The sequence below is a fragment of the Pseudomonas syringae pv. cilantro genome (genome assembly GCF_001293775.1).
GTDB classification, from domain to species: domain Bacteria; phylum Pseudomonadota; class Gammaproteobacteria; order Pseudomonadales; family Pseudomonadaceae; genus Aquipseudomonas; species Aquipseudomonas syringae_P.
In genome coordinates, this window is sequence record NZ_LGLN01000067.1 from 65,180 (window position 1) to 108,249 (window position 43,070).

Annotated in this window: 48 protein-coding genes and 1 tRNA gene; 34 read left to right on the forward strand and 15 right to left on the reverse strand. The window is 56.6% G+C overall.

Going from position 1 to position 43,070, the window contains the following annotated elements; all coding sequences use genetic code 11:
- Positions 1 to 80: 80 nt before the first annotated feature.
- A complete protein-coding gene (locus ABJ99_RS17515; protein ID WP_054086894.1) occupies positions 81 to 1,400 on the reverse strand; it encodes an MFS transporter in 1,320 nt (439 codons plus the stop codon).
- A gap of 615 nt (positions 1,401 to 2,015) precedes the next feature.
- Here ABJ99_RS17515 and quiC point away from each other — a divergent pair.
- The gene (quiC, locus tag ABJ99_RS17520; protein ID WP_054086895.1) at positions 2,016 to 3,923 is read left to right on the forward strand and encodes a 3-dehydroshikimate dehydratase QuiC; all 1,908 of its coding nucleotides are present in this window, start codon (positions 2,016 to 2,018) and stop codon (positions 3,921 to 3,923) included.
- A gap of 107 nt (positions 3,924 to 4,030) precedes the next feature.
- Positions 4,031 to 4,702, forward strand: a complete 672-nt coding sequence (locus ABJ99_RS17525; RefSeq protein ID WP_054086896.1) for a TetR/AcrR family transcriptional regulator — start codon at positions 4,031 to 4,033, stop codon at positions 4,700 to 4,702.
- 3 nt (positions 4,703 to 4,705) lie between these two features.
- On the opposite strand, the gene ABJ99_RS17530 is transcribed toward ABJ99_RS17525, so the two are convergent.
- Positions 4,706 to 5,560, reverse strand: a complete 855-nt coding sequence (locus tag ABJ99_RS17530; protein ID WP_054086897.1) for a shikimate dehydrogenase — start codon at positions 5,558 to 5,560, stop codon at positions 4,706 to 4,708.
- 186 nt (positions 5,561 to 5,746) lie between these two features.
- Between ABJ99_RS17530 and ABJ99_RS17535 the strand changes: the two genes are divergently transcribed.
- Positions 5,747 to 6,637 carry a pseudouridine synthase gene (locus ABJ99_RS17535; RefSeq protein WP_054086898.1) on the forward strand — a complete coding sequence of 297 codons (891 nt, stop codon included), beginning with the start codon at positions 5,747 to 5,749 and terminating at the stop codon, positions 6,635 to 6,637.
- 76 nt (positions 6,638 to 6,713) lie between these two features.
- On the opposite strand, the gene ABJ99_RS17540 is transcribed toward ABJ99_RS17535, so the two are convergent.
- Entirely contained in the window at positions 6,714 to 6,938 is a 225-nt protein-coding gene (locus ABJ99_RS17540) for a YgdI/YgdR family lipoprotein (RefSeq protein WP_007249882.1), read from the reverse strand.
- Positions 6,939 to 7,033: 95 nt separating this feature from the next.
- Positions 7,034 to 7,639 carry a molybdenum cofactor guanylyltransferase MobA gene (gene mobA / locus ABJ99_RS17545; RefSeq protein ID WP_054086899.1) on the reverse strand — a complete coding sequence of 202 codons (606 nt, stop codon included), beginning with the start codon at positions 7,637 to 7,639 and terminating at the stop codon, positions 7,034 to 7,036.
- A gap of 75 nt (positions 7,640 to 7,714) precedes the next feature.
- Here mobA and moaB point away from each other — a divergent pair, with 75 nt between their 5' ends.
- The 3 genes from moaB (at position 7,715) to ABJ99_RS17560 (ending at position 10,488) form a co-directional block, all read left to right on the forward strand.
- On the forward strand, positions 7,715 to 8,254 hold the full coding sequence (gene moaB / locus ABJ99_RS17550; protein WP_054086900.1) for a molybdenum cofactor biosynthesis protein B: 540 nt from the start codon (positions 7,715 to 7,717) through the stop codon (positions 8,252 to 8,254).
- A 6-nt stretch (positions 8,255 to 8,260) separates the two neighbouring features.
- On the forward strand, positions 8,261 to 9,472 hold the full coding sequence (locus ABJ99_RS17555; protein WP_054086901.1) for a molybdopterin molybdotransferase MoeA: 1,212 nt from the start codon (positions 8,261 to 8,263) through the stop codon (positions 9,470 to 9,472).
- An 89-nt stretch (positions 9,473 to 9,561) separates the two neighbouring features.
- Positions 9,562 to 10,488 (forward strand): glycosyltransferase family 2 protein, encoded by a 927-nt coding sequence (locus ABJ99_RS17560; protein WP_054086902.1) that lies wholly within the window; start codon positions 9,562 to 9,564, stop codon positions 10,486 to 10,488.
- 23 nt (positions 10,489 to 10,511) lie between these two features.
- Here the strand turns inward: ABJ99_RS17560 and ABJ99_RS17565 are convergent, their stop codons facing one another.
- The gene (locus ABJ99_RS17565) at positions 10,512 to 12,320 is read right to left on the reverse strand and encodes a monovalent cation:proton antiporter-2 (CPA2) family protein (protein ID WP_007249876.1); all 1,809 of its coding nucleotides are present in this window, start codon (positions 12,318 to 12,320) and stop codon (positions 10,512 to 10,514) included.
- A gap of 243 nt (positions 12,321 to 12,563) precedes the next feature.
- Here ABJ99_RS17565 and ABJ99_RS17570 point away from each other — a divergent pair, with 243 nt between their 5' ends.
- Positions 12,564 to 12,752, forward strand: coding sequence for a hypothetical protein (locus ABJ99_RS17570; RefSeq protein WP_024647814.1), 189 nt, complete (start codon positions 12,564 to 12,566; stop codon positions 12,750 to 12,752).
- 30 nt (positions 12,753 to 12,782) lie between these two features.
- Here the strand turns inward: ABJ99_RS17570 and ABJ99_RS17575 are convergent, their stop codons facing one another.
- Both ABJ99_RS17575 and ABJ99_RS17580 read right to left on the reverse strand, forming a co-directional pair.
- Positions 12,783 to 13,175, reverse strand: coding sequence for a Fe2+/Zn2+ uptake regulation protein (locus tag ABJ99_RS17575; RefSeq protein WP_054086903.1), 393 nt, complete (start codon positions 13,173 to 13,175; stop codon positions 12,783 to 12,785).
- 233 nt (positions 13,176 to 13,408) lie between these two features.
- Complete coding sequence (locus ABJ99_RS17580; protein WP_054086904.1) at positions 13,409 to 14,434, reverse strand: FecR family protein; 1,026 nt, start codon at positions 14,432 to 14,434, stop codon at positions 13,409 to 13,411.
- Positions 14,435 to 14,639: 205 nt separating this feature from the next.
- On the opposite strand from ABJ99_RS17580, the gene ABJ99_RS17585 reads away from it, so the two are divergent.
- The 4 genes from ABJ99_RS17585 (at position 14,640) to map (ending at position 17,109) form a co-directional block, all read left to right on the forward strand.
- On the forward strand, positions 14,640 to 15,671 hold the full coding sequence (locus ABJ99_RS17585; RefSeq protein ID WP_054086905.1) for an Ldh family oxidoreductase: 1,032 nt from the start codon (positions 14,640 to 14,642) through the stop codon (positions 15,669 to 15,671).
- A gap of 116 nt (positions 15,672 to 15,787) precedes the next feature.
- On the forward strand, positions 15,788 to 15,985 hold the full coding sequence (locus tag ABJ99_RS17590) for a hypothetical protein (RefSeq protein WP_375232676.1): 198 nt from the start codon (positions 15,788 to 15,790) through the stop codon (positions 15,983 to 15,985).
- 87 nt (positions 15,986 to 16,072) lie between these two features.
- Positions 16,073 to 16,321 (forward strand): ParD-like family protein, encoded by a 249-nt coding sequence (locus tag ABJ99_RS17595; RefSeq protein ID WP_054086907.1) that lies wholly within the window; start codon positions 16,073 to 16,075, stop codon positions 16,319 to 16,321.
- Positions 16,318 to 17,109 (forward strand): type I methionyl aminopeptidase, encoded by a 792-nt coding sequence (map, locus tag ABJ99_RS17600; RefSeq protein ID WP_054086908.1) that lies wholly within the window; start codon positions 16,318 to 16,320, stop codon positions 17,107 to 17,109. Before ABJ99_RS17595 ends, map begins: the two co-directional genes overlap by 4 nt.
- A gap of 71 nt (positions 17,110 to 17,180) precedes the next feature.
- On the opposite strand, the gene ABJ99_RS29260 is transcribed toward map, so the two are convergent.
- From ABJ99_RS29260 to ABJ99_RS17615, 3 genes are all read right to left on the reverse strand, one after another.
- A complete protein-coding gene (locus ABJ99_RS29260) occupies positions 17,181 to 17,411 on the reverse strand; it encodes a DUF6555 family protein (protein ID WP_054086909.1) in 231 nt (76 codons plus the stop codon).
- Between the two features lie 287 nt (positions 17,412 to 17,698).
- Positions 17,699 to 18,400: an endonuclease gene (locus ABJ99_RS17610; protein ID WP_054086910.1), complete on the reverse strand. Its 702-nt coding sequence runs from the start codon at positions 18,398 to 18,400 to the stop codon at positions 17,699 to 17,701.
- Positions 18,401 to 18,404: 4 nt separating this feature from the next.
- A complete protein-coding gene (locus tag ABJ99_RS17615; RefSeq protein ID WP_042912973.1) occupies positions 18,405 to 18,656 on the reverse strand; it encodes a DUF1654 domain-containing protein in 252 nt (83 codons plus the stop codon).
- Positions 18,657 to 18,790: 134 nt separating this feature from the next.
- On the opposite strand from ABJ99_RS17615, the gene ABJ99_RS17620 reads away from it, so the two are divergent.
- From ABJ99_RS17620 to ABJ99_RS17655, 8 genes are all read left to right on the forward strand, one after another.
- Positions 18,791 to 19,015 (forward strand): YgdI/YgdR family lipoprotein, encoded by a 225-nt coding sequence (locus ABJ99_RS17620; protein ID WP_054087079.1) that lies wholly within the window; start codon positions 18,791 to 18,793, stop codon positions 19,013 to 19,015.
- A gap of 244 nt (positions 19,016 to 19,259) precedes the next feature.
- On the forward strand, positions 19,260 to 20,180 hold the full coding sequence (locus ABJ99_RS17625) for a sugar ABC transporter substrate-binding protein (RefSeq protein ID WP_375232675.1): 921 nt from the start codon (positions 19,260 to 19,262) through the stop codon (positions 20,178 to 20,180).
- 55 nt (positions 20,181 to 20,235) lie between these two features.
- A complete protein-coding gene (locus ABJ99_RS17630) occupies positions 20,236 to 21,789 on the forward strand; it encodes a sugar ABC transporter ATP-binding protein (RefSeq protein WP_054086912.1) in 1,554 nt (517 codons plus the stop codon).
- A complete protein-coding gene (locus ABJ99_RS17635; protein ID WP_054086913.1) occupies positions 21,786 to 22,778 on the forward strand; it encodes an ABC transporter permease in 993 nt (330 codons plus the stop codon). Before ABJ99_RS17630 ends, ABJ99_RS17635 begins: the two co-directional genes overlap by 4 nt.
- Position 22,779: 1 nt before the next feature.
- Positions 22,780 to 23,796, forward strand: a complete 1,017-nt coding sequence (locus ABJ99_RS17640) for a LacI family DNA-binding transcriptional regulator (RefSeq protein ID WP_054086914.1) — start codon at positions 22,780 to 22,782, stop codon at positions 23,794 to 23,796.
- A gap of 30 nt (positions 23,797 to 23,826) precedes the next feature.
- A complete protein-coding gene (gene rbsK / locus ABJ99_RS17645) occupies positions 23,827 to 24,747 on the forward strand; it encodes a ribokinase (protein ID WP_054086915.1) in 921 nt (306 codons plus the stop codon).
- Positions 24,744 to 25,148: a D-ribose pyranase gene (gene rbsD, locus ABJ99_RS17650; protein WP_054086916.1), complete on the forward strand. Its 405-nt coding sequence runs from the start codon at positions 24,744 to 24,746 to the stop codon at positions 25,146 to 25,148. Before rbsK ends, rbsD begins: the two co-directional genes overlap by 4 nt.
- Positions 25,149 to 25,171: 23 nt before the next feature.
- Positions 25,172 to 26,197: a nucleoside hydrolase gene (locus ABJ99_RS17655; protein WP_054086917.1), complete on the forward strand. Its 1,026-nt coding sequence runs from the start codon at positions 25,172 to 25,174 to the stop codon at positions 26,195 to 26,197.
- A 23-nt stretch (positions 26,198 to 26,220) separates the two neighbouring features.
- On the opposite strand, the gene ABJ99_RS17660 is transcribed toward ABJ99_RS17655, so the two are convergent.
- Positions 26,221 to 26,415, reverse strand: coding sequence for a hypothetical protein (locus tag ABJ99_RS17660; RefSeq protein WP_042913058.1), 195 nt, complete (start codon positions 26,413 to 26,415; stop codon positions 26,221 to 26,223).
- A 305-nt stretch (positions 26,416 to 26,720) separates the two neighbouring features.
- Here ABJ99_RS17660 and ABJ99_RS17665 point away from each other — a divergent pair, with 305 nt between their 5' ends.
- On the forward strand, positions 26,721 to 27,059 hold the full coding sequence (locus ABJ99_RS17665) for an I78 family peptidase inhibitor (RefSeq protein WP_054086918.1): 339 nt from the start codon (positions 26,721 to 26,723) through the stop codon (positions 27,057 to 27,059).
- A gap of 67 nt (positions 27,060 to 27,126) precedes the next feature.
- Here ABJ99_RS17665 and ABJ99_RS17670 read toward each other — a convergent pair whose 3' ends face one another.
- Both ABJ99_RS17670 and ABJ99_RS17675 read right to left on the reverse strand, forming a co-directional pair.
- Positions 27,127 to 27,339 (reverse strand): cold-shock protein, encoded by a 213-nt coding sequence (locus ABJ99_RS17670; protein WP_003315566.1) that lies wholly within the window; start codon positions 27,337 to 27,339, stop codon positions 27,127 to 27,129.
- A gap of 295 nt (positions 27,340 to 27,634) precedes the next feature.
- Positions 27,635 to 27,940 (reverse strand): hypothetical protein, encoded by a 306-nt coding sequence (locus ABJ99_RS17675; RefSeq protein ID WP_054086919.1) that lies wholly within the window; start codon positions 27,938 to 27,940, stop codon positions 27,635 to 27,637.
- A 359-nt stretch (positions 27,941 to 28,299) separates the two neighbouring features.
- On the opposite strand from ABJ99_RS17675, the gene thrS reads away from it, so the two are divergent.
- The 14 genes from thrS (at position 28,300) to ABJ99_RS27405 (ending at position 40,789) form a co-directional block, all read left to right on the forward strand.
- Positions 28,300 to 30,222 (forward strand): threonine--tRNA ligase, encoded by a 1,923-nt coding sequence (thrS, locus tag ABJ99_RS17680; RefSeq protein WP_054086920.1) that lies wholly within the window; start codon positions 28,300 to 28,302, stop codon positions 30,220 to 30,222.
- Complete coding sequence (gene infC / locus ABJ99_RS17685; RefSeq protein WP_170846037.1) at positions 30,222 to 30,773, forward strand: translation initiation factor IF-3; 552 nt, start codon at positions 30,222 to 30,224, stop codon at positions 30,771 to 30,773. The genes thrS and infC overlap by 1 nt, the downstream gene beginning before the upstream one ends.
- A 60-nt stretch (positions 30,774 to 30,833) precedes the next feature.
- Positions 30,834 to 31,028, forward strand: a complete 195-nt coding sequence (gene rpmI / locus ABJ99_RS17690; protein WP_002553160.1) for a 50S ribosomal protein L35 — start codon at positions 30,834 to 30,836, stop codon at positions 31,026 to 31,028.
- A 29-nt stretch (positions 31,029 to 31,057) separates the two neighbouring features.
- The gene (gene rplT / locus ABJ99_RS17695) at positions 31,058 to 31,414 is read left to right on the forward strand and encodes a 50S ribosomal protein L20 (protein WP_002553161.1); all 357 of its coding nucleotides are present in this window, start codon (positions 31,058 to 31,060) and stop codon (positions 31,412 to 31,414) included.
- A 103-nt stretch (positions 31,415 to 31,517) separates the two neighbouring features.
- On the forward strand, positions 31,518 to 32,534 hold the full coding sequence (pheS, locus tag ABJ99_RS17700; RefSeq protein WP_003382398.1) for a phenylalanine--tRNA ligase subunit alpha: 1,017 nt from the start codon (positions 31,518 to 31,520) through the stop codon (positions 32,532 to 32,534).
- Between the two features lie 28 nt (positions 32,535 to 32,562).
- Positions 32,563 to 34,941, forward strand: coding sequence for a phenylalanine--tRNA ligase subunit beta (pheT, locus tag ABJ99_RS17705; RefSeq protein WP_054086921.1), 2,379 nt, complete (start codon positions 32,563 to 32,565; stop codon positions 34,939 to 34,941).
- Between the two features lie 3 nt (positions 34,942 to 34,944).
- Positions 34,945 to 35,247, forward strand: a complete 303-nt coding sequence (gene ihfA / locus ABJ99_RS17710) for an integration host factor subunit alpha (RefSeq protein ID WP_002553164.1) — start codon at positions 34,945 to 34,947, stop codon at positions 35,245 to 35,247.
- Positions 35,228 to 35,584, forward strand: coding sequence for a MerR family transcriptional regulator (locus ABJ99_RS17715; protein ID WP_003382396.1), 357 nt, complete (start codon positions 35,228 to 35,230; stop codon positions 35,582 to 35,584). Before ihfA ends, ABJ99_RS17715 begins: the two co-directional genes overlap by 20 nt.
- An 84-nt stretch (positions 35,585 to 35,668) precedes the next feature.
- Positions 35,669 to 35,745, forward strand: a tRNA-Pro gene (locus ABJ99_RS17720).
- A gap of 455 nt (positions 35,746 to 36,200) precedes the next feature.
- On the forward strand, positions 36,201 to 36,962 hold the full coding sequence (locus ABJ99_RS17725; protein WP_054086922.1) for a dCTP deaminase domain-containing protein: 762 nt from the start codon (positions 36,201 to 36,203) through the stop codon (positions 36,960 to 36,962).
- 401 nt (positions 36,963 to 37,363) lie between these two features.
- The gene (locus tag ABJ99_RS17730) at positions 37,364 to 38,488 is read left to right on the forward strand and encodes a nucleotide kinase domain-containing protein (RefSeq protein ID WP_217997716.1); all 1,125 of its coding nucleotides are present in this window, start codon (positions 37,364 to 37,366) and stop codon (positions 38,486 to 38,488) included.
- Positions 38,488 to 39,369 carry a nucleoside triphosphate pyrophosphohydrolase family protein gene (locus ABJ99_RS17735; RefSeq protein WP_054086923.1) on the forward strand — a complete coding sequence of 294 codons (882 nt, stop codon included), beginning with the start codon at positions 38,488 to 38,490 and terminating at the stop codon, positions 39,367 to 39,369. The genes ABJ99_RS17730 and ABJ99_RS17735 overlap by 1 nt, the downstream gene beginning before the upstream one ends.
- Positions 39,370 to 39,640: 271 nt before the next feature.
- Complete coding sequence (locus ABJ99_RS27400) at positions 39,641 to 40,138, forward strand: TIR domain-containing protein (RefSeq protein ID WP_080378202.1); 498 nt, start codon at positions 39,641 to 39,643, stop codon at positions 40,136 to 40,138.
- Positions 40,139 to 40,141: 3 nt separating this feature from the next.
- On the forward strand, positions 40,142 to 40,789 hold the full coding sequence (locus ABJ99_RS27405; protein WP_080378203.1) for an Nmad2 family putative nucleotide modification protein: 648 nt from the start codon (positions 40,142 to 40,144) through the stop codon (positions 40,787 to 40,789).
- Between the two features lie 73 nt (positions 40,790 to 40,862).
- Here ABJ99_RS27405 and ABJ99_RS17740 read toward each other — a convergent pair whose 3' ends face one another.
- Complete coding sequence (locus ABJ99_RS17740) at positions 40,863 to 41,678, reverse strand: hypothetical protein (RefSeq protein ID WP_054086924.1); 816 nt, start codon at positions 41,676 to 41,678, stop codon at positions 40,863 to 40,865.
- Positions 41,675 to 42,700 (reverse strand): toll/interleukin-1 receptor domain-containing protein, encoded by a 1,026-nt coding sequence (locus ABJ99_RS17745; protein WP_230081049.1) that lies wholly within the window; start codon positions 42,698 to 42,700, stop codon positions 41,675 to 41,677. The genes ABJ99_RS17740 and ABJ99_RS17745 overlap by 4 nt, the downstream gene beginning before the upstream one ends.
- Positions 42,701 to 43,070: the final 370 nt, after the last annotated feature.

Sequence of the window (43,070 nt, forward strand, 5' to 3'; positions counted from 1 at the left end):
AACCTTATTCAGGACGGGACACTCACGCAAAAAAGGCCCGGTCACTGGGTGAGCGGGCCTTTGTGGTTTGCACCAGACAATCATTCCTTGAGCGTCGGGACCTTGCGCGGGGCCATGAAGTACAGCCAGATCAGTGCGATGAAATACATCGCCGGGATCATGGTGAACAGCACGTTGTAATTGTTGTTGGTGGCCGTCAGCACCGCACCGACGATCTGGGTCATGAACATGCCGCCAATCGCCGCGCACATTCCGCCAAAGCCGAACACCGTGCTCATCATGTGTTTGGGCGTGTAATCCATCACCAGGCTCCAGATGTTCGCCGTCCAGGCCTGATGCGCGCCGACCGCCACAGAGATCGCCAGCACCGCCACCCACAGACCGCTGGCGTTGGCGGCGAAGACCACGCTGCAAATGGTGATGGCGAACACCAGCATCGACAGCAGACGCGCTTTGGTCGCCCGCATGCCGCGACCGATCAGCCACGATGACAGAATGCCGCCACCCACACTGCCGAAGTCGGCGGTCAGCCAGATGAGAATCAGCGGGATGCCCATTTGCGTCACGCTGATCCCCAGGTTGTATTGCTGATTGAGAAACGGCGGCAGCCAGTACAGGTAAAACCAGAACACCGGCGCAGTGATCGCATACGCCAGCGCGAACGCCCAGGTGCCGCGCATCTTCAGAATGCCGGAGAACGGCACCTTGACCGGCTCGGGTTCGACCTCCTGATTGATGTAGTCCAGTTCGGTCTTGCTGACGGTCGGATGTTCTTCCGGGTTGTAGTACTTCAAGCGCCACATGATGACCCAGATTATTCCCAGCGAACCCATCGCCACGAACGCCGCCTGCCAGCCCCACACGGTCAGGATCAGTGGCAGCAGCGCCGGGGTCAGCATGGCGCCGACGTTGGTGCCGGCATTGAAAATACCGGTCGCCACTGCACGCTCACCGGCCGGGAACCACAGGCGGGTCGTCTTCACGCAGGCCGGGTAGTTGGCCGCCTCGGTCAGGCCCAGAATGAAACGGCAGACCATGAAGCCGACGGCAGATGTCGCCAGACCATGCGCGCCGGTTGCCAGGCTCCACAACAGCACGGCCAGGAAGAATGCGCGCTTGACGCCGACCTTGTCGATAAACCGGCCTTGCAGCACAAAGCCCACGGCGTAACCGACTTGAAACCAGAAGTTGATGTTGGCGTAGTCCATCGCCGTCCAGCTCATTTCCTTGGCCAGAATCGGCTGCATGACCCCGAGCGCTGCCCGGTCGATGTAGTTCAGTGTCGTGGCGAAGAACACCAGGGCAAGCATGCCCCAGCGGGTCTTGCCCACGGCGAGTGCGCCGCGAATCTTTTCGCCCATCCCGGCATGGACGACGGGGGTGTTCTGAGGATTGAGCATGATGATCTAACCATCCGTTCCAGGACTGTGCTGCTGGCAACAGTCGGACTGAGAAGTCCACTCGATGCAGGCGTTGTGCAGGTAAAGTGAAGTCGTAGAACCGTGATTGACTGGCCGATTGACTCAGGCTTGCAGCGAAACGATTCGTCGGGCCGACAATTTACAGGTTGGGCCGCGCAAGTGTGTTGGATTGTTTCAGGCGGCGCGAACCGGAACCGGGCCTGAGGCCGGGCAGGTTCGTCGGACATGACGTCTGGCTAGACGGGCGAGCGGGTGTTGTGGCGAAGCGAAGTGGGTGCACATGAGCAATGTTCCTGTTGTTTGAATTGTTATGGGTTGCTGCTGATGAAGCGAAAAAGCAAAACGTCCGACTGCGGGTCTATCCTGCAATGTGACGCTGATGTTGCGCATTGCGCGATACAGCGTCAATTGACTGAAACGGCTTCTGTTCGATAATCGAACGTAAAACTAACCAGTTCGTACACTTTAGGTTGCTGTAGGATTTTGACAGGCAAATACTTTATGCGCACCTCTGAATAAGCCATAAAAGGCCAGGAATACGGTGCGATCCCGTCGTGATCCAAGCCGGTCACGTTCATTCAGGAGCTGAAAAGCATGCAGCGTTCAATTGCTACCGTATCGTTGAGCGGTACTCTGCCCGAAAAGCTCGAAGCCATCGCCGCGGCCGGCTTTGACGGCGTCGAGATTTTCGAAAACGACTTGTTGTATTACGACGGCAGCCCACGCAACGTCAGGCAGATCTGCGCTGACCTGGGTATCGCCATCACCCTGTTCCAGCCATTCCGTGATTTCGAAGGCTGCCGTCGCGACCGCCTGCAACGCAACGTGGACCGCGCTGAACGCAAATTCGACCTGATGCAGGAACTGGGCACCGATCTGGTGCTGGTCTGCAGCAATGCGTCTGCCGATTCGGTGGGCGATGAAAACATTCTGCTCGACGACCTGAGCCTGCTCGCTGAACGTGCGGGCGCCCGCAATCTGCGGGTCGGTTACGAGGCGCTGGCCTGGGGCAGGCACGTCAACACCTGGCAACAGGTCTGGAACCTCGTGCGTCAGGTCGATCATCCGGCATTGGGCGTGCTGCTCGACAGTTTCCACACGCTGTCGCTCAAGGGCGACCCGAGCGCGATTGCGCAGATTCCGGGCGACAAGATTTTCTTCGTGCAGATGGCCGACGCGCCGATTCTGGCGATGGACGTGCTCGAGTGGAGCCGCCATTTCCGTTGTTTCCCCGGCCAGGGCGAGTTCGATCTGGCCGGTTTCCTTGCACCGATTCTGCGCAGCGGCTACACCGGCCCGTTGTCGCTGGAAGTGTTCAACGACGGTTTCCGTGCCGCGCCGACACGCGCCAACGCCGCCGACGGCTTGCGCTCGCTGCTGTATCTGGAAGAGAAAACCCGCCAGTTGCTGGCGCGTGACGAGCCAGCGACGGTGCCCGACGTGCTGTTCAACCCACCGCCCGCCAGCACTTACAACGGTGTCGAGTTTCTTGAGTTCGCTGTCGACGAAAGCCACGGCGCTCGCTTGTCCGGCTGGCTGCAACGATTGGGTTTCGCCAAGCTGGGCCAACACCGTTCCAAAGCGGTCAGCCTGTTAGGGCAGGGTGATATCAAGATCGTGCTGAATGCCGAGCCGTATTCTTTTGCACACAGCTTCTTCGAGTCGCACGGGCCGTCGTTGTGTGCTACCGCCTTGCGCGTCAATGACGGTCATCAGTCGCTGGAGCGGGCGCGTGCGTTCAAGGGCCAGCCCTATCGCGGGCTGGTCGGTCCCAATGAGCGGGAGATTCCGTCGGTGCGCGCGCCGGATGGCAGCCTGATTTATCTGGTCGACGCGGCGGTGCCCGGCAATTCGATCTACGACAGCGACTTTGTCGTCGATCCGCAGGCAGTCGCCAAAGGCGGCTTGCAGCGCATCGACCACATGGCCATGGCGTTGCCGGCCGACAGCCTGGACAGCTGGGTGCTGTTCTACAAGAGCATTCTGGATTTCGAAGCCGACGATGAAGTAGTGTTGCCCGACCCGTACGGGCTGGTCAAAAGCCGCGCCTTGCGCAGCCGCTGCAGCACTGTGCGCCTGCCGCTGAACATTTCCGAAAACCGTAACACAGCTATTTCCCACGCACTGTCGAGTTATCGCGGTTCCGGCGTGCACCACATCGCGTTCTCCTGCGAAGACATTTTTGCCGAAGTCAGTCGCGCAAAAGAAGCCGGTGTGCCGTTGCTGGACATCCCGCTCAACTATTATGACGACCTGGCGGCACGCTTCGATTTCGACGACGAGTTTCTCAGCGAACTGGCGTATTTCAACGTGTTGTACGACCGTGACGCACAAGGCGGCGAGCTGTTCCATGTCTACACCGATGCGTTCGACGGGCGCTTCTTCTTCGAGATTCTGCAACGCAAGAATGATTACGTGGGTTACGGTGCTGCCAACGTCCCGGTGCGCCTTGCGGCGATGGCCAAGGCGCGCAATGTCGCTGCACGCCAGACCCGGCTCTGAGCCCGGGCCGGGGCCAAGGACGCTGCGCGGGTTGAGTGCCCCTGCGGCTTTCCTCTGTCGCCGGTCGGCTTCATACTGCGCGTATCACTCGTGGTCATGAGCCAACAATGAAAACAACCGACGACTCCGTTGCCACTCGACCTGCCGCTGTTGTGCCGAAAGGGCGCAAGAACAATCCGGAAAAAACCCGCGAAGACATTCTCAAGGCTGCAGTCGCCGAATTCGTCGCCCACGGACTGACCGGGGCTCGCGTCGACGCCATTGCCGAGCGCACCAAAACCTCGAAGCGGATGATCTATTACTACTTCGGCAGCAAGGAACAGTTGTATGTCGAAGTGCTGGAAAAACTCTACGGCGCGATTCGCAACACCGAGAGCGAGCTGAATCTGGGTGAACTGGAACCGGTGGAGGCCATTCAGCGAGTGGTGGAGTTCACCTTCGATCACCACGACAACAACGTCGATTTCGTGCGCATCGTGTGCATCGAGAACATTCATTACGGCGAGAACGTCAAGCAATCCGACACGATTCAGGCCCAGAGCCAGACGGTCATCAAGGCCCTGGACGGAATCCTGCGTCGTGGTGAGTCCAGCGGCCTGTTTCGCGACGGCGTTCACCCGGTGGACCTGCACCTGATGATCAGCTCGTTCTGCTTTTACCGCATCTCCAACCGCCACACGTTCAGCGAAATCTTCCAGATCGAGCTGTGGAGCGACGACGTCAAACAGCGTCACAAAGCGATGATCTGCGACGCTGTGCTGCGTTATCTCAAGCGCTGAGGCTTACAGGGTGTGGAAGTGCGCCATCATTCGTTGCGCATCGGCTGACTGGCCGCTGAACAGCTCGAACGCCTTGACCGCCTGAAACACCGCCATGGTGCTGCCGTCCAGCGTACGGCAGCCCAGCGCGCGGGCATGCTTGAGCAATTCGGTTTCCAGTGGAAAGTAGATGATTTCCGCGACCCACAGCTCGGCGCGCAGCAACTCGACCGGCAAGGGCGTGCCCGGCAGCTTGGCCATGCCGACCGGCGTGGTGTTCACCAGCCCATCGGCCTCAGCCATCGCAGCCGGTAGATCGAGACCAACCTGAGCGCGCCCGGCTCCGAAGTGGCTGTTCAGGTTGTCCACCAGCCCTTGCGCGCGTTGCGGGTCCACTTCGAAGACCGTCAAGCACCCGACGCCCGCACTCAATAGCGCGTGTGCCACGGCCGCACCGGCGCCCCCGGCACCCATCTGCACCACTTTTCGGCGCGGAGCCTGGTCCAGACCGCGCTGGAAACCTTCGGCAAAACCCAGGCAATCGGTGTTGTGGCCGATGCGCTTTCCATCCTTGAAGACCACCGTGTTCACCGCACCGATGCCGCGAGCTTCATCGGACAGCTCGTCGAGCAGCGGGATGACCGCCTGCTTGCAGGGGAAGGTGATGTTCAGGCCGGTAAAGCCACAATGCTGCGCGCCTTCAAGCAGGCGGGGCAGGGCGTTGATGTCCAGATCCAGCGCGTCGATGTCGATCAGCCGATACAGATAGCGCATGCCTTGTGCATCGCCTTCATGCTCGTGCATTGCAGGCGTGCGCGAGGCTTGAATGCCCGAGCCGATCAGGCCGGCGAGAACGGAGGAGGTCGCAGCTTGATTCATAGAATATGTCTCTTGTTTTTGTGACGCTGCCAGGATCGCAGGCAGGTGTTGAATGGAATGTACCAGATGGTTAATAGTGCCGCAGGTGGCAGGCGATTGCCATGCAGCGATGTTGTGCGGTGATCGCCCCAATCAGCGATAATCCTCGGCCAGCCGTTTCAGATCCAAGAGAGTCAGAGCCCCCGCATGTCCGATTCCACGTTCAGTGCCACCCAGCAACAAGCCAGCACCCTTTACCTGCCACCCGGTCCCTGGACCACTGTGGTGGATTGCCTGTGCGCGAAATTCTCGGCGATCAGTCGCGAACAGTGGCTGGACCGTATTGCTCGTGGCCGCGTGCTGGATGCTGATGGCAACACTGTCGCGCCAGACCTGGCGTATCGCGAAGGGCTGAAAATCCACTATTTTCGCGAAGTGCTCAACGAGACGCCCATCCCGGTGGTGGAGACAATCCTGTACGCCGACGAGCACCTGGTGGTTGCCGACAAGCCGCATTTTTTGCCAGTCACCCCGGCAGGTGAATACGTCGAGCAAACGCTGTTGCGCCGCCTGATTCATCGTCTGGGCAATCCCGATCTGGTGCCGCTGCACCGCATCGACCGGCATACCGCCGGGCTGGTGCTGTTTTCCGCCAACCGACAAACGCGCTCGGCCTATCAGGCGTTGTTTCCGACCCGGCGCATCGACAAGTTCTACGAAGCGATTGCGCCCGCGCTGCCGGGGCTGGAGTTTCCGCGTCTGCATGAAAGCCGTCTGGTCGAGGGCGAACCGTTTTTTCGCATGCAGGAAGGGCCAGGAGCCAGCAACACGCAGACGCGCATCGAGGTGCTGGAGCGGCAGGCGCATTTATGGCGTTACGGACTGTACCCGGTGACTGGCAAAAAGCATCAATTGCGCGTGCACATGGCTGCACTGGGCGCGGCGATCTGCAACGATCCGTTTTATCCCGACGCGCTGAAAAATCCGGTCGACGATTATCAGAACCCGCTGAAGCTGTTGGCCAAGGGTCTGCGGTTTGTCGACCCGCTCAGCGGCGAAGCGCGCCAGTTCGAAAGCCTGCTGAAACTGGACTGGTAGGTCTTGGCGCCGTACGTACAGGCCCAAAAAAACCCGCACTCGGCGGGTTTTTCGAATCAGTCACGCGACGTCCGGATTACAGATCCTTGACGGTACGTACCTGGTCCTTGTTGATGCGGGTTTCTTTACCGTCGAGCTGTTTGAACTCGTAGAAGCCCGAGTCTTCATCGTACTTCGGAGTATCGACAGCCTGGATTTCACGACCATCGTTCAGAGTGATCACAGTGGGCGATGCGCAACCGGCGAGGGAGGCAATGCTCAGTGCAAGCAGGAAGGCAGCGGGGAGGGTCCGTTGTTTCATTACTGTGTCTCCAGATGGATTCTTGATTACTTGAACTCTCAGACGGATTCACCGTCAGCAAGTTCCGTATACACGCCAGCAAGTTCGATTAACAGTCACTGGCCATCATTTTCGCCAATCCCGGCCAGCAGACAGGGCGTGTTCAGGTTGGCGAGGCGCGGATCATCGGCTTGCAGTTGCAGGGCAACCGGTTGCAGTGACGCCATGGCCCGCCGCGGGCTGCGTTCGCCGGTCTGCCATGCGGCTTCCAGCGTTGCAGCGTGGGCGACCGGGATGATACATAAAAGCGGCTGCCAATGCTGACCTTCGCGTACCATCACCGGGCGCTGTGGGTATTCAAACGATTTTTCGCGAAGCGCTTGCAGCAGAGGTTCATCGACCAGCGGCACGTCACAGGGCAACACCAGCAGCCAGTCGTGCCGTGCACGTGGCAGCGCGGCACGAATTCCGGCCAGCGGGCCGTTGAACCCGGTGTCGTCATCCTGCACCAACTGATCGGCATAGCCCGCGTAGCGTTTGGTATTGCGGTTGCAGGAGATGATCAGGTCGTCGGTCAATGGCCGGGTTACCTGATGCAGGTGCTCGATCAGCGGTTTGCCCCGCCATTCGATCAAACCCTTGTCGCGCCCGCCCATGCGTTGCCCGCGGCCTCCGGCCAGCAGCAGGATCGAGCAGGGCGGCAATGCGGCACGGACATTCATCAAACACTCGGCGGGCGGGCAAAAGGAGTGCTGTGATATAACACCGGCTTGTTTCCTTAACAACCGGATGAGGCCATGAAAGCCAAGGCTGACACACCTTTCGTACCCCTGAATATCGCTGTATTGACCGTCAGCGACACCCGCACCCGCGAAACCGATACCTCGGGCCAGATGTTCGTCGACCGTCTGACCGCAGCCGGTCACGGCCTGATCGAGCGCGTGTTGCTCAAGGATGACTTGTACAAAATCCGCGCGCAGGTCGCGACCTGGATTGCCGACGATCAGGTGCAGGTCGTGCTGATTACCGGCGGGACCGGCTTTACCGGCCGTGACAGTACCCCTGAAGCGGTAGGCTGCCTGCTGGACAAGCAAGTCGATGGGTTTGGCGAGCTGTTCCGGCAGATTTCGCTGCCGGACATCGGCACTTCGACCATTCAGTCCCGTGCGCTGGCCGGGCTGTCCAACGGTACGCTGGTGTGCTGCCTGCCGGGCTCCACCAACGCCGTGCGCACTGGCTGGGACGGGATTCTCGCCGAGCAGCTGGATTCGCGTTTCAGGCCGTGCAACTTCGTGCCGCACCTCAAGCAGGCCGAACCCTGCGCGACCCGTGGTTGAGCGCGCATGAGTCACGAGCCGAAAGCCTTGTTGCCGGTTGAAGAGGCCATCGCCCGCCTGTTAGCGATGGCGGATGCGACACGGATCACCGAGCGCCAACACGTCTCGCTTGCCGATGCCGAAGGCCGGGTGCTGGCAGTGGACCTGGTGTCCACACTGGATTTGCCGCCGTGGCCGAACAGCGCCATGGACGGCTACGCCCTGCGGGTGGCGGACTGGACCGGCGAGCCGCTGGCTGTCAGCCAACGCATTTTTGCCGGTCAGGCGCCCAAGCCACTGGCCCCGGGCACCTGCGCGCGAATCTTCACCGGCGCGCCGATGCCGGAGGGCGCCGATTGCGTCGAGATGCAGGAAAACGCCGAAGTGCTGGCGGACCAGCGGGTACGCTTCAGCGGGCCGCTCGGCATCGGCCAGAACATCCGTCCGCAAGGTCAGGAAACCCGCGTTGGTGATACCGTTCTGGCGGCCGGCACACGCCTCGGTCCCATCGAGCTGGGCCTCGCTGCCTCGTTGGGCCTTGCCGAACTGGACGTCATTCGCCGTGTACGCGTGGCAGTGCTTTCCACTGGCGATGAGCTGATCGAGCCCGGTCAGGCGCTGGGGCCGGGGCAGATCTACAACAGCAACCGGGTGTTGCTGTGCGCCTGGTTGAAGCGCCTGCAATGCGAAGTTATCGATGCTGGCATTCTGCCGGACGATCTGCCGCAGACGCGTGCGGCGCTGGCGAACCTGCACGATGTCGATCTGATTCTTTCCACCGGCGGCGTTTCCGTGGGCGAGGCTGACTTTCTCGGCCATGCGTTGCGTGAAGACGGCGAGCTGGCGCTCTGGAAACTGGCGATCAAACCCGGCAAGCCACTGACCTGCGGGCACTTCCGTGGTGTGCCGGTCATCGGTCTGCCTGGCAATCCAGCGTCCACGCTGGTCACTTTCGCTTTATTGGCTCGCGCTTACCTGCTGCGTCGTCAGGGTGTGCTGGACGTTGCGCCGCTGCAGTTTCCGGTGCCGGCCGGTTTTGCCTGGACACGTCCCGGCAATCGTCGCGAGTACCTGCGTGGTCGTCTGGAGCAGGGCAAGGCGGTGATCTACCGCAATCAGAGCTCCGGCGTGCTGCGTAGCGCGGCGTGGGCCGATGGATTGATCGAGGTGCGCGAAGGCAAAACCGTCGCCGAAGGTGACTGGGTCAACTTCATCCCGCTGAGTGAAGTGCTCGGCTGAGTGCATTCGAATGGTGGGTCGGATACACATGAGCTACCCTCAACAACGCTGACAAGTTGGGCAACCGGACTTAGCCCTGGAGTATTGTTATGGCGTCACTGAGAGTGGCTTGTGTCATTCCGACCTACAACGGCCGCAAGGATCTTGATCGCCTGCTGGATTCGCTGGCGACACAGACCGCAACCTTCGACACGCTGATCGTTGACTCCAGCTCGTCGGATGGCACGCTGGAACTGGCCCAGGCGCGCTGCGCGAATATCATGCGTATCGACAGCAAGGATTTCAACCACGGCGGCACCCGGCAGATGATGGTCGACGTGCACCCCGGCTATGACGTCTACGTCTACATGACCCAGGACGCCTATGTCGAAGATGTCGATGCCATTGCCAATCTATTACTGCCCTTTGCCGACCCGAAAGTCGGGGCGGTCTGCGGCCGCCAGTTGCCGCACAAAGACGCCAATCTGCTGGCCCAGCACGCGCGGCTGTTCAATTATCCGCCGACTTCGCAGATCAAGACCCTGGCCGACGCCGGCACGCTGGGCATCAAGACGCCATTCATGTCCAATTCCTTTGCGGCCTATCGCGGCGAAGCACTGCGGGCGGTGGGCGGCTTCCCTCGGCATGTGATCCTCTCTGAAGACATGTACGTCACGGCCAAGATGCTGATCGACGGCTGGAAAGTCGCCTATGAAGGCTCTGCGGTATGCCGTCACTCGCACAATTACACGCTGCGCGAGGAGTTCTGTCGCTATTTCGACATCGGCGTGTTTCAGTCCCGTGAGGCGTGGATCTACGAAACCTTCGGTGGCATCGCGGGCGAGGGCCTGCGCTACGTGAAATCCGAACTGACCTTCCTCGGACCGCGCCGTTTACTCTGGTGGCCCATGTCGTTCGTGCGCAACGCGCTGAAGTTACTGGCCTACAAACTGAGCAAGCAGGAAAGCCGCCTGCCCAAGGGCGTGAAGAAAAAGCTCGGGATGTACAAGCGTTACTGGGACAGCCCTTACGCCTGACTGTCCCGGCAGATCAACGTTGCTCAGCTCTTCGCCGCTTCCTCATCCAGTCGGTCGGACTCGAACAATTGGGCGAGGTCGGCCCTGGCTTCACGGGCGGTCTGCAACACTTTGGCGTCATCGTCATAGACCTCGTGCTGGGCGGCCAGCACTTGTTCGTCATGACGCTTGAAGCGACTGATGCGCGCATTGGCCTGCTCTTCGCTCAGGCCCAGCCCCATTAGCGTCTGACGGCTCATTTCCAGACTCGAATAGAACGTTTCACGCACGGCGTGAGCGCCGAGGTCCATCAGGCGATGAACGTGCTGGCGGTTACGTGCGCGAGCGATGATTTTCATGTGCGGATACAGTTTGCGGATCAGCTCGGCGGTCTTGATGTTGGTGTCGGGATCGTCGGTCGCGATGACGAAGTATTCGGCTTCATCGACCTTGGCGGCACGCAGGATTTCCGGGCGCAGCGGGTCGCCATAGAACACCGGCACATTACCGAAGCTGCGCGAAAACTCGATGGACTCGACGGCGGTGTCCAGCGCGATGAAAGGGATTTTCTGTGCGCGCAGAATCCGCGCCACGATTTGCCCCATACGGCCCATGCCAGCGATCACCACCCGAGGTTTGTCGGTCTGGATATCGCGGTATTCCTCCGGCACTTCCACCGGCTTGACCCTGGGCTTGATCCAGCGCGCCAGTGCGATGAACAGCAACGGTGTGATCGCCATCGACAGGGTGATGGTCAGCACCAGCATGTCATACAGCCCGGCTTCAAACAGCCCTTGCGCGCTGCCGATCTTGAACACCACGAAAGCGAACTCACCGCCTGCGGCGAGCACCAGCCCCAGTTGCAGCGCGCTGCGGTTGTTCAGACCGCCTGCGGTGCGGCCGATCAGGAACAGCATGGGCAGCTTGATGCCAATCAGCAGCAGGGTCAGGCCCAGGACGGTCAGCGGCGAACTGAGCAGCAAACCGAGGTTGGCACCCATGCCGACGCTGATGAAGAACAGGCCCAGCAGCAAGCCTTTGAACGGCTCGATCTGCGCTTCCAGCTCATGACGGTATTCCGAATCGGCCAGCAGCAGACCGGCCAGAAACGCACCCAGCGCCATGGAAACGCCCACCAGCTCCATCAGCCAGGCGGTGCCGATGACCACCAGCAGGGCCGTGGCGGTGGACACTTCCTGAATCCTGGTCTTGGCGACAATGCGGAACACCGGACGCAGCAGATAACGTCCGCCAATCACCACGATGGCAATGCTGCCCAACACGCGCAGGCCGTGGTTCAGGCTGTCGCCGGTCGTCATCGCCTGATCGGCCCCGGCGAGGAACGGCACCATGGCGATCAGCGGGATAGCGGCAATGTCCTGAAACAACAGAATGGCGAACGCCATGCGGCCGTGCGGGCTGTTCAGTTGTTTACGTTCCGCCAGACTCTGCAAGCCAAAGGCGGTGGACGACAAGGCCAGGCCCAGGCCGAGAATGACGGCGGTATTCAATGACTGGCCGAAGGCGAACAGCGCAATGCCGCCAATCACCAGCCCGGTCAACACCACCTGCGCCATGCCAACGCCGAACACCGCCTTGCGCATCACCCACAGGCGTTTGGGTGACAGTTCGAGGCCGATGATGAACAGCAACAACACCACGCCGAGTTCGGAGATGTGGCTGACACTCTCGGTGTCGCCGATCAGCCCGAGTACCGAAGGGCCGATGATCACGCCGGCGAACAGGTAACCGATGACCGCGCCCAGTTGCAGACGTTTGGCCAGCGGCACGGTCAGGACGGCGGCCAGTAAAAATACCACTGCGGCCTGCAGCAGGCTGCCTTCATGGGGCATGTAAAACTCCTTGGTAATAGTTGAACGCACTGGTGAGGCGGAGCGGTATTAAAGCACGTGAGTCTGGCACGGCAATTTCGATTGCAGCATGACGATAATCAACACGGTTAATGTTTGACTGAGGGGCGCACGAAGGAGGAGGGGCATGTTCAGGGCTGGCAGTGCGATTCGTTGCGCATCGGCGTAAGATATGTGCGCATTCAGGCAGCGCTACTGCCCGTTCATGAACATTCAGGAAGTGTTATGACCAACAAGCAACGTTTGATTTACTCGGTTCTGATCGCCGTCGGCGTGCTGGCGATCATGCTGGGCTTGTCGCACTTGCAGAACAGCGGTGCGATTACCGAGAAAACCTTTCAGTACATCGCCATCAGCGTGGCAGTGCTGGTCGTGATCCTCAACGGGATCATGCGCCGCAAGGTCAAGCGTTGAGCCCGTTCCGTCCGGCTGTCCTTGCCGGCGTCACTGGGCGAGGCCCTTGCGGGCTTCGCCCAGCCATTGCGCCGCGCGAGGATGCAGGCTGTAGGTTTTGTCGTCATTGAGATGAATCACGCCTTCATCGCACAAGCGTTTGAGCACTTCGCGCACGCTCAGAAACGATAATGGCACGTCCAGCCTGAGCAACTGACTGTGAACACCGCGCACCCCCAGCGGCTGGCCTTCCTCGCTTGAGACCAGAAGCGCGTCCAGCACCTTGAGCCTGATCAGGCTGGTGCGCAGGCCGAAACTCTTGAGCAGCAAGCGAATGTGCTCGTTGCCCGGCCGTTCGGGTTCGGTGGCAGGCGCCTGTGCCTGTGCAGCCAGCGCGGTTTGCCGCAGCAGGGTGCGAGTCGTGACTCCTTGGCGATTGAACATCCACAGCTCCTTTTCAGGCTTTCTTAACAAATCGTGCGTTTTCGACACTCTCATTTACTAAGACGAACGAGCTCGGCAAAACCTCAGATCTGAACGAAAAAAAATGCCAGGCCGACGCACACAGGTGCGCTGCGGTGTTGGTGAGGTTCAGGGTAGATGAAGATCTGCGGGAGATGAGGCGATTCATCCGGTTGTGTGCGGATGTTGACAATCGCCCTGGACGGGGCTGTCGATCAGCCTTTCGGTGCGTCGGGCATGCGGCGGTTAAGCACAGGGTTGCCATTCTGATTCTGGGTGACATAGACCGGCAGCACCTTGGGCAGCGAAGCCAGCAGGTTCGACAGATCGCGGGTGTTATAGCTGCCGCCAATGCGCATTGCCCCGGTGGCGGTATCCGCGAGCAGGATAGGCGTCGGCAAGTAACGATTGATCAACGGCAGCGCCTGACTGAGTGGCAGGTCATTGAAGATCAGTTTGCCATTGCGCCACGCCAGGCTGGTGTCCCGAGCGTCGGTCTGGCGAATTGATGGAGCGTCGTCACCTGCTTTGTAGCTAGCCTGCATGCCCGGTTCCAGGCGCTGGCCAGCGGTGTGATATGCGCGGTCACTGTTGACCTGAACCGAGCCGTCAACCAGCGTGACGCGCACCTGATCCTGATACATCCACACATTGAAGCGCGTGCCCGTGACCTTGATGCTGCCCTGACCGGCATCGACCACGAACGGGTGCGTGCTGTCGTGGCTGACTTCAAAGAAGGCTTCGCCAGCCTTCAACGTGACACTGCGTCGATCGCGGTAGTTGGCGTAGGTCAGTTCGGTGCCCAGATTGAGTTCGGCACGGCTGCCGTCGGCCAGTACCACCAGGCGCGTGGCGTTGCCAGCGCTGTAGGACTGATAGGTGTCCGGCAGCCAGCCCTGATTCCAGCCGACATAAGCAGCAACCGGTATGGCCAGCGCAACCACGGCAGCCGCGGCAGCAAGCGGTGCCCAGCGACGCGTGCGGCGAGGCACGGCCGGGCTGGCATGCGAGTCGATGTCGATGGCAGGCGCAGGATGCAGCGGCTCGATCTGCCCGGTAATGTCCCAGACTTCCGCCATCGCCTGATACTCGACGGCATGCAGCGGGTGCGCGTTCAGCCACTGCTCGAAAGCTTTGCGCTCGGCGTCCGTGCAGTCGTCAGCCTGCAGCCGCACGCACCACTGCGCGGCGGCATCGGTGATCGAATCGCGTTCTGCCTTGCTGAAGAGAGGGTCGCTCATGGGCGCTCCGGCCATTACCGTTCACGCATTCTACCCCCGGAACTCGCGCAGAGAGAACATTAGCAAGTGCTTGTCTGACAATGCGTTGCGTATTTCTTCGTGAATGTAAGCGTCTCTCATTGATGCCGGAGTAGTCCTTCATGGGTGAGGGCGCTACTCTCGGAGTCCACGATTTTCGCCTTGTTGCCGCCAAAGGGAGTTTCAGATGCGTGACGTAAAGAGTGACCAGCCGACCCGGAGCCTTTCGTTTCAGCAACTGACAGCGCTGTTGCGGCAGATCTTTCTGACCCATGGCACATCACCGGACGTCGCGGATGTGCTGGCCGAAAACTGCGCCAGCGCCCAGCGCGACGGGGCGCACAGCCATGGCATCTTTCGCATGCCGGGCTATCTGTCCTCGCTGGCCAGCGGCTGGGTGGATGGCAAAGCCGTGCCTGTGGTCGAGGACGTGGGGGCTGCGTTTGTCAGGGTCGACGCGTGCAACGGTTTTGCCCAGCCTGCACTGGCGGCCGCCAGATCGCTGCTGGTCGACAAGGCACGCAGCGCAGGGATTGCCATTCTGGCCATCCGCAGTTCTCATCATTTTGCAGCACTGTGGCCCGACGTCGAACCGTTCGCAGAGCAAGGTCTGGTTGCCCTGAGCATGGTTAACAGCATGACCTGCGTGGTGCCTCATGGCGCAAGTCGCCCGCTGTTTGGCACCAACCCGATCGCGTTCGCCGCACCGCGCGCAGGCGGCGAGCCGATGGTGTTCGACCTGGCCACCAGCGCCATTGCCCACGGCGACGTGCAGATCGCCGCCCGTGAGGGTCGATTACTGCCGGCCGGCATGGGCGTTGATCGTGACGGCCAGCCGACGGAAGATCCGCGCGCGATTCTCGACGGTGGCGCGCTGTTGCCGTTTGGCGGGCACAAAGGCTCTGCATTGTCGATGATGGTCGAACTGCTGGCGGCGGGGCTGACCGGTGGCAATTTCTCGTTCGAATTCGACTGGGCAAAGCATCCCGGTGCGCAGACCCCGTGGACAGGCCAGCTGGTGATTGTGATTGATCCCGACAAGGGCAGCGCCCAACAGTTTGCGCAGCGTAGCGAGGAACTGGTGCGCCAGCTGCATGGCGCAGGTCAGAAACGCCTGCCAGGTGAGCGACGCTACAGCGAGCGGGCGCGCTCCATGGCGCAGGGGATCGCCATCGCTCAGCATGATTTCGAACGCTTGCAGGCGCTGGCGGGAAATTGAACCGTTTACACATTCGCTGACCATTCGTCGCTACTGACCTTGTGCAGAAGCTCAGAAATAAATACTGTATGCATGAACAGTATTAATGAATGAGGTCTGTCATGTCCCTTAAGTCAGTGCAATACCAGTCAGCGCAAAACCCTATTGCTCAACACTCTCGCACGCTCTCTACCGTCAATGAGATGCAGCGAGAAGACTTCCTCAGAATGGCGGCTGCACTGCGCCAGTTCAATGCCTATGAGCCGGACGTCTCTATGGCCATCGCCGCAGCCCGGTCGGGCAACGAGTTTCGGCAGGCAAGTGCAATGGAGTAACCGGTCGGCCATCAGTCCCGAAATATTTCGTGTTGATCGAGAGTATATGGAGCGTATATGATTCGTATATTCCGATTGAGGTGAATAATGGGTCTGGTCAAGATTTCCGAACATATGCACGCCAACTTGCGTTCCGCCAGTGTTGCGCTTAGTCGATCCATCAATGCTCAGGCTGAACACTGGATGCGCATCGGCATGCTTGCCGAATTGCATCCGACGCTGGATTACAGCGAAATCTGCCAGATGCTGATCCGTATCGAGAGCGCCGGCGACACAGTGCTGACGACGCAAACCTTCAGCGTTTCAGAGCATGCGCTTGCCAAGGCGGCTTCATGAGCAGTGCTATCGGTCTCAAGACCGAACAGGACCTCGTGCAATTGCGCATTGCCGGCAGGCTCGCTGCCGACGTGCTGGCGATGATCAAGCCCTACGTCAAGGCCGGAGTCAGCACCGAGGCACTGGACGACATTTGTAACGAGTACATCGTCAAAGAGCTGAAAGTGATCCCGGCAAACGTCGGCTATCACGGTTTCACCAAAACCACCTGCATTTCACCCAATGCGGTGGTCTGCCACGGGATTCCGTCAGCCAACGATATTTTGAAGGACGGCGACATCGTCAATATCGATGTCGCGGTGATCAAGGATGGCTGGTATGGCGATACCAGTCGCATGTATCTGGTCGGGGAGGTCAGCCCCTTGGCCAGGCGTCTGGTCGACACCACATACGAGGCGACCCGCGCCGGTATTCACGCGGTGCGTCCAGGCGCCACGCTGGGTGATATCGGTCACGCCATCCAGAGCGTTGCCCACCGCGAAAATTTCAGTGTAGTGCGCGAATACTGCGGGCACGGGATCGGGCGCAAGTACCACGAAGAACCTCAGGTTCTTCACTACGGTACGCAAGGCAAAGGTCTGCGGCTGAAAGAAGGCATGGTGTTTACCATCGAGCCCATGATCAACGCCGGTAAGGCTGGCACCAAGACGTTGCCGGACGGCTGGACGGTGCTGACCAGCGACCTTTCATTGTCGGCCCAGTGGGAGCATATGGTCGCTGTCACTTCAACCGGGTTCGAATTGCTGACGCCCTGGCCCGATGGCACAGGTGATTACCCGGCTATCTGACCGACTTTAATTCCCTTCGAGCGCGAAAATGGCCTTGTCGAAAGGCCATTTTCCTGCCCGTCACAATCGGGCTATGGCATGCATCTTCTCCAGTGCACATGGGTGATGCCAAAACCCTTAGCCTGCAGAATGGCTTCTCGTATCGGGCCGCCGGAGATCTTGCCGCTGACGGCTCCCACGCCTGCATGCAAGGTCGCGCAATGCAGCGCGTCGCTTTGGCACATGAGGGGTGTCTGATGCAGAAAGGCGTGTGGCTGCCCCTCGAATTGATAGTGAATTTCAAATTCCAGCTGATGAGTCATGGTGGCCTGCCTGAAGGCGCGCAACACGGCGCCGTCTTAAAATGAGTACAGCACGGTAGTGGCGGCCCGACGTGAAAGAGCCGGGCTGACCTGTCATTTTGAGATCGATTCAGACTTCACCACGTTTCATGGCCTTGATCGTACTGCTGTGCTTGCAGCATAGGACGACAATCAGCCAAATCTGGATCCAATTATCAGTTGTCCGATGAGTGGCCAAAGGGCTCACTCAAATGCGTGAATTTTTCGTTTACATTTATTCAGTCGGGGGGATTATCCCCCTGATCGCGTCATTTGCACGACTTCATGTCGACCGGCCCTACAAATTCATTGCCGTGCCCCATCACGCACGCCACTCGCTGGTTACGCTGAAGCTCCCACGCCTGGGTCGGGTAGGTTTTGTCCCAGGCCTGATAGAGTTGCAGGTCCTGCCGGGACAGCCGCAGGTTGTAATGTTTGCTCATGTAAAAATAAGTCCGGGCAATCATGCCGCGAATCGACGGGCGAGGCATGACTTTCCTGGCCTTGAAGTCCACTTGCGTCAGGCACGAGCCGTATTGGCCTTTTTGCTCGGGAATCCAGCCATAACTGAAGTTGCTGCGATCACCATTGACCTCGCCGATGCTGGGCACCAGATTATGCAGGTCGGCTTCAGCGCGTTTGTAGACATCATCAGTCTTCGTGCAGTTCTTGCGGCCGCCTTTTTGCCAGCACTGACGCTGATGACCGATCTGCCAGGCCGGTACGATGTGTTCCCATTCGATACGGCTGGCGCGTTTGGCGTTCTTACGCGGAACATAGCCACAACCGGCCAGATCGACCCGTTTGCCGGTGTACTTGCAGCCACAATAGAATTCGGTGGATTGCGGCGCATACAGGCCCCAACCGACTTTCTTGGCTTCGCTGAAGGTGCGCGGAGCGTCGGCGTGTGCAGTAAATGAGGCGGTGATGAGCAGGGTGGTGCAGAGCAGAGCAGAAAATCCAGACTTCATGCCGTCAGTCTTCCTTCGGCAACGTCCAGAATATTTGTACGCCACCGTCGTCGCGCCAGGCGAGGGTGACGTTATCGTTCTCGGCGATCTCTTCAAGGAGCTGCGCCCAGTCGTCCTCGGATTCGTCAGGCTGACGAAAAAGCAGGGCCGCCCTGGACTTCTGTGCAGTGGGCGAGTTGATGATCTTCTGCACCCGAATACCCATACGTTCGTAAGGGCCCGGAGTGGAGGGGGTCGCTGCGGTTTGTTTTGCCACGGAAATGATCCCAGAGTCTGCTGTACGGGCATACAGTATTTCAGAGTAGGATCTTTCGCAACATCTATGTAGGAAAAACGCCCGAAATGGCACACTATCTTGTCGAACAAAAACTGATGCTTCTGGAGTCGCGTATGAATACCAAGTCACTGACTTTCCCGATGCTGGCCGCTGCCATCGTGCTGCTGGCAGGCTGTTCCACCCCCACGGTGGTTACCCTGCAGGACGGCACGCAGTACGTCACCCAAGACATGCCCAAAACCAAAACGCGTGATGGTTTCTACGAGTTCGAGGATGTGTCGGGCAAGACGATCAGGATCAAAGCCGCTGAAGTGGCCACGGTCAAGCCTGAGGATTGATCGAAAGCCCTTCCGGGAGCGAGCAGACTTGCTCCCGAAAGGCGTGCGTATGAACGATCACAGCACACAGATTTCACCTCCAGCTGATTGACAAACCTGACAGCTTTTTCCATAGTTCGCTCCTCGCAAACGTTTGCGCGTCGATGCTCCGCATCGAACCTGCGTCGTTCGCCCGAACAATAATCACAAGATCGGAGATGAACTCATGAAGCTGCCATTTGCTGGACTCCTTCTCGCTGTCGCCATGTTTGCTGCCGTTACGGCAGTCATGCCCCTCTCTGCTGCAGTTGCCCAGACCCCGGAAAAACCCAAAGTTGCGCTGGTCATGAAATCTCTGGCCAACGAATTCTTCCTGACCATGGAAGATGGCGCCAAGGCCTATCAGAAAGAACACGCCAACGAATTCGACCTGGTCTCCAACGGTATCAAGGACGAGTCCGACACCTCGGCGCAGATTCGGATCGTCGAGCAGATGATCGTGTCCAGGGTCGATGCGCTGGTGATCGCGCCTGCTGACTCGAAAGCGCTCGTGCCGGTGCTCAAAAAAGCCACCGACGCCGGGATCAAGGTCGTCAACATCGACAACCAGCTCGATCCCGATGTGCTCAAAAGCAAAAACCTGCAAATCCCGTTCGTAGGGCCTGACAACCGCAAGGGTGCTGAGCTGGTAGGCGACTATCTGGCCAGTCAGCTCAACGCTGGCGACGAAGTGGGCATCATCGAAGGTGTGTCGACCACCACCAATGCGCAGCAGCGCACCGCCGGGTTCAAGGACGCCATGGACAAGGCGCAAATGAAGGTCGTGTCCACGCAGTCCGGCAACTGGGAAATCGACAAGGGCAATGCCGTGGCGTCGGCGATGCTCAATGAATACCCGAACCTGAAAGCACTGCTGGCCGGCAACGACAGCATGGCGCTGGGTGCCGTTTCTGCAGTGCGCGCGGCGGGCAAGGCCGGCAAGGTCATGGTGGTGGGTTACGACAACATCAATGCGATCAAGCCGATGCTCAAAGATGGCCGTGTTCTGGCCACGGCTGACCAGTACGCAGCCAAACAGGCAGTCTTCGGCATTGAAGCTGCGCTGAAAGCGGTCAAGGGTGAAAAGGTCGATACCAACGAAAAAGGCGTTATCGAAACGCCAGTAGAACTCGTTACCAAACCCTGATCCACGCTGAGTGAAAAAGCGCCCGTCCGCAGAGGACGGGCGCTGGGAGAAATGTATGTCAGCGTCTGCTCAGACAGCTGTCCTTTCGGTCAGTGGCATTGGCAAAACCTACGCTCAACCCGTGCTTGGCGATGTCGACCTGACGTTGATGCGTGGTGAAGTGCTGGCCCTGACCGGGGAAAACGGTGCCGGTAAAAGCACTTTGTCGAAAATCATCGGCGGGCTGGTTACGCCCACTACCGGACACATGGAATTTCAGGGCCAGCCTTATCAGCCTGCCAGTCGCACGCAGGCGGAAAAGCTCGGCATTCGCATGGTCATGCAGGAGCTGAACCTGCTGCCGACGCTGACCGTTGCCGAAAACCTGTTCCTCGACGATCTGCCACGCAGGGCTGGCTGGATCGACCGCAAGCGCCTTCGTGAAAATGCGATCAAGGCCATGGCTCAAGTGGGGCTGGACGCCATCGATCCCGACACGCTGGTCGGTGAACTGGGGATCGGCCATCAGCAGATGGTCGAGATCGCCCGCAATCTGGTCGGCGACTGTCACGTGCTGATCCTCGACGAACCCACTGCCATGCTGACCTCGCGCGAAGTTGAAATGCTGTTCGAGCAGATCACACGCTTGCAGGCACGTGGCGTCTCGATCATCTACATTTCTCACCGGCTTGAAGAAATTGCCCGGGTGTCTCAGCGCATCGCCGTGCTGCGTGATGGCAAGTTGGTGTGCGTTGAACCGATTTCCCGCTACAGCAGCGAGCAACTGGTCACCCTGATGGTTGGCCGGGAGCTGGGCGAGCACATGGACATGGGCGCTCGCCAGATCGGTGAAGTGGCGCTGTCGGTCAAAGGGCTCAGCCGCGCAGGCAAGGTTCAGGATGTTTCGTTCGACGTACGGCGCGGCGAGATCTTCGGTATTTCCGGGCTGATCGGTGCCGGGCGAACCGAATTGCTGCGCCTGATTTATGGTGCAGACAGCGCCGACAGTGGGGTCATCGAAGTCGGTCAGCCGCTGCAAGCCGTTACCGTCCGTTCGCCTGCCGATGCGGTAGCGCATGGCATCGCCCTGATCACCGAAGACCGCAAGAGCGAAGGGCTGCTGATGTCACAATCGATCAGCGCCAACATCGCGTTGGGCAACATGCATTCCATCGCCAAAGCCGGTGTGGTCAACGCTGATCTGGAGCTGGAACTGGCAGAGCGCCAAGTGGCGGCCATGCGCATTCGCAGCTCGAGTCCGACTCAGCTGGTGTCCGAGCTTTCCGGCGGCAATCAGCAGAAAGTGGTAATCGGACGCTGGCTGGAGCGCGATTGCCCGGTCATGCTGTTCGACGAGCCGACCCGAGGCATCGACGTCGGCGCCAAATTCGATATCTACGCGCTGCTGGCCGAATTGACCCGTCAGGGCAGGGCGTTGGTGGTGGTGTCCAGTGATCTGCGCGAATTGATGTTGATCTGTGACCGGATTGGCGTGCTGTCAGCCGGACGTTTGATCGATACCTTCGAGCGCGACAGTTGGACCCAGGACCAATTGCTGGCCGCTGCCTTTGCCGGTTACCAGAAACGTGATGCGCTGCTCAATGATGCTGCGCCCAGGAACGACTCATGAAAAATACGCCTTCTCCGACGCTGGCCGTGCCGTCCCGCCGCAGCGCCAACTACTTCGGCCTCGGCACCTATATCGGGCTGGCAGGTGCACTGCTGGTCATGATTGTGCTGTTTTCATTGCTCAGTGATCACTTCCTGTCCTATCAAACGTTCAGCATGCTGGCCAACCAGATCCCCGACCTGATGGTGCTGTCGGTCGGCATGACGCTGATTCTGATCATCGGCGGTATCGACCTGTCAGTCGGGTCGGTACTGGCGCTGGCCGCTTCGGCTGTCAGCGTGGCCATTCTCGGTTGGGGCTGGAGCGTGTTTCCGGCTGCACTGCTGGGCATCGCCTGTGCCACGCTGGCCGGTACGATCACCGGTTCCATCACTGTGGCCTGGCGTATTCCATCGTTCATCGTCTCTCTCGGTGTGCTGGAGATGGCGCGTGGCGCGGCCTACCAGATGACCAACTCGCGTACCGCCTATATCGGCGATTCGTTTGCCTGGCTGTCCAACCCGATTGCGTTCGGTATCTCGCCTTCCTTCATCATTGCGCTGCTGGTGATCTTCATTGCCCAGGCGGTACTGACGCGCACGGTGTTCGGTCGTTACCTGATCGGCATCGGCACCAACGAAGAGGCGGTGCGTCTGGCGGGCATCAACCCCAAGCCGTACAAGATTCTGGTTTTTTCGCTGATGGGCATGCTGGCCGGTGTGGCGGCGCTGTTCCAGATCTCGCGTCTGGAAGCCGCTGATCCGAACGCCGGTGCAGGTCTGGAATTGCAGGTCATCGCTGCGGTAGTGATCGGTGGCACCAGCCTGATGGGCGGGCGCGGTTCGATCATCAGCACCTTCTTCGGTGTGCTGATTATCTCGGTGCTCGCGGCAGGTCTGGCGCAGATCGGTGCGACCGAGCCCACCAAACGCATCATCACCGGTGCGGTGATTGTGATCGCGGTGGTGCTTGACACCTACCGCAGTCACCGGGCGCGGCGCCAGGGCTGATATGGCAACCATCAAGGACGTCGCGGCACTGGCGGGGATTTCCTATACCACGGTTTCCCACGTGCTGAACAAGACCCGGCCGGTCAGCGAACCGGTCCGGCTCAAGGTCGAAGCGGCCATTGCGCAGCTGGATTACGTTCCCAGTGCGGTTGCGCGGTCGCTCAAGGCCAAGACCACCTCCACCATTGGCCTGTTGATTCCCAATGGCATGAACCCGTACTTCGCCGAGCTGGCGAGGGGTATCGAGGATTACTGCGAGCGTAACGGCTTTTGCGTGATCCTCTGCAATTCCGATGACAACCCGGAGAAACAGCGTGGCTATCTGCGTGTGTTGCTGGAAAAGCGCGTAGACGGTCTTATTGTCTCTTCGGTGGGTGGCGATGCCGGTATTGCAGGCGGTCTTGCCGATGTACGCACGCCAATGGTGATCGTCGACCGCGAGCTGGACGGCATCGACGCCGATATGGTTCGTATCGACCACGAGCAGGGCGCCTGGCTGGCGACCCGGCATCTGCTGGCGCTGGGGCATCTGCACATTGCCTGCATCGGCGGGCCGCGCAAAAGTACGGTGGCCGAAATGCGCCTGGCGGGCTATCGGCGCGCGATGCAGGACTCATCTGTCGAGGTCGGTACCGAGTGGGCGCTGCACAGCGAATTCACCAGCTCTGCCGGTTACGAGGCGGCGTGCCAGCTACTGGCCGGGCATCCGCCGACCGCGATTTTTGCCGGCAACGACGTCATTGCCATCGGTGTGTTGCGGGCCGCCGCCGAGCGCTCGATTTGCGTGCCTCAAGACCTTTCGGTCATCGGTTTCGATGATATCCAGATGAGTCGCTACGTTTATCCGGCGTTGACCACCGTGGGGCAGTCGATCACGCAACTGGGTGAAACCGCCGCTGAAATGCTGTTAAGCAGAATCGCTGCACCTCATGCCGGTCCTGTCGAAAAGCGACTCGTGACGCCCTGCGTCGTGGTGCGCGAGTCCACGGCAGCGCCGCACACTTTGTCCAACGAATGACGCGCACGCACAGCAACGGATCAATAAGCCATGCAAGCAAAAATAGTGATAGTGGGCAGTCTGAACATGGACCTGGTCATCCGCGCCCAGCGTTTGCCGCGCCCAGGTGAAACGCTCAACGGCGAAACCTTCGATACCGTGCCCGGCGGCAAGGGCGCCAATCAGGCGGTGGCCGCAGCGCGCCTCGGTGCCAGTGTGGCGATGATCGGCTGCGTGGGAGCTGATGCGTATGGCGAGCAATTGCGTGACGCGTTGCTGGCCGAGCGCATCGACTGCCAGGCGGTGACCGTCGTTGAGGGCGTGCCCACCGGAATCGCTTCGATCGTGGTCGACGCCAACAGTCAGAACGCGATCGTCATCGTTGCCGGTGGCAATGGCCGGCTCGATGCGGCCCTGATCGATCGTTTCGATGCGCTGCTGGCCGGCTCCGAGATCGTCATCTGCCAGCTGGAAGTGCCGACCGAGACGGTTTTTCACACCCTGGCTCGTGCCCATGCGCTGGGCAAGACCGTCATTCTCAATCCGGCCCCGGCCAGCGCACCGTTACCGGCAAACTGGTACGGCCTGATCGACTACCTGATTCCCAACGAGAGCGAGGCACAGACCCTCACCGGCGTCAGCGTCGACTCATCGGCCTCGGCTGAGCAAGCGGCGGCTGCGATGCTGGCAGCGGGCGCGCGCAACGTCATTATCACCCTGGGCGAGCGCGGAACCCTGTTCGCCAATGCCGCTGGCGTGGAACATATTGCCGCGCGTCGTGTACAAGCCGTGGACACCACCGCCGCAGGTGATACCTTTGTCGGCGGTTTTGCGGCGGCGCTTGCCGCAGGGCAGGGCGAGTCCGAGGCGATTCGCTTCGGTCAGGCTGCTGCAGCCATCTCCGTTACCCGTGCCGGTGCCCAGCCGTCCATCCCGACGTTCGAGGAAGTAAAGGAATTCAATTCGTTATGAAAAAAACACCGCTACTCAATATCGCCATCTCCCGCGTGATCGCCTCGCTGGGGCATGGTGACATCCTGATGATTGTCGACGCCGGGATGCCGGTGCCGGCCGGGGTCGAACTGATCGATCTGGCGCTGACCCGCGGTGTGCCGGATTTCGTCAGTGTGCTGGATGTCGTGCTGAGCGAAATGCAGGTTGAAAGCCACGTACTGGCCAGCGAGATGGCTGAGGTCAAACCGCCTGCCTTGCAGGTCATCGAGGGTCTGAATCTCGACGATCAGCTGGGTCAGCAGCGCTGGATGAGTCACGAAGATCTCAAGGTCTTGAGCCGTCAGGCCAAGGCGATTATCCGCACCGGAGAGTGCCAGCCTTACAGCAATGTGGCGCTGGTGGCCGGGGTGGTGTTCTAGCTCGTTAAGAAAGGGAGTTTCATATGACATTGATACAGTTTTCCAGACAACTCATCCGGGGAGCACTGCTCTTGTCCATTCTTGGCACGGCTGCCGTTCAGGCTGCCGAAAAGCGTGACCTGATCATCGACACCGACCCGGGCGCAGACGACGTCGTCGCATTGCTGCTGGCGCTGGCTTCTCCGGAAGAGCTGAACGTCATGGCCATCACTACCGTGGCTGGCAACGTGCGCCTCGACAAGACCTCGCGCAACGCCCGACTGGCGCGCGAGTGGGCGGGTCGTGAAGAAGTGCCGGTGTATGCCGGTGCGCCCAAGCCGCTGGTGCGCACGCCGATTTACGCCGAAAACGTTCATGGTAAGGAAGGTCTGCCGGGTGTGCCGATCCACGAGCCGGCCAAAGGTCTGGCCGAAGGCAATGCAGTCGACTACCTGATCCGCACGCTGAGCAAGGCCAAGCCGCACAGCATCACCATCGCCATGCTCGGTCCGCAGACCAACCTCGCGTTGGCGCTGGTGCAGGCCCCGGAAATCACTCAGGGCATCAAGGAAGTGGTGGTCATGGGGGGCGCGCATTTCAATGGCGGCAACATCACGCCGGTCGCCGAATTCAACCTGTTCGCCGATCCGCATGCTGCGCAGATCGTGTTGGGCAGTGGCGTCAAGCTGACCTACGTGCCGCTGGACGTTACCCACAAGATCCTCACCAGTGAACAGCGCCTCAAGCAGATCGGCGCCTTGAACAACAACGCAGGCAAGCTGGTGGACGGGATTCTCAACGAGTACGTCAAAGTGGACATGGAGCATTACGGCTTGCCGGGTGGGCCGGTGCACGACGCCAGCGTCATTGCCTGGTTGCTCAAGCCAGAACTGTTCAGCGGTCGGCAGATCAATGTCGCGGTCGACACCCGTGAAGGTATCGGTTTCGGTCAGACCGTCGCCGACTGGCGCGGCACGCTCAAGCAGCCGCAGAATGTCTTCTGGGTTGAAAATGGCGACGCTCAGGGATTCTTCGATCTGCTGACCGAGCGTCTGGCACGCCTGAAGTGATCATATGGCCTTGATCCGGAGCATCAGGCAGGCAGTCTGGCTGGCGTATACCGGCTGAGCACCTGGCTGATGAAGGTGCGGGCACCGTCGGTGCCCAGCTCCTTGATCAGCAGATCAACGGCAATGATCATCAACTCTTCCGGGTTTGCCGGGCTGTGCGAGCAATGGCCCTGAGGCCATTTGGCCTTGATATCTGCTTCGATGGCGATGGCTGTCATTTCTGTCTCCAGTGAAAGGTCACGCATGACGCCGTCCGCTTCCAGGCGTTCGCGTCGCATGTAGTAAACCATCCCCTACACCGTTTGACACTTCTACTTACGCATCGCGTCGATGAGCGTTTTCAATGACGCTGCCTATAAACGTTTTGTGACGATTTACCCGCGCATCGTACGCCATCCCAAGGCAGACTCTCGCGCCTGACAGATCAACAGGTTACAGGCGGCCTGTGGTGCCGGGTTTGCAACCAACGCGTTTCGACGCGGTCGGACCAGGTCTGGAAATATTTATTGGCACAGGAGGGTGTATGCCCCTGAAGTTCGCAACATTGGGTTTTGTGGTCGTGACATCGCTGTTGGCCGGGTGCAGCAGCACCGGTTCCGATTCAAGCGCTGAGGCGGCACCTGTCAAAGCCGACGCGCCAGCCAGCAACGTCATACCGGGTCGCTGTGATGCAGCGCTCGCCCAGTTCGCAATCGGCAAACCGGCCTCCATCGAGCTCTTGCAGCAAGTACGCACTCGCTCGGGCTCGCAAGACGCACGCATCCTCGGGCCTGACGACATGGTCACGCTTGAGTACCGCTCCGAGCGTGTCAACGTCAACACCGACGCTTCCGGGAAAGTCACGCGCATCAACTGCGGCTGAGGCAGCGCCTTTGCTTCACGCATAAAAAAACCCCGTCAGTGACGGGGTTTTTTTTACATCAGGTGAATCAGGCCACCTGAACTTCTTCTGCTTGCATGCCTTTCTGGCCTTTAGCAGCAACAAAAGTAACGGTCTGGCCTTCTTTCAGGCTTTTGAAACCGTCGCTCTGGATTGCTTTGAAGTGTACGAACAGGTCGTCACCGCCACCCTGTGGGGTGATAAAGCCGAAGCCTTTTTCATCGTTGAACCATTTTACGGTGCCGGTTTGGCGATTAGACATGGTGAATCTCCAGAAACATAATTTTCAGTAACGTGCTGCTCAGGCCAACTGGGCACACCGGCCTATCATAGTCGAAATGCGCAAAAAGACAGCTACTAAGGTGATCTCTTTACCCAAAGGTCGTATATATGCAAAGCGTCATACGCGAAAGCTGGCTAAATGATGTCTCTGTCTGAGCGCTTTTCAGTCACTGTCAGGTACCCTGAAAGCCACGTTTCATATGGCTTTCAGGCGGATGGGGGCGTGCTGCTGCCAGCGGTTCAAGCGGGCGTTTCACTCCCGTTAAAAAAATTGATTATTTTGCCTTGGTGCAGTTTTCGGTGACCAGTTTCTGCAGTTTTTGAGTCAGTTCAGGTGCTGGCGCAGTCTTGGTGTCGCTGAGGGACGCGATTTCTGCCGGAGTGAATTTCTCATTCACCACCTTGGCGCCGCACTCGCAATGAGCCGCGGCGGTTTTGGTATCCAGGTTCTGCTGTTTGGCAGCGGCGACGCACTCTTGCGTGAATTTGTCGCGCGCAGGTTTATCCATGGCAGCCTGGGCACCCCAAGGGGCCAGAACGGTGGCGCAGGCGAGGAGGGCGGACAGACGGGAAAGCTTCATGGTGTTCTCCTTTTGCTGACTTTCATTGATAAAGAAACGTAGTGAATCTCGACTGGTTCAGACGTTCAGGCTGCCCGTCAGTTCAGAAGGTGTGTTATTTGGCCTGATTTGCGTTGATGTACGACCGGTGGCGCCTCGGCTGTGCTAGGATGCGCGTCCTGTTATTTTCAAGTGTCCCCAGCGCTGATGGCTTTGGGTGCGACGCAGGCAGATTTTCGTACACTCCAGTCATCTGGTTCGGTTCAAGGTTGGCCGCAAGGCTCCTGCCACTGTGAGGCAGGCACACCACCGAGTCACGTACTGGCTCATCCCAACCCACGTGACCTTTGGTAGGGGTCACCACTAGGAGAGGAGGCGCCATGCCAACTATTACTCTTCCCGACGGCAGTCAACGTTCATTCGATCATGCGGTTTCCGTAGCCGATGTCGCGCTTTCAATCGGTGCCGGTCTGGCCAAGGCCACCGTGGCCGGTAAGGTCAACGGCAAGCTCGTTGACGCCTGCGACCTGATCGAAAACGATGCCAGTCTGCAGATCATCACCCCCAAGGATGCAGAAGGACTGGAAATCATCCGTCACTCCTGCGCTCACCTGGTAGGGCATGCGGTCAAGCAGTTGTATCCGACTGCAAAAATGGTCATCGGCCCGGTGATCGACGACGGCTTCTATTACGATATCGCCTACGAGCGCCCGTTCACGCCTGACGACCTGGCGGCGATCGAGCAGCGCATGCAGCAGCTGATCGAAAAAGATTACGACGTCATCAAGAAAGTCACCCCGCGCGCCGAAGTGATCGAGGTGTTCACCGCTCGTCACGAGGACTACAAGCTGCGCCTTGTAGAAGGCATGCCGGATGAGCAGGCCATGGGCCTGTATTACCACGAAGAATACGTCGACATGTGCCGCGGTCCGCACGTGCCGAACACCCGCTTCCTGAAGTCGTTCAAGCTGACCAAACTGTCGGGTGCCTATTGGCGCGGCGATGCCAAGAACGAGCAATTGCAGCGCGTTTACGGCACCGCCTGGGCAGACAAGAAGCAACTGGCAGCTTACATCCAGCGGATCGAAGAAGCCGAGAAGCGCGACCATCGCAAGATCGGCAAGCGCCTCGGGCTGTTCCACACCCAGGAAGAAGCGCCAGGCATGGTGTTCTGGCACCCGCAGGGCTGGACCCTGTATCAGGTGCTCGAGCAGTACATGCGCAAAGTGCAGCGCGAAAATGGCTACCTTGAGATCAAAACCCCGCAAGTGGTCGATCGCTCGCTCTGGGAAAAATCCGGGCACTGGGCCAACTACGCCGACAACATGTTCACCACGCAGTCCGAAAGCCGCGACTACGCCATCAAGCCAATGAACTGCCCGTGCCACGTGCAGGTGTTCAATCAGGGCCTGAAAAGCTACCGCGAGCTGCCGCTGCGTCTGGCCGAATTCGGTGCCTGCCACCGTAACGAGCCGTCGGGTGCCCTGCACGGCATCATGCGCGTACGTGGTTTCACTCAGGACGACGCGCACATCTTCTGCACCGAAGATCAAATGCAGGCTGAGTCCGCTGCGTTCATCAAGTTGACGCTGGATGTCTACGCCGATTTCGGTTTCAAGGATATCGAACTGAAATTGTCCACTCGCCCTGAAAAGCGTGTAGGCTCCGACGAGCTCTGGGATCGTGCCGAATTGGCGCTGGCTTCCGCACTCGACAGCGCAGGACTGCCTTACGACCTGCAGCCGGGCGAGGGCGCGTTCTACGGGCCTAAAATCGAGTTTTCCCTCAAGGATTGTCTCGGTCGGGTATGGCAGTGTGGCACCTTGCAGCTGGACTTCAATCTGCCGGTCCGTCTGAGTGCCGAGTACGTTTCGGAAGACAACAGTCGCAAGAATCCGGTCATGTTGCACCGCGCAATTCTTGGGTCGTTCGAGCGTTTCATCGGAATTCTGATCGAGCATTACGAAGGCGCGTTTCCAGCCTGGCTGGCGCCAACCCAGGCAGTGATCATGAATATCACTGATAAACAGGCCGATTTTGCCCTTGAAGTGGAAAAAACTCTGGCTGAAAGCGGGTTTCGTGCCAAGTCCGACTTGAGAAATGAAAAGATCGGCTTTAAAATCCGTGAGCATACTTTGCTCAAGGCTCCTTATCTCCTCGTCATCGGAGATCGGGAAGTTGAAATGCAAACTGTCGCTGTGCGTACACGTGAAGGCGCTGACCTTGGCTCGATGCCGGTCGCCCAGTTCGCTGAATTCCTCGCACAAGCGGTTTCCCGGCGTGGTCGCCAAGATACGGAGTAATTATTATTAAGCGTGAAATGAGACAAGATAAACGAGCTGCACCCAAGGCCCCGATCAATGAGAATATCTCGGCCCGCGAGGTTCGTTTAATTGGCGCTGACGGCGAGCAGATTGGCATCGTCTCGATTGATGAAGCGCTTCGTATAGCCGAAGAGGCGAAGCTGGATCTGGTAGAGATTTCTGCCGACGCAGTACCTCCGGTCTGCCGTGTGATGGATTACGGCAAATCGATCTTCGAGAAGAAGAAACAGGTTGCTGCAGCGAAGAAAAACCAGAAGCAGATCCAGGTTAAAGAAATCAAGTTTCGTCCAGGGACGGAGGAAGGGGATTACCAGGTAAAACTACGCAACCTGGTACGTTTCCTGAGTGACGGGGACAGGGCCAAGGTATCGTTGAGATTCCGCGGTCGTGAGATGGCCCACCAGGAGCTGGGTATGGAGCTGTTGAAGCGGGTTGAAGGTGACCTGCTCGAATACGGTTCCGTCGAACAGCATCCTAAGATGGAAGGACGCCAGCTGATCATGGTCATCGCCCCGAAAAAGAAGAAATAACCACCAGGGCACGGCAGGCCTTGCGGTTATATTTATCAACTGAATGCGGAGTATCCGAACATGCCAAAGATGAAGACTAAAAGTGGTGCAGCTAAGCGGTTTTTGAAAACTGCTAACGGCATCAAGCATAAACACGCTTTCAAGAGCCACATCCTGACCAAAATGTCGACAAAGCGTAAGCGTCAACTGCGCGGTAGCAGCTTGCTGCATCCGTCTGACGTGGCAAAAGTCGAGCGCATGCTGCGCCTTCGTTAATTTTGATCAAGATATAGAGGAAGTAACTCATGGCTCGTGTAAAGCGTGGCGTCATTGCCCGTAAGCGTCACAAAAAAATTCTGAAACTTGCAAAAGGCTACTACGGCGCGCGTTCACGCGTATTCCGTGTTGCCAAGCAAGCGGTAATCAAGGCAGGCCAATACGCCTACCGTGACCGTCGTCAGAAAAAACGTCAGTTCCGCGCTCTGTGGATCGCTCGTATCAACGCTGGTGCTCGTGTTAACGGTCTGTCCTACAGCCGTTTCATTGCTGGCCTGAAAAAAGCGTCCATCGAGATCGACCGTAAGGTTCTGGCTGATCTGGCAGTGAACGAAAAAGCGGCGTTTGCTGCGATTGTCGAGAAAGCTAAAGCCACTTTGGCCTAAGTCCCCGACAATCACTGGCCCCGGTTTCCGGGGTCGGTGTTAAACGTCATAAATAGGGGAAGAGCCTTCAGCTCTTCCCCTATTTTGTATCTGGAGTCTGTACATGGAAAACCTGGACGCGCTGGTCTCTCAAGCTCTTGAGGCTGTGCAAAGCGCCGAAGATATCAATGCCCTGGAGCAAATCCGGGTTCACTACCTCGGCAAGAAAGGCGAGTTGACTCAGGTGATGAAGACCCTGGGGAACCTGCCGGCTGAAGAGCGTCCGCACGTCGGCGCGCTGATCAATGTTGCCAAGGAGCGTGTCACAGAGGTCCTCAATGCACGCAAGGCGTCGTTCGAGCAGGCAGAACTGACTGCCAAACTCGCCGCCGAATGCATCGACGTGACCCTGCCGGGCCGTGGCCAGACCTCGGGTGGTCTGCACCCGATTACCCGCACTCTGGAACGTATCGAACAGTTCTTCACGCACATTGGCTACGGCATCGCCGAAGGCCCGGAAGTCGAAGACGACTACCACAATTTCGAGGCGCTCAACATCCCAGGCCATCACCCGGCCCGGTCGATGCATGACACCTTCTATTTCAATGCGAACATGCTGTTGCGCACCCATACCTCACCGGTACAGGTCCGCACCATGGAATCGCAGCAGCCGCCGATCCGCATCGTCTGCCCAGGCCGTGTGTACCGCAGCGACTCCGATATCACCCACTCGCCGATGTTCCACCAGATCGAAGGTCTGCTGGTCGACCGCGACATCAATTTTGCCGACCTGAAAGGCACTATCGAAGAGTTCCTGCGGGTGTTCTTCGAGAAAGAACTGGCTGTGCGCTTCCGTCCTTCGTATTTCCCGTTCACCGAGCCGTCGGCTGAAGTGGATATGGAATGCGTGATGTGCAGTGGCAAAGGCTGCCGCGTCTGCAAACAGACCGGCTGGCTGGAAGTCATGGGCTGCGGCATGGTTCACCCGAACGTGCTGCGCATGTCCGGCATCGATCCTGAAGAGTTTCAGGGCTTCGCGTTCGGCATGGGCGTAGAACGTCTGGCCATGCTGCGTTACGGCGTCAATGATTTGCGCCTGTTCTTCGACAACGATTTGCGGTTCCTCGCGCAATTTCGCTAAGTCGTAACGAACCTTTCAGGAGAGCAGGATGAAATTCAGTGAACAATGGCTGCGCGGCTGGGTAAGCCCGCAGGTTTCCCGCGACGAGCTGGTTGCTCGTCTGTCGATGGCCGGTCTTGAGGTTGACAGCGTGACGCTGGCCGCCGGCGTTTTCACCGGGGTCGTGGTGGGCGAGGTGCTGAGCACCGAGCAACACCCTGATGCCGACAAGCTTCGTGTGTGCCAGGTCAGCAATGGCAGCGAAACTTTTCAGGTCGTGTGCGGTGCGCCGAATGTGCGTCCGGGCCTGAAAATCCCTTTCGCCATGATTGGCGCCGAGCTGCCGGGCGACTTCAAGATCAAGAAAGCCAAGCTGCGCGGCGTCGAATCCAACGGCATGCTGTGTTCCGCTGCCGAATTGCAGGTCGGTGAAGGCAATGATGGCCTGATGGAGCTGGCGGCTGATGCGCCGGTTGGCCAGGACATTCGTGTTTATCTGGGGCTGGACGACGCCAGTATCGAGGTCGACCTGACACCGAACCGTGGCGATTGCCTGTCGGTTGCCGGTCTGGCCCGTGAAGTCGGCGCGCTGTATGCCGCCGAAGTCACCCGCCCGCAGATTGCAGCGGTCAGCGCCGTGCACGACGAAGTGCGTCCGGTTGAAGTGCTGGCTCCTGCGGCGTGCCCGCGTTACCTGGGCCGCGTAATCCGCAATGTCGACTTGTCGCGTCCGACCCCGCTGTGGATGGTCGAGCGCCTGCGTCGTTCCGATGTGCGCAGCATCGATGCCGCTGTCGACATCACCAATTACGTGATGCTCGAGCTGGGCCAGCCTCTGCATGCGTTCGATCTGGCTGAAATCAACGGCGGTATTCGCGTACGCATGGCCGAGGAGGGCGAGAAGCTCGTTCTGCTCGACGGCCAGGAAGTCAGCCTGCGTGCCGACACACTGGTCATCGCCGACCACCAGCGCGCACTGGCCATCGCCGGCGTGATGGGCGGCGAGCACAGCGGCGTAACGGCCGGTACTCGCGACATCTTCCTCGAAAGCGCGTTCTTCGACACCATCTCGGTGGCGGGCAAGGCGCGCTCCTACGGCCTGCACACAGATGCCTCACATCGTTTCGAGCGTGGTGTTGACTGGCAATTGGCCCGTGAAGCCATGGAGCGGGCCACTGGCCTGCTGCTGGACATCACCGGTGGCGAAGCCGGGCCTGTGATCGAGGTGGTCAGCGACCAGCACCTGCCGTCGATTGCGCCGGTCACGCTGCGTGCCAGCCGTGTCGAGCAAATGCTTGGCCTGGTTATCGAGAACGCCGAGATCGAGCGCCTGCTGACCGGTCTTGGTTTGACAGTGTCTGCCGAAGCTGACGGCCAGTGGCGTGTCGACGTGCCAAGTCATCGTTTCGACATCAGCCTTGAAGTCGATCTGATCGAAGAACTGGCGCGTCTTTACGGCTACAACCGCCTGCCGGTTCGTTACCCGCAAGCCCGTTTGGCCCCGCAAGCCAACGCCGAAGCCAAAGGCGATCTGCCCGAGCTGCGTCGTCTGCTGGTTGCGCGCGGCTATCAGGAAGCCATCACTTACAGCTTCATCGACCCCAAGTGGTTCGAGCTGTTCACGCCGGGCGCCAAGCCACTGCTGCTGGCCAACCCGATCTCCAACGACATGGCCGCCATGCGCGCCTCGTTGTGGCCGGGTCTGGTCAAAGCGCTGCAGCACAACCTCAACCGTCAGCAGGATCGCGTGCGCATGTTCGAAAGCGGCCTGCGCTTCGTCGGCCAACTCGATGGCTTGAAGCAAGAGCCGATGCTCGCCGGCGTGGTATGCGGCAGCCGCCTGCCGGAAGGCTGGGCGCAAGGTCGCGATGCCGTTGACTTCTTCGACGTCAAAGCCGATGTCGAAGCGGTTCTGGGCTTTGCCGGTGCGTTGGGTGAATTCGCCTTCACGCCGGGTCAGCATCCAGCCTTGCACCCTGGCCAGACTGCGCGCATTTTGCGCGACGGTCGTGAAGTCGGCTTCCTGGGTGCCATCCATCCGGAATTGTCAAAAACCCTGGGTCTGGATCGTCCGGTGTTCGTTTTCGAGCTGGTGCTGGCCGAAGTTGCTACAGGTCGTTTGCCGAAATTCCACGAGCTGTCGCGCTTTCCTGAAGTGCGCCGCGACCTGGCGTTGCTGGCCGATCGTGACGTTTCAGCCAGTGCCGTTCTGGACGTAATCCGTGAAAATGCAGGCGAGTGGCTCACGGACCTCAGGTTATTTGATGTTTACCAGGGTAAAGGCATTGATCCACATAGAAAAAGCCTTGCAGTCGGCTTGACCTGGCAGCATCCATCGCGCACTCTTAATGACGATGAGGTAAACGCAACGACACTTGCTATCCTCACCTCGCTTGAGGAGAGGTTAAACGCCACGTTAAGGAAGTAGCGTATGGGGGCTCTGACGAAAGCTGAGATGGCCGAACGTCTGTACGAAGAGCTGGGCCTGAACAAACGGGAAGCCAAGGAACTGGTCGAACTGTTTTTTGAAGAAATCAGGCACGCTCTGGAAGATAACGAGCAGGTGAAGTTGTCAGGTTTTGGCAATTTCGACCTGCGAGACAAGCGCCAACGGCCTGGGAGAAATCCCAAGACCGGAGAAGAAATTCCGATCACGGCGCGCCGTGTTGTCACCTTTCGTCCAGGGCAGAAGTTGAAAGCCCGAGTTGAGGCATATGCTGGAACCAAGTCATAACGACGAGCTACCGCCGATCCCTGGCAAACGCTACTTCACCATCGGTGAGGTAAGCGAGCTCTGCGCGGTAAAACCGCACGTTCTGCGTTATTGGGAACAGGAATTTCCTCAGCTCAACCCCGTCAAGCGACGCGGAAACCGCCGGTATTATCAGCGCCTCGACGTACTGATGATCCGCCAGATCCGCGGTTTGCTCTACGATCAGGGCTTCACCATCGGCGGAGCCCGCTTGCGCCTCACCGCCGGCGAACCGAAGGACGATACCCAACAGTACAAGCAGATGATTCGGGAGATGATTGCCGAACTGGAAGACGTACTGGTCATGCTCAAGGCGTAATCGAGCAAGATACTTCCAAAATTCAAATGCTTAGGGTATATTTCTCAACGTTTTCGCAGGTTGCAAAACAGATACACGCCTAGTCGGGGCGTAGCGCAGTCCGGTAGCGCACTAGCATGGGGTGCTAGGGGTCGAGTGTTCGAATCACTCCGTCCCGACCATATTTTTCAGTGATTTAGCCCAGTCTGAGAAGGTTGGGCTTTTTCATGGGGGTGAGTTTATCATTCTCACTTTTGATTTTTAATCAATTCAGCGTGTTCTAGCCAGTTCAGTGCTATTACCAGTCGTAAATTGTGTCTGTCTTCCAGATATTGGAGATCTTAGATTGCCTTTGACGACTGCGGCCTCCGGCCACTGATCGGTAGTCGTGCTACCGCCGTATGGCGAGTGCGACGTATATTTTTGTGCGTCATGAGTGTATATCAGCCTTAAAGATTTTCTGAACTCTGGTACTCTCAAACTGTAAAGAGTTTGAGTCTATAATGTACGAAAAAGTTTACTCGATTTTCTTGAGTTTCAAATTGAGTTAAAGTATAGAGAGGGGGGGCATTTTAAGCATTTCTATGCATGTGTTATACTCCTGTGTATTTGTTATTGCTATCAAGGGAGTTGATATATGACTAATCATGGTGGGGCATTTTGGAGTGGTGAAACTTTACATAAGCGACTTAACGATATTATAAAGCCGTTCGCGCCTGGCAAGGTTGGCTGCGCAGCATATACCCTCGCAATAGGCTCTGAAATCTATGTGTCTCCTAATGAGTACACGGTCGATCCCACGACGGTAACCGTTCGTAGGCTGATGGATGGTGAGGCATTTACTATCCCGCCAGGACAGTTTGCGTTTCTAGTTACCGAGGAAATTGTTTTAATTCCTGATGATGCTCTTGCTTTTATTTCGGTTAGAGCAAAAATAAAATTCCGAGGGTTGGTAAATGTTTCTGGATTTCATGTCGATCCTGGCTATAAAGGACAACTCACTTTCGCCGTCTTTAATTCGGGACCAGTACCCATACATCTGAAGCGAGGACAGTCTATTTTTCTCATATGGTTTGCAGGCCTTGACTGCAAAACCGCCTTGAAAAAAAGTGGCAAGATTCAACTCGGAATAGATCCAGAGATTGTCACCGCCGTTGGAGGTGAACTCCAATCTTTTGCAGGTATTTCTAAAAAACTGAAAGACGTCGATAAAGAGCTTAGCGAACGTATTCATTCGATTGAGCGTGAACAGACGTACTATAGGATGATAGGTAGTGTCGCTCTTGCCGTGATGGTCGGACTGGCCGTTAGCTGGGTGAAAGATGTCCGGTCACCAGTAGCGATTTTGGCGCCCAGCATGGCTCCCGCAACCTTGCCGCTTGAGGGGGGTGGCAGGTAGCGTTGAAAGCTCTGATTTTTTAGAATTTTCTTTCTCATTGCGGTTGTTTGTAAGCACTCATCGCCAAATGCGGCTATTCTACGGGCAGGTCGCTTTTATCGATGTTACTAATTTGTAACTAGGTATGCCGTTGCGGTTGCAGCCAAAAGGCACTTGGTGGTAAAACCATCATGAAAATCTAAAATATAGATAAATGAAGATTTTAAAATTTACAGATGCATTTTTATGAACATAGATATTTCTGCTGGTGACTTGAATAAGCGCAGCAGTGCGCTCATTCAAGCGCACTTTAGTGTCGTGTGCCGACGTTTAACTACGACCTCAGCTTCTTGAATCGTTTTTCGTAGGCGCCTCTTATTTGATTATAGGGCGTATGATTCGTCAACCTTAGAGATAAAAGAGTGAAGGCCGAAATCAAAGAAAATTTCTCATCATTCGATGCATCCTGCGCGGCTGTGATCCCTACACACCTCCACCCGATAAAAGTGAGTCCTGTCTTCGACGCTTACTGGCAATTTGCTGCTGAGCGACAAAAGGTATTTCGTCAACGACTAGAGAGACGGCCAGAACCGTGGACAGATGACCCAATTATCTCCGTTCATAAATTTACAAACGCGTATCGTGCATCAGATCGTGTAAGTCAGTATTTAATAAGAAATGTAATATATCGCGACGATCTTCCAAGTTCTCCAGATGAAGTGCTATTTCGTACGCTGCTGTTTAAGATTTTTAATAAAATTGAAACTTGGCGGCTGCTAGAACATACTTTCGGAGAGATCACGTTTAAAAGCTATAAGTTTGAACACTATGATCAGGTCCTGAAGGAAGCTATGAGAGCCGGAGGGAGGATTTACTCTGCGGCATATATTATGCCACCTGGCGGTTCCACTTTTGGCTATCCCGCCAAACATCAAAACCATCTTCGGTTGCTAGAGCGCATGATGGCTGACAACCTTGCTGACCAATTATCTCGTCAAAACTGCATGCAGGCTGCGTTTGAATTGCTTAAGAGTTACCCTACGATTGGAGATTTTTTAGCATATCAGTTTGTGACGGATATTAATTACAGTGAGGTTACGAACTTCTCTGAAATGGACTTTGTCATACCTGGGCCTGGTGCTCGAGACGGGGTGCAAAAATGCTTCAAAGATCGTGCGGGCCTCAATGATTCGCAACTTATATTGCTTATGGCTGAGAATCAAGAAAAAGAATTCGAGCGTCTCGGCATTAAATTTGAGTCATTATGGGGGCGCCGATTGCAGTTGATAGATTGTCAAAATCTTTTCTGTGAGGTGGATAAATATGCGCGAGTAGCGCATCCAGAAATCGAAGGCATATCTGGACGAACTCGTATAAAGCAAAAATTCCACCCTACTGGAACTCTGGAGCGACCATGGTATCCACCTAAGTGGGGTATAAACTCTAAAATCGATGCGGATCCTTTTTATCTGAGCGAAACGGGTGATGCAGATAATAACTTTAGGACTGATTTTTTTCCTCTGATGAAAAGTCGCGGTGGTGAGTGATGGATTTTAATAGTTATCAAAAAGAGGCGCAGGTCACTGATCGGATACCGTCGCGAAAGGGTTTGGCGGATACTGGGACAGATTTGGTAGTGCCGTTACTAGGTTTGGCAGGTGAAACAGGTGAATTACTTAGCGAGTATAAAAAACACCTTAGGGATGGAGATTCACATCTTCTATTTAAAGAGCGAGTTTCCGAAGAGCTAGGCGACCTGTTATGGTATATAGCGAATGTTGCGGAAAAATTTGGCTTAAAGCTCGATGATGTTGCTCGGCAAAATTTAGAAAAATCTAAAGGCCGTTGGGGGCCGCAAGATACTAGGTCTGTCATATTTGATGCACAGTATGCGGATCATGAGAGGTTGCCTAGGCGATTTGAGATCGAGCTTAGTGAGGTTCTCATCGACGGTAAAACGAAGATTCAAATGTGCGTCGATGGTGTGAAAGTTGGCGATAGTCTTACGGATAATTCTAATGATCCTGATGGCTACCGGTTTCATGATGTTTTTCATTTGGCATATGTTGCGGTACTTGGTTGGTCACCTGTTATTCGTAAGCTCATGAAAAGAAAACGTAAGAGTTCTCCTGAAATTGACGAGGTTCAGGATGGCGGTAGAGCACAGGTTTTGGATGAAGGTGTTGTGGCTCTTGTATTTGATTATGCAAAAGAGCATAACTGGTTGGATGGTGTTAATGAGATAGATTATAAGCTGTTACGCACTATTAAAGGAGTTACATCGCTATTAGAGGTTAGTGAGAGATCTCTCGGCGAGTGGCAGCGCGCAATACTAAACGGGTTTGAGGTGTGGAGGCAGGTTGTCAAGTGCAATGGCGGGAAAATACTTGTAGATCAGGATGCTGAAAAGCTTATATTTTTAGGGTAGTCTGAATACTGCGGGAACAATTTTTGATATCTTGTGGCTAAATACTGTGTTTGTTATGCTCGGAAGTTCGGCATGGTACGTGTTCTCTATAAAGCGGGCTGACTAGTCAAGCTCAATATTCTGTCACGAGTAGTTATGTTTTTATCTCATAAAGTTTTGCGTGGTTTTATAAATAACAGTCCTATCCGTTAAAATGCTGTCTGTTGACGTAAGTTTTTTAAAGAGGCTTTTTTTGAAGATTTAGATAAACTATCAAGGAAGGATGTGTTGAATGAGTACTTCAGAACAGCGGCGCCATTTGTTCATCAGCCACCACCATCGGGATGATGCAGGTGTGGATCGGCTTACCAGCCTACTCGGTTCAAAAGGTTGGGATGTTCGTAATAGTTCGATTCGTGCTAAACCTGCGAATCAGGCTCGATTGGACCAAGGGTTAGTCAGTGAATCGGTTATAAGACGCATTTTGCGTATAAAAATTGCTTGGGCGTCCACTGTAGTCGTTTTGATAGGCAAGGAAACTCATACGAGGCCTTGGGTCAATTGGGAGATTGACCAAGCGCATGCGCAAGGGAAAAGAATTGTAGGTGTTTACGAACAGGGTGGTAAAGATTCAGATATACCTAAAAGTTTGGAAAAGTACGCATCTGCAATTGTAGGTTGGAACTCTAGTAGTATTAAAAAATCTATTGATTGTGAAGAGAATACTTTTGAAAATCCGGACGGCTCAGATCGTTCTTCTGTAAATTCTGCTGCTAATTCTGAGTGCTAGGATATGTCGAAAGTTTATATCTATGTCGTCGCTAGGGATTTTGGATTTGCTCCAAATCCATTTCACAAAATTTGCACATTGGCCACATGTAAGCCTGACATAAGACGGGTCGCCAGGAAGGACGACTGGATCATAGGTATGGGCGGCTCAAGGCTAAAAGCCACCAGCCGGTGTGTATTTGCAATGAGAGTTTCTGACTCCATAACTTTTGATGAGTATTGGGAAAATCCTGCATATAGAGACAAGAAACCTATTCGTAACGGTAGTAAAAAAATGATCGTCGGAGATAACATTTACCATAAAGTTAATGGCGATTGGCAGCAACTTAACTCTCATCATAGCTATTCTGATGGATCGCCTAATCCGCACAATATAAGAACGGATACTCGAACTAATGCAGTACTTATATCGGATCATTTTTTCTATTTTGGTTCTGCGGCTATTGAAGTTCCGCTGGAGATTTTACGAAATATGGGTTACGAGAATCGTAGAGCTCACCGAACGTTTGAGGCCGCGAATGCCCAAGCTCTAGTTTCCTTTATCGAGAAAAAACATCAGCTTAATTTTTTAGCGGGGGACCCCTTCGATTTTGATGCTGCGAAGTCAAGATATTCTGTAAAAAGTGACAAGGTAACGCTAAGCACGAGTTGATTAAGTTGCATGCCTCACGTCATGTACAAAAAACAAGTTCATTCTGATCGTGCGCGGTGATTTAGTGGCCGCGCTAGGATGCAGTCATGCGAATCATTCCTCGGAGTATCAGAGTTATTGCTTGGTCTACGTGTGGAGTATATGCAAGTATGGAATTTTCTTCATCTGTCAGGCTATTGTTGAGGCTTGCACTATTAAATCCCACGAATTTTGTGCGATGTGCCCAAGCTGCATTAGATGTAAAGCGAGGTGGTATAAGGCCTAGGGTTTCAGCGATATCCCGAGTGCATCCTCCAAAACCTCCGACTAAAAACGTTGGCTGTCCAGCCCTCAATGAAAAAAGCGCCTCCTCAGCGATGCCTGGCATCATCCCCTTGTATGTATCTATCCGCCCCCCCATGGAAATGCTAGCGTTGGAGTTTTCCATAATAGTGCTACGCATAGACGTTAGTCCGTATTCCCAATCTTTTTTTATAGGCGCATGACATTGAAGGCTGCCGCGTTCATCCATAGATAGCGGGCTTCCGTCAACTTTAAGGCAAACTAGCTCCGCAATGTCTTCAATATCCGCAATTTGAGTACGCAGTTCGGACGCTGTCAGCTGAATGTGTACTGGCCACGCTAGAAAGCTTGTTACTGCGGGACGTTTGTCATTTTCATCAGCATCTCTACGATGTCGGGCTACTAGCTCAAATAATAAGTCGCTGAATCCGTTTTTTCGTAGATCTCCGCCATAATTTAGCCTCGCCCCGAGCGCGAGGAGATGACGTGCTATTTCTGTCATAGCATCTCGAAGATGCTCGTCGCAGAGGCCTAATATTGGCATATCTCGGCTTTCCGAAATAGAGATGGCAATGGTCTTTTGTCCGAGAATTTCTTGATAGCTCATCGTACAGCTCCCGCTTTCCATTCTGTTAGACTGCGTAGCTGTACCCTTGGCGCTATGGCCGCGAAAAGCCGTTCCTCTTCAGAGCTGAGCGGCGGGTCTGGATAGACAATTATCGGACTTGGCACATCCGATTCAGGTGGGAGGTTTGCTAATGAAATAAGTTCCGGTGGTCTGGGCACAAAGATCACATCAGGATTAGGGATTCCATCAGCTTGTTCGAGTTTGATACGGCACCGCCATAAAAAATTTTTAAGAACTTCGTCAAGTAGTCGTGCAATTACGTAGTCAATACGATCAACACCGTTCGGTTCCAGCCTCACGACCGGCACGTTGCCCATGTATGGGAAGCCGCGCTCGTCGATGTCATTGAGACTGTTAGCGACTACAAGGGGTACGTGCCAACGCTTAGCCTCAATAATCTCTTTACGACACCATTCACGCGATGAGTAGGAGTCAGTATGTATAGCAACCATGGCACTCACACGTACCTTGTGAAATAGCACTTTCTGAAAGTGAAGCCCTGCGGGAATGTCGTAGACGTCAAAGAAACTGTCCATCCCTGGCGTAGTGTGAAGTCTGCTTCTCACATTTCGGGCAATTTCTTCGCCATGCTCGTCGTGCTTTGAATGGCTAAGAAATATCTGTACCTTCTGTAGATAGGCTTCAAGTGCCGCCTCTTCCTCTTCTGGGCGCGTGAGGCGCTCTAGGTAATGCCTCAGTAGACGGCAAAATGCGTATGTCAATGATACCGTCAACCGACGTCCACGCTCTGCTAGAGTTCCATCCCAGCGTGCCCAGAGCAACGCTTGTTCATCTGTTCCTAGCCGCCCTAGCACGTTGTTATCAATTTCTACGGGGAAAACTCTCGTTCCTAAACCTGCTGCTTCAGTACAATTACAAAGTTCGCGTACATAGCTTGTCCAGGCAGCATCGCCTACTAGATTGTTGTCTGCAAGTACCACAATCGCAGCGGTGTCCGCATCTTCCAGGTTAATCGGCAGAGGCTGAGTGGAATCGGGCATCACAGCGTATCGGTAAATTACACTTAGGCCAGTACCCCCAGCGATATTTTCGTACAGCTGCCTACGAAAATGCTGTCGAAGAAGCTCAGCGATCACAGCTCCGTCAGCGAAGTCAGGGTGCCAGACAATATAGACTACCAAGAAGGGACGGCTTGACTGAGTCATGTAGGTTTCCGGTATGAGCGAGAATAAGTTGAGACGCGCTTCAAATGTAGTGCTTTGGCGGTGCGATGTCAGTGATAAATTGCATTTGGTTTTATAAGAGTTATGAAAAAGTAGATTTATTTCTCATCGCTTAATAGCTTGGTTGGCGCGTAGTTTAAATTGTCAAGCTGTTTCTAGCTGGTCGGGACTGTCAGATTTTTTGTGT

Excerpts from the sequence above, each read along its gene's own strand:
- ABJ99_RS17515 (WP_054086894.1), bottom strand. The coding sequence starts at position 1,400 with ATGCTCAATCCTCAGAACACCCCCGTCGTCCATGCCGGGATGGGCGAA.
- quiC (WP_054086895.1), top strand. The coding sequence starts at position 2,016 with ATGCAGCGTTCAATTGCTACCGTATCGTTGAGCGGTACTCTGCCCGAA.
- ABJ99_RS17525 (WP_054086896.1), top strand. The coding sequence starts at position 4,031 with ATGAAAACAACCGACGACTCCGTTGCCACTCGACCTGCCGCTGTTGTG.
- ABJ99_RS17530 (WP_054086897.1), bottom strand. The coding sequence starts at position 5,560 with ATGAATCAAGCTGCGACCTCCTCCGTTCTCGCCGGCCTGATCGGCTCG.
- ABJ99_RS17535 (WP_054086898.1), top strand. The coding sequence starts at position 5,747 with ATGTCCGATTCCACGTTCAGTGCCACCCAGCAACAAGCCAGCACCCTT.
- ABJ99_RS17540 (WP_007249882.1), bottom strand. The coding sequence starts at position 6,938 with ATGAAACAACGGACCCTCCCCGCTGCCTTCCTGCTTGCACTGAGCATT.
- mobA (WP_054086899.1), bottom strand. The coding sequence starts at position 7,639 with ATGAATGTCCGTGCCGCATTGCCGCCCTGCTCGATCCTGCTGCTGGCC.
- moaB (WP_054086900.1), top strand. The coding sequence starts at position 7,715 with ATGAAAGCCAAGGCTGACACACCTTTCGTACCCCTGAATATCGCTGTA.
- ABJ99_RS17555 (WP_054086901.1), top strand. The coding sequence starts at position 8,261 with ATGAGTCACGAGCCGAAAGCCTTGTTGCCGGTTGAAGAGGCCATCGCC.
- ABJ99_RS17560 (WP_054086902.1), top strand. The coding sequence starts at position 9,562 with ATGGCGTCACTGAGAGTGGCTTGTGTCATTCCGACCTACAACGGCCGC.
- ABJ99_RS17565 (WP_007249876.1), bottom strand. The coding sequence starts at position 12,320 with ATGCCCCATGAAGGCAGCCTGCTGCAGGCCGCAGTGGTATTTTTACTG.
- ABJ99_RS17570 (WP_024647814.1), top strand. The coding sequence starts at position 12,564 with ATGACCAACAAGCAACGTTTGATTTACTCGGTTCTGATCGCCGTCGGC.
- ABJ99_RS17575 (WP_054086903.1), bottom strand. The coding sequence starts at position 13,175 with ATGTTCAATCGCCAAGGAGTCACGACTCGCACCCTGCTGCGGCAAACC.
- ABJ99_RS17580 (WP_054086904.1), bottom strand. The coding sequence starts at position 14,434 with ATGAGCGACCCTCTCTTCAGCAAGGCAGAACGCGATTCGATCACCGAT.
- ABJ99_RS17585 (WP_054086905.1), top strand. The coding sequence starts at position 14,640 with ATGCGTGACGTAAAGAGTGACCAGCCGACCCGGAGCCTTTCGTTTCAG.
- ABJ99_RS17595 (WP_054086907.1), top strand. The coding sequence starts at position 16,073 with ATGGGTCTGGTCAAGATTTCCGAACATATGCACGCCAACTTGCGTTCC.
- map (WP_054086908.1), top strand. The coding sequence starts at position 16,318 with ATGAGCAGTGCTATCGGTCTCAAGACCGAACAGGACCTCGTGCAATTG.
- ABJ99_RS29260 (WP_054086909.1), bottom strand. The coding sequence starts at position 17,411 with ATGACTCATCAGCTGGAATTTGAAATTCACTATCAATTCGAGGGGCAG.
- ABJ99_RS17610 (WP_054086910.1), bottom strand. The coding sequence starts at position 18,400 with ATGAAGTCTGGATTTTCTGCTCTGCTCTGCACCACCCTGCTCATCACC.
- ABJ99_RS17620 (WP_054087079.1), top strand. The coding sequence starts at position 18,791 with ATGAATACCAAGTCACTGACTTTCCCGATGCTGGCCGCTGCCATCGTG.
- ABJ99_RS17625 (WP_375232675.1), top strand. The coding sequence starts at position 19,260 with ATGTTTGCTGCCGTTACGGCAGTCATGCCCCTCTCTGCTGCAGTTGCC.
- ABJ99_RS17630 (WP_054086912.1), top strand. The coding sequence starts at position 20,236 with ATGTCAGCGTCTGCTCAGACAGCTGTCCTTTCGGTCAGTGGCATTGGC.
- ABJ99_RS17635 (WP_054086913.1), top strand. The coding sequence starts at position 21,786 with ATGAAAAATACGCCTTCTCCGACGCTGGCCGTGCCGTCCCGCCGCAGC.
- ABJ99_RS17640 (WP_054086914.1), top strand. The coding sequence starts at position 22,780 with ATGGCAACCATCAAGGACGTCGCGGCACTGGCGGGGATTTCCTATACC.
- rbsK (WP_054086915.1), top strand. The coding sequence starts at position 23,827 with ATGCAAGCAAAAATAGTGATAGTGGGCAGTCTGAACATGGACCTGGTC.
- rbsD (WP_054086916.1), top strand. The coding sequence starts at position 24,744 with ATGAAAAAAACACCGCTACTCAATATCGCCATCTCCCGCGTGATCGCC.
- ABJ99_RS17655 (WP_054086917.1), top strand. The coding sequence starts at position 25,172 with ATGACATTGATACAGTTTTCCAGACAACTCATCCGGGGAGCACTGCTC.
- ABJ99_RS17660 (WP_042913058.1), bottom strand. The coding sequence starts at position 26,415 with ATGACAGCCATCGCCATCGAAGCAGATATCAAGGCCAAATGGCCTCAG.
- ABJ99_RS17665 (WP_054086918.1), top strand. The coding sequence starts at position 26,721 with ATGCCCCTGAAGTTCGCAACATTGGGTTTTGTGGTCGTGACATCGCTG.
- ABJ99_RS17670 (WP_003315566.1), bottom strand. The coding sequence starts at position 27,339 with ATGTCTAATCGCCAAACCGGCACCGTAAAATGGTTCAACGATGAAAAA.
- ABJ99_RS17675 (WP_054086919.1), bottom strand. The coding sequence starts at position 27,940 with ATGAAGCTTTCCCGTCTGTCCGCCCTCCTCGCCTGCGCCACCGTTCTG.
- thrS (WP_054086920.1), top strand. The coding sequence starts at position 28,300 with ATGCCAACTATTACTCTTCCCGACGGCAGTCAACGTTCATTCGATCAT.
- rpmI (WP_002553160.1), top strand. The coding sequence starts at position 30,834 with ATGCCAAAGATGAAGACTAAAAGTGGTGCAGCTAAGCGGTTTTTGAAA.
- rplT (WP_002553161.1), top strand. The coding sequence starts at position 31,058 with ATGGCTCGTGTAAAGCGTGGCGTCATTGCCCGTAAGCGTCACAAAAAA.
- pheS (WP_003382398.1), top strand. The coding sequence starts at position 31,518 with ATGGAAAACCTGGACGCGCTGGTCTCTCAAGCTCTTGAGGCTGTGCAA.
- pheT (WP_054086921.1), top strand. The coding sequence starts at position 32,563 with ATGAAATTCAGTGAACAATGGCTGCGCGGCTGGGTAAGCCCGCAGGTT.
- ihfA (WP_002553164.1), top strand. The coding sequence starts at position 34,945 with ATGGGGGCTCTGACGAAAGCTGAGATGGCCGAACGTCTGTACGAAGAG.
- ABJ99_RS17715 (WP_003382396.1), top strand. The coding sequence starts at position 35,228 with ATGCTGGAACCAAGTCATAACGACGAGCTACCGCCGATCCCTGGCAAA.
- ABJ99_RS17725 (WP_054086922.1), top strand. The coding sequence starts at position 36,201 with ATGACTAATCATGGTGGGGCATTTTGGAGTGGTGAAACTTTACATAAG.
- ABJ99_RS17735 (WP_054086923.1), top strand. The coding sequence starts at position 38,488 with ATGGATTTTAATAGTTATCAAAAAGAGGCGCAGGTCACTGATCGGATA.
- ABJ99_RS27400 (WP_080378202.1), top strand. The coding sequence starts at position 39,641 with ATGAGTACTTCAGAACAGCGGCGCCATTTGTTCATCAGCCACCACCAT.
- ABJ99_RS27405 (WP_080378203.1), top strand. The coding sequence starts at position 40,142 with ATGTCGAAAGTTTATATCTATGTCGTCGCTAGGGATTTTGGATTTGCT.
- ABJ99_RS17740 (WP_054086924.1), bottom strand. The coding sequence starts at position 41,678 with ATGAGCTATCAAGAAATTCTCGGACAAAAGACCATTGCCATCTCTATT.
- ABJ99_RS17745 (WP_230081049.1), bottom strand. The coding sequence starts at position 42,700 with ATGCCCGATTCCACTCAGCCTCTGCCGATTAACCTGGAAGATGCGGAC.